This window comes from Arthrobacter alkaliphilus (genome assembly GCF_021483235.1).
GTDB lineage: Bacteria > Actinomycetota > Actinomycetes > Actinomycetales > Micrococcaceae > Arthrobacter > Arthrobacter alkaliphilus.
The window spans coordinates 1-55501 of record NZ_JAKEEC010000019.1; the positions used below are offsets into that span (position 1 = coordinate 1).

A 55501-nucleotide genomic window follows, 5' to 3' on the forward strand; every position below is an offset into this window, starting at 1 on the left:
GCAGACGGGAGTTCTCGCACCTAACGCAACTCCCGTTAGTTAAACGCCGATAATGAAGATTATGTCAAGTCGTTTGCTTTAATCTTCAAGTAAACCGTCATTTCCAGAATACATCATCACTCCCGCTGCCCCATCAGAACGGGGCAAGACCGGCGCGGACGAGCCCTGAGTAGTCACCGTCACGTGCGACCAGCCCGCAGGTCCGCATGTTTACTGTTGCATTTACGTTGCTTTAATCTTGCAAGCCTGCGACGATTGAGACATGGAAGCAACGACCCGGCATGACATTCATTTGGGTACGACCCGGATGAATATCCACGACCTTGTGCGCGAACTCAATGAGAATCTCGGTACGACGGTCGTCCAGACCATGGCTGGCGTGAAGGACCGCACGTCTCCGTTCCGCTGGGCGAAGCCTGACGGCCCGGAGCCCCGCCCGGAGGTCGAATCCCGCCTACGCCTCGGTCATCGCGTCTGGAAGACCCTTGAGCTTGCCGAAGGCAAGCATGTTGCGTTGGCCTGGTTGATGGGCGCCAACCCGCGCTTGGACGAGGACCTTCCCGTCCTTTACATCCAGCAGCTGCGTTCCCGTGAGGTATTGGGAGCTGCCGAAGCGTTCGTGAATGACACTTTCGCCGCATGATCACGACCGCCAAGGTGCGCCAGTGCGACTTGACGGGGCTAACCCTTATTAGGGCTGCCGGCGAGATTTCGTTCAGGGTGGCGAAGGACCGCTACGGCGCGTTGTCGGTCAGGAAGAATTCCACCGTTGGCCCGATGCCTATCGGAACAGCCGCAGGCAGCGATTCCCGGGGCCGATACGACAGCATCGGCTCGACGATCTATCTCGCCGACTCCCGTCAGTGCGCCTACGCCGAGGTATTGCTTGGCTTCCGGCAGCAGCGCGCGTCCGTGGCCAAGGCCGCTGAATCCATCGGGTGGACGGTCGAGGACTACATCACCAGTGTCCTGGCCCAGGCCGAGGAGAACGGAATTGACGTCCCATGGGCCATATCCGTGGACTGGCAAATGGACCGTTCGATCTACGAAATCCGGCTCCCTGGCCAGGGGTGGTGGGTTCAGATAGACGACGCGGCCACCCTCCGCGCTCTTGAAGCCCTCACACCAACCGCTCCGGGGCTGACCGAACGCCTGCAGCTCCTCACGGCCGGCTCCCTCACCGGAGACGACCGTGACCTGACAACCCTGCTCGCCCACGTCATCCGCGGCATCGTGTTGGACGACGGCTCAGAACCACTGGGTATCAGCTACCCATCAAAAACACTGACCGGCAGATGCTGGGCCTACTGGGACCGGCGGGCTGACGAAGGCCTCTCCCCCAGCCGCAACGGCCTGCTGCAACTGACCTCTGAAAATGTCGGACCGGACCCTGAATTCCATCGCGTAGCCGGATTGTACGGTCTACCGGTCCTCGGAGCCCGCCCGTGAATCAAGGAAATCTTCCGAGCGCCGCCCGACGGGCGCCCACCGTCCTCTGGCGGCTGCAGGACTGCCGGCCGTTAGCAGAGGGGCCCCGGCTGGATCAGGCATCAGGTTCTTCGCCACTTTGAGGCTGCTCGGGGGTGATGCGCTGCAGCAGCGCGTCATGGGCTTCCTGGAGTGCGTCTGCGCGGGCCTGCGCGGCGGCCGCCCGGGTGGCTGCTGCCGCAGCTTCGGCCGTTGCTTCCCGGCCAGCTGAGCGGGCCTGCTCCAACTGCTCGGCATTGGTGGTTAGCTGGCGTTCCAGCTCCTCTATCTTGGCCACCAGCTCGGAGACAGCGGACTCCTTTTCGGCTGTCACTTTGTCGAGGTCGGCAACAAGCTCGGCGACCTCTTCATTAAGCTCCTTTTTCTCCCGGGCCCAGAGCTCGCCGGTGGCGGCGTGGCGCTCGTTTGCAAGGGTGGACGCTTCCGCCCAGACAGCCCCGGCCAGGCGCGCCGCCTGCTCGAGGATGGCCGGCGGGGTCGCCGCTACCTGACCTCCTGCGGACTGCTTCTCCTCGGTCCATTCCTTCAGATAGCGGGTGGCGTCGGCGTTACTAACGCCCGCAGCAGATCGAACAGTGGACACGGTTGGGCGCCGCTCGGCGCTGATCTGCTCCGCAGCAGCAAAAACCCGGTCTTTAGCACTCGAGCTCATTCAAATTCCTCAAAAGTAGTAGGAGTAGTAACAAAACTACTCCTACTACTACTAACGGGCAATACCGCCGTCCAGGGCCAGCGGCCAGGATCTCCCCAGTGGGTCGCGCAAGCGTTGAGCGGTTGTGGCCTGCCCCATGAGCTTGGTGGGATACCCGTCCACAAAAACAGTAGGTAGGAGTAGTTCGATGCTTCCTACTACTACTTCTGGATTGCCATGAGCCGCTCGGGTCTGACCGTGCCGGGATGATTTTGTCCCTAGGCTGCTTTGAGTGGCAGAACGTTTGGGGGGATGACTATGACTCAGGATGCAGTGCAGCCTTCACGGCGCTCTGCTCCGTACTGCGAGTGGGTGGAGATGTACCGGCGGGGCATCACGCCGTCGAAGATCGCTGAAGTATGCGGCGCTGCAGTGACAACTGTCCGCTATCACCTGCAGATCGCGGCGCAGAGAGATCCTGGACTCCGCGGTGAGCATGCCGCGGCCCTGCCGGTGACGGTGCCGGACCCGTCCGAAGCTTCCCTGCAAAAAATGCAGAACCTCGTGGCGTTTTACCAGGCGCAGGGACGGCTGCCTGCAGCCGATGCGAAGTCGTCGCACGAGCAGGCCTTGGTCAGTTGGCTTTACCGTCGGCGCCGGGAATCAGCGCAGGGGACCCTCTCCCCCGTTTTTCGTGATGGTCTGGGCCCCATTCCTGGTTGGGACCAGGCTTCGAGAGGCAAAGCTGCTGACGAGGCGCGATGGCAGCAGCGTCTGAAGGAAGTGGAAGCAATCCGCAAGGCCGGCGGCGAATGGCCCCGGCACCAGAAAACCGACGACCCGCAGGAGCGCACCCTCGGGGTGTGGCTGCACGGTCAGCGGATCAACTACAACCGCGGCAAGCTGACACGGGAGAAGAAGTTGCAGCTGGATAAGGTCCTGCCGGGGTGGCGTGAGGGCCGGCCGCGCGGCGGCGGCCGGCGCCGTGATTCATAACCGGCGTGCCGGGCGCAGCGAGCTGCACCTGGCAGGAGGGGCGGCCACTAAATGCCCGACCGTCCGCTGTTCTTTCAACCTAACGGCCAAGGCCCTTTTGCATGAGCTTCATTTGACCGATGAGTCCGCGCTTTTTGCTGGCCTTTGCTGTGGCACCTGGGGCTTTGGCGACTGCCGCGCTGGGCGGAGTGCCCTGATCCTGGTCGGCACTGAGCCGTGCTTGTACAGCCTCGCGGTCAGCAACCCCTTCGAGGCTGGCCGCCAGTTCCTGTCGGCGCTCGGCTGAGTCGTATGTGGCTACTGCTTGGCCACGCAACTGCTCGGGGCGGTGATTGTCACGGGCAGCTGTCCAGTCTGTGATCAGCCGCCTCTCCATGTCCTTCTCCTCGGCCACGCTGTCCGCAAAATTATGCCGCTGTTCCCAGTTGTGTGCCTCGATGGGTTTGGTCTCCCGGAGCCAGGCCAGTGCTTCGTCCAAGTCCTCCTTGGAGGGCCGAACAACGACCTCCGCGCGTTTCCTGTCTTCCCGGTCGGCCTCGGCCAGCAGTTGCACAGCCTGGGCGTTCTCGTCACGGCCGCCACGGCGTTCCTGTTCTGCCTGTTCGCGCTCCCGCTCGGCTTTCGCCAGGGCAGCGGCGACCGTTGCTTCATTGGCACCGAGGTTGTCTACGTCCAAGCCGTAGCGGCGCTGCACCTGGTCACGGATCACCTCAGCCGCGTCGCGCGCCGCCGGGTCGTGGTCCTTCCACGCGGTGGCCGCCTCATGTGCCCTTTCGACGTCGCGGCCGGTGGCTGTGTCCCACCACCGGTTGTCCATGACCGGGGCGAGCTGCGCCCGGGCGGCTGCCCGTTCCGCCTCGAACCGGGCCTGCAGTTCCCGGGCCTGTTGTTCCTCGGCCGCTTGGGCGCGGCGCAGCTCTTGCTCGCGTGCCCTGGCCAGCTGCTCACCGAGCCGGCCGGCGACAGTCAGGCCAACGCGCGACATTCCCTCAAGAGCCTCATCAATACCGTCAGATTCGCTCATGGTTCCCCCTCCTTGGTGTTATCTCTCAATATCTGGGCGGGCACTCCCGCTTCGGGTGCTCGCGTGGGTACGTGCCTGCACGTACTTCGGCGGCAACACGGAGCCCACGGACCGGCCCGTGACCTGACCGGCTGCACTCGCGCGTACCGCGACGGCAGCTTCGCTATCCGCTGTGGGCGTTGTCGCTGGGACGCCGGGCAGTGCGGCCGCGACCTGGCTTAGGTGGTGCTTGACCATGTGGCTGATCTGGCGTGCTCGGCGCAGATCATTTGAGGCCTTGTGCATGTCGTGGACGGCCTTGGCGACGTTGAGCAACTGGCGCAGCATGATTGCCTGCCCGGCGGTTCCGCTGCCGCCCGTCGACGCTGCCATGAGCATGAGGGAGGCTCCGCGGGCAGATGGTCCTGCGGTGCGGATGGGGCGGACCGGGTAGCGCCGCAGTTGTGCTGTCTTGGACAGCTCGTCGGCTGCTGCTGCGAGTGGTCCGGGCGTTGCCTCGGTTGCCGTGGACCAGGCTGCGAAGGCGCCGGCTGTCTCGCGTGCAACGTGCGCCCAGGTCGCGTGATCGTCCAGCGGGACGGAGCGCAGCGTTTCGCGGAGCCGGGCAACTTCGTCGCTGTATTGCTCCCACATTTGCGGGTCCGGTTCGTGACCTTCGCGGCCGATCGTGACCGGGCGGCGTCCACGTGCAGCTGCCTGCCATTCTGCGACCGCCTCGGCGGCGCCTTGTGGGCTGTCAGGCCATTCGGCACGGAGCTTGGGCAGGGCGAGGTCTTTGGCGAGGTGACCGCCGCCGAACCAGACAGGCCGGCCGCCTTTGGGGGGACGTTCTGCCACGCTGTAGCCGACCACGACGTCGTCACGCCCGGACGCGTACCGCGGCCTGACCAAGGCGCCGGTACGGCGAAGGCGTCGAATGAATTCGGCCTCATCCTGGGCAGCCGTCGCGCAGGCACGGACCTTGCGTTCCAAGGACCGTCGTTCCGGTTCCGGGGCTCCCCGCCGCTCGGAGGCTTCACGTTCACCGGGCCGGAGGCCACGGGTAGAATGCGTGGCCGAAAGTTCTTCCAGGCCGTACTTTTTCTCAAGCCCGCGGGCGGCTTGTTGTGCGCGGGGGAAGTCCCGCCAACTGCTCCACTTCGTGCCGTCCTCGCGGACCATGGAGGCAGCGATGTGGATATGGTCATTTCCGGATTTGCTGTGGCCGTGACGGATCGCCACCCACTGGGCCGGCGCCCGTCCGCTGGCTTCGGTGAACCCCATCTCGTCCATGAAGTCCTGCGCAATCTCAGCCCACTTCTGGTCGGTCAGGTCACCTTCCTCGGCGCGCAGCGACAGCGAGCAGTGCCAGACATGCCCGCCGGGAACCTCAACGCCCAGGACGCTTCTGGCCTGATCCAATTCCTTGGCAATGGCCTGCGCGGCATCGGCGTTCAGTTCGTCATCGTTGTGCCAGGCCATGATCGACGGTGAGCCCGCGACCAGGTGCGGGTCGCTGTGTTCATTCGCCCGTCCCGGACCGGCAAGGTACGCGATGAGCCCGTGCATGCGGGTGCCCTTGGTGATGTTGGGAATCATCAGCGCACCATCGAATCCAGCATCGAATTGATCCGGTCAGCAACCGCACGCACCCGGATCAACACCGTCCTGGCTGCTTCCGGGAATTCATCCGTAGCGTTCGCGTGACGGGCGAGCTGGTTGACGTTATTCGACAGCGCAGCAAGGTAACGGCGGGCCGCAATGAACTCCACGGCCATCGCCCGCCGCTCAGCCAGCGACTCCGAGTTCTCCGCATACAAGGCAGCACTGACCAGAATCTCCGACGGGCTGCGCCCGGTCCGTTCCTCCAGCACCTTCAACTGCGCACGCTCGAACTCCGACATTGACACCCGCACGTACTGGGTGTCACCGTCAATGTTCGCCCGGCGGCGGCGGGAGAACCGGCGCGGAGACTTCGGATCCTCAGTCATCCCGACCCCCTCCCCCAATGCCCAGCGCAGCGCCCCGGAATCTCCGGGCCACACTCACGAGTGTGCCGCATCCAGGACCGCAGGCCGTGGATCAACACGCGGGTTATGGCACATAACCGCCTAGCTTGCTCCGGAAAATCACCTGCACCCGGTATTTGGCGCTTTGGGTGGTTCCTGGGCACTGCCCTGCAGGACGCTTCGCGTCTGACTTGTTCACAACGACTGCGTCGTTCCGTTTCGGCTGGGTGAGGCTACTGCCCGGTCCTTCCTTGGCAAGTCTCCACAGCCAGCTTTCGCGGCATATCCTCGCTCCGCTCCGGTATTCCACGGTCCGGCCGCTCCAACTGGCCAATTCCTTCACCGGCCAAGTTTCGGCAAGCGTGCCGAAAGGAACGCGGCATAGGGCAAGCGAAAGGTACAGTTTTGGCTCTCATCTCACCTACCACAGTGGCCAGGCAATACGGAGTCTCCCCGACACTGCTGCGGCAGTGGCGGCGGCGCGGCATCGGCCCCGAATACTTCCAGTTCACAGCACGAACCGTCAGCTACGCTGACGACTATCTGCGGGACTGGTTCAGCGATCCCCGGAACGCCCACCTCCTGGCGCAAATTCCTCGGGCTACCTCGGACATGTCATGCCGGGATGGGCGAGTCCGGTCGAGCCTGCGTCAGGATGGTCGTTAGGCTGGATCCATGGCTACCCTCGACATTGAACAGACCAGAAACCAAGCCCGCGCGCTGCTGGACTCCCGCATTGAATCCGTCACTGCCCTGGTAAAGAGCCGCCAGCGAATCACAGAGTTGCGGGACCAGCTTGTTGCGGCCGAACGCGATGACAAGCGCGCCTACGTGCAGGCTACCCGGGACGGATGGAGCACGGAGGAACTGAAGAAACTTGGCCTTGAACCATCTGCGGTAAAGCGCCGGCGGACAGCAAAGCGCTCCACCGGATCCGAACAGGATGCCGCCCAGGAATCCGGCACGTCCTTCAGCGAAGAGTGACCCTAAAACCCACGCTGTTGTGAAACCCAAGCCGCAGCGCTGACACCCCTGAAACGTCGCTGCACACAAAAAAGGACCGGAACATTCCGGTCCTTTTTTGTCCTTCGGCAAAAGGAAATCTTTCATTCACTCTAGCGCACCCATGAAGGGTGCATTGGTTAGGCACCCCGCGCGTTGGCGGCGGCCTATAAACACCGCGACCCGGACGACGCCAGGTACCCGTCACGTCGATAGGCGCGGCACCCCTGGTGGGCTTCTGCCAGGCCGCGCCTCATGGCGGTCCGCCGCTGGTGAGTGGCTGCCGTGGTTCGCCCCGGGCGGCGGACCGCCCGACGTTTGCGAGGTTCCCCGGCCCTGCCGTGGTGATTGGCGGGGAACCCTTGCCGGGCGGTGGTGTTCCCGCCCGGCAAGGGTTCGTTTTAGGCCGCTTGGGTTTCTTCCTCTGGCGTGCCGCTGTCGATGATCAGCTGTTCGACGGTGGATGCCTTGTACCCCCAAAGGACCAGTTGGTTCAGGTAGTCCCGGTGGGTCTGGGACGGGGAACGCCACGAGTCCTTGGCGATCGTCTTGTCATACCCGGCGCAGACCAGCGCGATCAGGGAAAACTCCGGCCGTGCCGTGGATTTCGCCACGTGCGTGCGGAGCGGGTTCCACGCCCAGGTCTTCGCCTCGTCAACCTTTGCCCCGACCATGACGGCTGCCACCTCGCCGTCGTAGCCGCTGGCCGTTTCGGGGTGGTGCGTGATCGCGTGGACGGTGAAGTACTGCCAGCCCTTGGGTGGCTGCTTCTTCGCCAGCAGGCCGGTCACGAATTCACGGCGTACCACCTGCGCGGACAGCATCGCCTTGTTGTTCTCAATCAGGGTTTTGCGCTCGGCCTTTTGCTCCTCAGTCATGGGGCCTTTCTGCGCTGCGCGGCCGCCGTCGTAGCGTTCGTACTTCGGTGCAAAGCCCGTCTCCTTCCACCCCGCGATCACGGAGTGGGTCCGGTGCTGGCCCCGATAGTCCGTGGTGATCAGAACGGCGTTGGCGTCATCCTCGGTGGCCGGTTCCCCGTCCTCCCTTTTGGCGGCGGTGACGTAGAGGTTGTCGTCGTCGGCGTAGTGTCCGGCGTCCTCCACGATGGTCTTGCCCTGGGCTTCCAGTTCGGCGATCAGGGCGGTGAGGGCGGCGGCGCTTTCGCGCCGGTCTCGCAGCTGCTGCGCGACGTGCAGGAGCTGGTCAGGTTCGTCCATGATGACCGACTCGAGCTCGGCCGAGGCCTCTTCGTCTGACTCAAACTCGGTCATGATTAGCGCTTCTTCGATGGTCCATCCTTTGCCCAAGGCGGCGGCTCCGGCGTCGGAGGACTTGGCCTTCAATGCGGACTCCACCGTTGTCTTGGTGCGCCCGGTCTTCTTCGCGATCGCGGCCGCCGAGACACCGATCAGGGAAAGCTGGTGGTAGGCGTCGGCCTCGTCCGCTTCGGTCAGTTCAGCGCGCTGAATGTTCTCCACCACCTGCGTCACGATACGTTCGGCTTCCTCGGGGGAATCGATGATCATCACCGGGATCAGGGGCCGTCCGGCTTTGACGGCGGCGCGCGTGCGGCGCTGGCCCATCAGCACGTGCACGGTCCCATCCTCCTTGCGGTGGGCGATCACCGGTTCCATCACGCCATGTTCGGCGATGCTGGCGATGAAATCAGCGGTCAGGGCAGCGTCCTTACGGACATTGACATCGACCGTCAGCGAGGCCGGGTCGAGCATTTCAAGCGTGGGTGCTGCGTTCATGTGGTGTTGCTCCTTTTTTGCCGAAAGGGTTGGTGGGTGGGGCNGCCCTTTCATCCCCGGGCCACGGGACAACCCAACGACACCGTCAACCTTTGGCTTGCCGCCGGCGGCAGCCGCCCGGCACCTGGTTATTGCGGGATGGGCGGTCCGCCGCAGCCAACCACCTAGACAAGCCGGCCACGACGGCGGACCGCTCACGGTGACCGGCCCCGAAAGACCGGCCACCCACGGCCCTATTCGCGGCGGTCGTGGAGCGGGACGGCTCCGTAGTGTCCGGCCGCGCGGCGGAACCTGGCGTCACTGCTGAAGATAAACGTGCCGCCGAACATGTACCACGGCGCAGGTTCACCTTCCGGGGCGACCGGCTCGGCGTGGACCACGGTCTCACGGTGGAAGTGCTCGTTTTTGACGAGCCGGACGGCGGGCCGTTCCTCGGTGGTCTCGAAAATGGGGTCGATGCCCTCGCCAATGACGGTTACTTCCATGGCCCGGGCGGAGATGCCCCGGTTGGAGAAGTCCGTACCCAGGGAGTCGCGGTAGATCAGGGCGGTGATGCCCTTCGGTGCGGGGGTGTCGTTGCTCATGTGCTGGCTCCTTTGAAGTCGTTTGGCCGCTGTACTGCCCGGTCCTGGCCGGGCAGTACAGCGTTTGTCAGTGCTGATTAGGCCGCGGCCGCGAGGGTGCAGGGCACCCGGTACCGGCTGGGCAGCTCAGCGGCGGCTTCCGGCAGGCCATCCGGGCCGTGGGCCTGCCCGTTCTTCCAGTGGAAAAACGCCTGCTCACTTATCGCAGTCCAGAACCTCGCCTTGGTCCGATAAAAGGTCGTTCGTACGTCGCCCTCGCAGTAAGTGGCCATGCCGAACAGGTTCCCGATCTCATCGGCGGTACGGATCCCGGCGACCATGACGTAGGGCCACTGGCCCAGGTCCCAGCCGTCACACCCCCAGCTGGGGATCACGGCCCAGCCGTGTTCGCTGATGACGTCCATCCAGTCGTAGCCGTCGTTCAGGTGGTAATCGACGAGCACGGGCACATCGTGGACCGTTTCGCCGGTGTCGACGGTGGTCACGGTCCTCTTGGTGACTGCGTTCATGGTGTTGCTCCTTTTTTTGCCGAAAGGGTTGGTGGGTGGGGCGGCTCAGGTGACCGGCCAGCGTCCCCTCTCCCCCGTTGTTTTGGCTGCTGGCGAAGCTTGCGGAGCTGTGGCCGACGGAGGCCTGACTACCCGTAAGGGCAAGGGGCGGGAAATTCCCGGAGGAAATCAGCGACGAAGGAGCGCCGCAGGGACATTTCCTGCACCGCAGGCCACGACGAAGGAGGGGCTAGACCGGCCGGAGCGGACACGTACAATCCGTCAGGACAGCAGCCAAAAAGCGTCGCAGACAACACAGGGCCAGGGACGGCGGAGCCCTGCGGAGCCGGCACTGGACCCCACAGCCGGCCGCGCCAGCGGACGCCCATCAACTGGTTGCAGCGCAGCGGAAACCAGGGCGAGCCCCGCGAACCTGCCCTTTCATCCCCGGGCCACGGACAGGCCAACGACACCACCAACCCTTGGCTTGCCGCCGGCGGCCGCCGCCTCGGCACCTGGCTGCTGCGGGATCGGCGGTCCGCCGCCGCCAACCATCAGCAAAATCCGGCCACGACGGCGGACCGCCCGCGGTGGCCGGCCCCGAAAGACCGGCCACCCGGGGGCTTAGCTGGCGAGCAGCTCGCTCAGTTCAGCCGCGTCGGTGACCAGTGCCGCGCCGCCGTCTTTCAGGAGCCGGTGGCATCCTGCCGAGTTGGCGCTGTGGACGCTGCCAGGGACGGCCGCGACTTGACGGGCGATGGTTTCGGCGTGGTGGGCGGTATTCAGGGCACCGGAGCGCCAGCGGGCCTCCACGACACACGTCACCCCGGCAAGGGCTGCAATGATGCGATTTCTGGACAAAAATCTTATCCGCGTAGGGGCGGCTCCCGGGGGCAGCTCGGAGAGCGTCAGCCCACTGCCGCGGATAGCGGCCGCGAGGTCCGCGTTTCCAGACGGGTAGTCCCGGTCCAGTCCCCCGGCCAGGACGGCGATGGTGGCCGGGCCGCTGCCGGTGCTTCCAGCCAGTGCTGCGCGGTGGGCGTGGGCATCGATGCCGTAGCCGAGTCCGGCAATGACGCAGATTCCGCGCTGGGCGAGGCTGTAGGCGATGTCGCCGGTGACGGCTGCGCCGTAGCTCGTGCAGTCACGTGATCCGGCCAGCGCAGCACAGTTGGACGGGTCAGGGATTCCGTTGCCGATATTGCCCCGGTACCAGAGGCCCAGCGGAGCGTCAGGGAGGTCGTCCAAGCCTGTGGGCCAGTGCTCATCGCCGGGGATCAGGAAACCGCCGCCCAGGCGTTCGATGGTGGCCAGGTCCTTTTCCGGGTCCAGATCCGGCATGCGAGGCGCCCAGCGCTTTAGCGCGTCGGCCAGGTCCTCGGCCGTCACGTCCGGAAGGGTGTGAGCGGGTTGGGCGCCGGTGGCGAGCCGCAGCGCGGCGTACGCGCCGAGCCTGCCCACGAGGGTCCGCCCAACGGTGTCGTTTGGTTCGAACAGATGGGTCAGGGCTGCGCGTGCAATGCGGTCGTTCATGGTGTTGCTCCTTTTTTGCCGAAAGGGTTGGTGNACCGCGAAGCGGACGCCCAAACGGGTGCGAGCCCTGCGAGCATGCATGTGGGGTGAGACTTGTCGGGCAAGGTTGGTACGGTGGAATGGTCCCGCCTGGGTTCCCCCAATCTCAGGCGGGACATTCTTTGTCAGAAGGAGAGATGGACTGTGGGACTGCGGAGTTTCTTCACCCGGCGCCGAACACCAGCTGCAGGAGAGTCCTCCGCAGTCATGGTGGCCACGGAACCCGAGCCGCTGACGCCCGCGCAGCTGGCAGACCTGGAAGTGGCGTGGGCCGAACTACAGCAGGCGGTCAAGGAAGCGGGTGTGACGTCGTTCCGTGCCTGCACACGGGACGGGAGCCGCTGGCAAGACAACCCGGAGTCCGTACGGGCCATGGCGGACACGATAAGGCGCACCCAGAAGTACACCGCCGAGGGCATCCAGACCGGTCCGGAGCGGTAAAAACGGCCCGTCCTTTAGGCTGGGGCCATGAGCGAGTCCATCCCGCCGGCTCTGCAACCACCGGTTGCTGTTGCCCTGGCGAAGCTCGTCAAGAGTTTCCCGGCACCTGGCACATTGCCCGGCGGGATATACGCAGAACCCAAATGGGACGGCTACCGGACGATCGCCCTCATAAATTTTGACGGGGTGACGCTCTGGTCCCGGCAGGGCAAAGAACTTACACGGGTCCTGCCTGACCTGGCCGAAGCCCTCGCGGCTCAGGTGCCTCCCGGAGTGGTCCTCGACGGCGAGGCCGTGATTTGGAACGGGAACACACTGGACTTCGAGGCGTTGCAGCGGCGCATGGTCACGTCCAAGGCGGCTCTGCCGGCACTGGTAAGGAAGTTACCGGCCGCGTTCGCGGCCTTCGATGTTCTGGCCGTCGCCGGGCAGGACGTCCGGGGTGTACCGTTCACCGGCCGCCGGCAGCTGCTCGAGGAACTGGCCCGGAACTGGGCCGCGCCGTTGAACCTCTCCCCCGCCACCACGGACCGGGAACTGGCCAAGACGTGGCTAAGGGACTTGCCTGCAACAGGAGTGGAAGGGCTGGTCTTTAAGGGAGGCTCCCAGCCCTATGACGGCTCACGTTCCTGGTCAAGTTGAAGCACAAAAATGTCCTGGATGTTGTCTGCGCCGCCGTCATAGGTTCTCTGACCCAGCCCCAGGCCATCGTCGCCGGTTTGGCGATGGACGGGCAGCTGCGGATCGTTGGCCGCTCGACGGTGCTCTCAACTCGTGTAGGGGGTAAGCTGGGCCGCCAGCTCCGCCCGGCGCAGCCCGGGCATCCATGGCCCGAAGAGATCAGCGAAACCTCGCTGAACAGGTTCAGCAAGGACAAAGGCCCCGTGCGCCTGACGCTGATCGAACCGCTCGTGGTGGAAGTCGCGGCCGACGTCGCCTGGTCCGGCACCTCCTTCCGCCACCCACTGACCTACCAGCGGGCCAGGCCCGAGCTGGATCCCAGCGACGTCGAACTCCCCCCGCACATCAAAGCCCGGTAAACCCGAAGTCCCGTGGACGGGTTGTGCCCACTGGGGTCAGGTGGAGCCCTCCGCACAGCTCAGGCTGTCCGCATTGACGTGCAACCCGTTCTTTGTCGTAGCCCTCCCCCATAATGAAACCCGCGGCTAACTACGGCCGCTTTTTATTGGCGTGGCTATTCGCATATATGTTCTAAGGTTGTGTTATGGGACCAGAACAAGCTTCCGAACTGCAGCGGCAGTACGCGAGGCGGGCCGGCCCCATCGGCCTGACCGTGGAAGAGCTCGACTTCGAGCATTTTCCGGTCAAGAACGGCTTCCCGGGGATCCCGGTAAAGGTATGGATCCGGTTCCCGAACTGCGCAGAACTGGTAGACGGTGAGGTGTTCGCCTGGACCGCCAGAGCGGCCGAAGTGACGTGGAAGGACGGGCCGGTCACGTACAGGACCTGGGTGTGGAGCTCGGCGGTCACCCGCCGGGAAGATTTGAACAGAGCAAACTTGGGAGAACGAACCAACCGTGACAGCAACAATAAGTGAAACAACCCTCAATGCGCCGGTGGACGTGGACGTCCGCTTCACTGCCACCGGCATGCCTTTGGCCGTCCGCTACGACGGTCGGATGTGGGCCGTGGCAGCCGAACCCCTGCACTGGTTCAGCAGAGATTCCTGGTGGGAAACCCGCCGCACCGCCGCCAAGGGCAGCGGTGACCTGGTAAGCATCGAGCACTGGCGGGTCCAGGTCCGCCTCGGACCCTCGACCTCACAGCTACGAACCTTTGATCTGCGCCGCGAACCCCTATCGGAGCAGTGGCTGCTCGAGTCCATCGACGACCGTCACTGATGCACCAACCCATCATCGGCAGACCTGTGCCTGACGAGGTCTGGGAGTCCGTCAGGGCCGAGTTCGCCCTGCCCAGCCAAGAACAGGTCCGGCACCGGCTCGCCGAACTCATGGAAGACCCGGCCCCGGTGATGCGCCAGCTCGTCCGGGTCATCGGTGAGGGCACGTACTGCCCGGGCTTCCAGTTCTTCCCCGACGGACAGCTCCACCCCGCCGTGGTGTCCCTCTTCCGGCACGCGATGGAATTGAAGATCCCGCACAACTACTTCACCGCCTGGATGATCACCCCCTCGGCCGACCTGGGCGGGGCAAGGCCCGTGGACTCCCTCCCCCAAGTACCGCAGCTGCACAATGCTTTGGATCGCTTCGCCGCTCAGCGCCGGGAACCCGGAGAGCCAACTAGGCTGAAACGGTGGAAATCACCGGAACAATACAGATGGCCGACGGCAGCATCGATCACGTCGCCGCACATGGTGACAGCTACGAGACCGCCAAGGCCGCTCTCGAGGCAGCCATCCCCGAAGGCACGAAGCTGATCGCCCTCCGCACGGACAGCTAAGCACCATGGCCGAAACGGAAAAGATACGCTGATTGAATGACTGATTCACTGTTTGAAATTGACGCGCCAGAAGGTCAAGCGCCACTACAGCACATGCCTATCACTGATGAGCAGATTGCTCAGATTAGGGCAGCTTTCGTCGACGCAAGTATTAACGAACAGCATGAGCGGAAATCAGTCATCGAGTCGTGCGTGGTTCGCCCTGTGACCTCTCTTCGCGATCTTTACGCTGCAGATGCACATCGTGTACTGAGCCTTATCCGACAGCGTAAAGAGGCGCGACCGAAGGTTGAGGGTGGTTCCGCCTGGGACAACAGAGAAGAAGAGACTTGGATAGACAGGCTCTAGACGCTCAAGCTGAATACTGCGGTCAGGATCCGGTTGGCGTTGTCTCAGCTGACCCGAAGGACCTCATCAGCCTTACCAGCAACCCCTGACGGGGATCCAGAATAATGTCACGGCCGTCGGCCCAGGTTTCGGCTGTGACGACGTCTGAGTGGGCAGCAGGTATGCGGTACAGCCGGTTCATATTCTTCGAATCGCGAAGAATTGCCTGCAGGTTGGGGGTGTTTATATTCTTTTGGTCGTTTAGGAAGCCTGCGATGGCCTTGGCTTCGGGTTCGTTGCGCCCACGGAGGGCCGCATCGAGCGTGTGAAGTCGGCCGCCCAATGTCTGTGTAAGGTTTACAGCCGCACCATACTCAGCCGCCGCCGGGTGGAAAATCTGTTCGTTCAGTACTCTTTCGAATGCTGCTGCTAGCCCAAGCAAGGGGCCTGAATGATCAGCATTTTCGGGGGCACTGAGTCCGAAATATTCGGCTGTGACGATCATCGTCTGGGCTTGTTGGTCTAGCTGCGGCCAGATCGCGCGCAGCGACGTAGCGGTCGCTTTCCGGGTTGGCGTGAGTGTTGTAGGCGGTAATCTGTCGGCTTCTCGCTGCATTGCATCGACAGCGACCTCTTGATGGATTGCTGCCGTAAATTCACCCGCCTCCGCGGAGTCTTCCGGTCGCGGCGATTTTAGAAGAGACAGGGAGCGCTCCCCTAGGCCGGCTGCCTTAACTGCCAGCTGCGCCGCAGCCTCGAAGGGTGTCATAGCGTCAGCTTCGGGGTCTAGTCCGAGGGCATGGAGCTCGCCACCATCATCGGTGACGAGAGTGTAATGGGTTGCTTTTCCTGGGCTGTAGTAGAAAATTGCTCCTATGGGAGGCTTTGAGTGCTTTAAGTTGCCGAAGTAGCCGAGCAGTTTGTAAAGCTCCTCCGTGGGCATTTTCCCTGGTCTGCGCCGCAACTTTGGGTCGAAGATCGCCAAGCCTCTTCCGGCGACCGTATCAGCTGTAACCGCCAGGTCGGGAAAGCCCTGCAGTTTTCCCGGGCCGGGTTTTAATGACCACAGCACTCCGCCCTCGGTCAGCGCCGCGAGTGAAGCTTGAAAGTGCAGTTTCAGGCTGCCGGCTCCAATGTTCCATGAGTACATCGGCCCGCGGTGACGCTGAGCAAGACTCTCGGCGGCCATGGCTGGTGCTCCGATAAGTGCTGTGATGGCGTTTGCCAGGTTCAGTAGGCACCAGATCTCAAAGAGTTTGGTGTCAAAGCGCGCATCATAGAAGCTCCACTCACGGAGTCCGACATCGGCAACAGCGTTGCCATTGCGCGTGGCTGCGACCCAATCTGCCAACTCTTTGTAGGGTTCCGGGGAGGCAATGTACCCGGCATCGAGCCGGGCGTTGACTCGTTCCATCAGGTCTGGGAGCGCCGAACGGCGCCATACGTTCAGGGCGGCTTCGCTGGTTCCTGAAAGCAGCGGCAGGCCGAGACTTCGGCCTAGTCCCTCCTGAAGGCGTTGGAGATCCCTGAGTTCCGGCGATTTGGCTGGGAGAAAGTCTCGAGGAATGGTTGCCAGGTCGCGTCTGATCCAGTGGGCTGCGTAGGACGCCAGAACGTTCTCAGGTGTGGCACTTTCACGTTCCACCAAGCGAATTGGGTACCGTCTCGGAACGGCTATCCGCCCTTGTTCGCGGCTGTAGCGCGACAGGTCCAGGCGACCACGGATTTGCCCTACAGACTCAGCACTCACTTGCGTGTAGCGGAAGGTGGGGCGGGCCGCTATTTCTCCCAGGATCCGCAGCAGCCTTTCCGCGGCCGCCAACGAAGCGCGCAGCCTCACGGCTGTCGCCAACTCATCAACGACCATTTCATCGGGCGTTGTGGCAAGTTGTTGGCTGACTTCCAACTCCCATGTGGGGGCATCAGCGAAGTAGGTCGCCAGCAAAGGCAAGGATGCGTTGATGGCCGCACGACGTCCAGCACCTGTAAAGTGGCCGCCCTCGGCGTCTACATCAGCGTCAGCCAGTTCTTCACCGATTCTCTGCGCCATCTGCTCAGTAGCCCGTGCTGGAGGCCATCCGAAGATGCTGCAGTGCGTCCTTCGTGCGAGGAAGCGGCTTTGTCTGGAGCCAGGTCTCGGTCGCGTCGAGTTGAACTTTAGTGAGGTTTCCTGCCTGAGGGATGACTCGATCGGCAAGGGCCAGATCAAGGGCGGCAATCAGCGCCGTCTCCTCGCTCGGGGCGGTGGGTAGCCTGAGTGCGAGTTGGCGGTAGACATCCACGACTTGCGCCGTGCCCAGCGGCCAGCCTGGGCGTCCGGTGGCTTCGTCTCCGTATCGGAGGGTTGAAAGCAGGTCAATCAAAATGGAAGTAGCATGCGCGACTTTCGGGTCAGCGACGAAGGCTTCTGCCTTGAACTCGTCGCCCCCATATGTGTCCTTGTACCACTTTGCTGCGCTGATCCGCGATTGTTTGAGTTCGGCTTCTAGCTGGTCTTTTTGGGGCACTCCGACGTAGACGAACTGGAACCGTCGGCTCAGCCCTTGGGAGAAGGTGTACACGTAGTTCGTGTCCACGGTGTTCATTGTTGCAATGATTCGAAAGCGCTTTGGTAACCAAACCGCGTTTGTCTCTTCAGAGTCTCCGAACCACAGCGGCAGGGGCACGTCGTCGCCCCCGCCGCCCAGAACCGTGTAAAGGGGGCCGATGGCCTTGTCGATTTCGGCCCGGCTGAACTCATCAATGATGAGCCAATGCGCTTGATGGGTTTCGCTCTCTTCCGGATCTGCCTGCCGGCTGATCACGGTCGCGCAATCTAAGGCGGCTCGGGGGACATGTCCCAGCCACGGGACCAGCGTTTCCATCCCACGCTTGGATGTGGGGTGCAGCCCGCCTATGACGTCGTACGTGCTCCAGTCCGCGGTTGCCGTTTCCAGGTGGGCCGTTGCGTTGAAAGTCTCCGCCAGCACGTACGCCAAGGTGGTCTTACCGGTTCCGGGAGGGCCCTGAAGCACAATGTGACCTCCAAGGAGGGCGATTACACAGCGTTCCAGCAACGCCTCAGCGTCCGGGAGTAACAGGTTTTTGGCTTCAGCGAGTTTCAGTGCTTGAGCCGTCAACTCAGGCACGTTGGCGGACTCCAGGTGCTTTTGTGAAACCTTCTCGGCTGCACGGTAGTTCTCTTCAAACTCATAGAGGTTTACATCATCGGAAAGGCTCACTTTGGGGTTTCCCTCTTTGTCAGGCCGGCCAGGAATGTGGCCTTGTTGGTGGTGGTAACGCGGCCGTAGCGCCGACAAGTGAAGGTCACATTACGGCGCGGATTGCGGCCTTCCTTCACTACTGTTGCGACCCTGAGATCCTTAATCTGCCAAAGCGCGCTGTCCAATAGGTCGTTGCCGTCCCGGTTGGCCACAACAAGCAGGTCCTGTCGTCGTAGCCATGCCGCCGGGGCCGAATTCCAAAGGTCGGCCACCACAGTGGCTTGGTCTCCGTCAACACTGAAGTGAAGTGGTTGAACGGCAGCTTTGCGGGTTTCTCGTTGGTCTGAGATCCACTGCAACAGCTGGTGGACGTCTGAGTAGCGTGCAGCGGCCCGTCCGTCCCAATGAGGATCCTCTACTGCGAACCCGTCCGCAGCAGCTTTGTCCAGTGTTGCCCTCTCGATATGCACGCTGGAGGAACGGCCCGTGGCGCGTTTCGTCCAGCCATCAAAGACTGCGATGACTTGCCGATCTTCGTCCACACCGAAGCCGACCGTCTGGCGGCCAGCTTCATCGAGCAAGTCATCTTCGTGAGCGCGCGTCGTTTGGATGCGATAGTTCGTGCCCGACCGTCCCTTGCCTTCGTGCGTGATCTTCCATGCGTAGGCGAGCAACGAAAACCGCCGTTTGCCGCGGGCGATATCAACGCGCGTCGGATTGACACTCCGGCCACCACCGACGCTTTCGCGCGCGGCAACAGTCCATCCTGCTTCACTGAACTTCTCTAGGACGACATCAAGGGCGCTCACGTTGCATACAGTACAGATAAGCCCAGTCGACGGAGAAACTGCGTCGACTGGTGGGACGCTTTAGCTCAGGTAGTAGTGCCTGTCCCTGTTAGCCAAGTTTGAGTTCAGCAGTTCCTCGAGAGCCTTGAATGACAGGCCCGTGGGTTTGGAGCCATTGGCAATGACGGCCCCAATGGACAGCGAGTACAGGTATTCGAGGCTCCGTTGATGGGTGACTTCGTTCTTGTCCCCCTGAGGCAGATTGCTTAGGTGGCGGCGGATAGCGTCCAAGGCGATTTCACCGGCACCGTTGAGGTTCTGCACGTCGCCCTTGGCTCCGGCCGTAAACGTGATCACGAGGTCGAAGAACGGTACAAGCTCTGCGCCGCTGCGACCCTTGTAGCCCTTCATTGAGCGTTGCTGCTTGTCTAGAACGCTCACGTCCGTTTGAACGAGTCCTGCATGGTCAGTGGCCGCGAGCAGGGCGGACCACACCTTGTCATCGGCATTGTGAAAGACCACGCTAGCCCGAGCGCCCGGTGCCAAGACCCTGCGAACTTCGGAGAATGCGCTGGAAAGCAGTTTCTCGTAGTCATCCAGAGACTTGCCGCCTGCAGTTGAGGGAAGCGATTTGTTGACAACAATTTCTTCAGTGAGATCTGTGACATCACCCAACCAGGATTCCCAAACGACGTTGCAATCGCCGTAGAACAGGTTTGCCCCGAAGGGCGGGTCGGTAAATACGTAGTCAATGCTTGAGCTTGGAAGCCAGGAAAGATCTGTCGCGGACGATTGGCGGGCGAAAGCACGGTCGGTGTCGTCTGCCAGGTTCTCCAAGGCGGGATGAGTTGAATAGAAGCGGCTGACCTGGGATACCTGATGACGGAAAATTTCAAAAACGTTCCCCTCAGCGATCAACTGGGGGATGTAGAGGGTTCCGGTGAGGGGACGTTGACCGCCGAAAGCGTTATAGCGCCGCATTCTCGTTGAATGCCAGGCCGTGTTGGTAAAGGCGAACTTCAGAGCGGACTGAACTTTTGAGTCCGCTTGTGTGGTGATGTAGTGCCACAACTCGCTGAGCGCGAGTTGGCTGCGGTGATTCCAGAAGTCGGCTACTTGGGTGACGTTTCGGAGATGCAGTGCTGAGCGGCGGTACATTTCCCGGTCGGGACCCAACGGAACACTGGGCATCCACCGGGTGACTGGCTGCCGGGCAAGTGAGGCCAGCAGGGTCAGGTCATTTTGGTCCGCGGGTCCTCTTTGAAGCTTGCGGCATGAACCGCAGGCGACAGCCTTTTCCGCAGGTTTACTGGGCACGCCACTAAGACCAGAGCGGGTCTGCTCGTTGCCGCATTTTCCGCAGGTAAGAGTACGTGAACTACTGCCACTTTCAGTTTTCTGGTCCCAGACGCGAATGGGTTCTGCGCATTGGGTGCAGGTGTGGACGTCCGTCCAAACTTGGTGGCGCAAGCGCTCCAGGCGGCCGCACGTCGGGCAATTCGACGCATATAGCGCTGTCTCTGTGGGGGTCAGGGCCGTAGTCAGGGAGACCATGGCTGCCGCGAGGACTGTCGGCGGTACCGGATGGCTGTGGTTATGAGCGAGATGAACAGCGCCAGGGGCAAGATCTGACAGTAGGGCACGCCGGCCTGTGTTGAGAGCGGCAAGCCCAGTCATCCCGGATCCGCAGAATGGGTCCAGGACCAGGCTGTCGGGTTCGCTGCTCGCCAGGATGAAAGGCTCAATCGCACCGGGCGGAACCTTGGTCGGGTAGGTATGTACCTGGTAAGCGCTGCTTCCCTTAGACGACGAAGTGTCTGTGGGAATGGGACGTTGCGCAGGCCCTGCGGTGCCCCGAAGCAGGTCTGTGAGGCGGGGTTCCATACTCGCCTCGGCGATGTCGGCGGTCAGGCTCATGCTGTTCCTTCAATCTTGATGCTGGCGGGGCTGTTGGATGTCTGCGCACGACTCCATGCGCCCTTTTCGAACAGAAAGTTCTTTGACAAGAGGACCTCCACCTGCCCGTATGAGTAACCGGCAAAGGATGCGCCGCGCTCTAACAACAACCTCATGACGAAGGAATGGAGATAGGGCGTGCTTCGCTGCCGTGGAGTAGCGGTCTGGAGGTGGCTAGCAATGGCCTCAAGAACATCTTGCTCAGCAACTGACGCCGTGATGGCTTGCCTTCGTTTGGCCACACCTCCGGCAGTGGAATGGAGATGAAGTACGAGGTCGAAGCTGGACACGCGCTCCTGGTTCGTCATCTGTTTAACGCCTTTGAAGCTTGGCTGGGACTTATCGAAAGCAACCGCTGATTCGAGGGTCAGGTCCGCACTTTCAATGGCGCGTTCGAGGCTGCTCCACACGGCATCGTCGCTGCTATGGAACATAACGCTCGCCCATGCACCCGGCTTGAGGACTCTTGCGATCTCTCCAAAGCTCGCCGCCATCAGTTTTTCGTAGTCGTTAAGAGTCTTGCCGCCGTGCTGCGCCGTCAGGGATGTCGATACGATCGCTTCGTTGGTCGTATCCGTGAAGTCATCGAGCCACGCCTCCCACAGGAAGGAAGCATCAGAGTAATAGATGTTGGCGCCGAAGGGGGGATCGGTGAAGACATAGTCAATGCTTTGGTCCGGCAGGTGGTTGAGGTCTGTGGCAGAAGAACGCGTGACGCTGCACTGGCCCTGGGTCTCACCCACCTTCTTGGCGAGTTGAATGACGGCGCTCAGCTTTCTGCGTAGCAGCGAGAAAACGTTGAACTCGTAGGTCATTGATGCGATGTACAGCGTGCCTGAGAGCACGTTCGTAGGCCGCTTGGGGTTCCATTGGTATCGGCGGGAAGCTCGGTTCACGATGGCGGTCGTGGCGAACCGGAGCCCGAGTCGCTCCGGGGACGTGTTGGCTTGCTTCCAGACGGCGGCCAGGGCGCGGAGGTTGCGATCAGTGAAAAAGTCAGCAGCTGTGGCGATACCCATCTTGCCGTGCTGCCCGCGCCACATTTCACGCCAGCTTTCCAAGGGAGCGGTGGGATACCAGTCAGTGATTTCGCTTCGATGGGCCTGGTGGGCTATTTTCATCTCGACCGGAGTCAATGGCCGCTGCTCACGGCTACGACAGCTCAGACAGCCGACTGAGACCAGCACAGGAGCGCCGGGGCGTATCTCCGTGTCCCCTTTGCGGAAGCTGGACGAGCAAAGTGGGCACACTAGGTTCTTAGAAATCGTCCCGTCTGGCTGCCGCGCTGCATCCCAAAAAAGTACTTCATGACTGCACCCTGGGCAGACAACGGTATCGGACCAGACGGTGTACTCAATTCGGGCATCGCCTGTGCAGCGCCCGCACTTTGTCCCGTAAAGCTCCTGCTCAAGATCTGCCAGATCTGCGAGCAAGGCACGTGCGGCATCAGCCAGGGCAGCAGGATCATTGGGTGCCGTGTAACCCGAAGCTATATGGACGGCCGCGGGCGACAAATCAGACAGCACCCCTTTTCGCCCCGTCAACAGGGACGCAACTCCGGTCATCCCCGAACCACAAAATGGGTCCAACACGGTGTCCCCGGGGTTGGTGTAGTGCTCGATGACCGGGACGATGCCCTCCGGCGGAACCTTCGTGTGATAGCTGTGAGCCCTATAAAAGATGGACCCTTTTGCGCCGATAATTTCCCGCCTGTACGGCTCCGTTACGACGCGGCTCATTTCTTGCCGCCCTTCGCACCAAAGCGAACCTGGAAGACGACGCCCAGGGCGTCAGCGATCCTTGCTAGGTTGGCCATGGTGATTTCGTGCTCTCCACTTTCCCAGCGGGCAATGATCGATTGAGTAGACCCCATACGGGTCGCAAGCTGATGCTGAGTCAGCCCGTGGTTCTCGCGATTTAGGCGAACCATTGCGGCAATTTCAGCGGGGCTACACCCGGACTCCGTGGATGATTCTGGGGCTTTGTCTTGAAGGATCTGCACAGCTCCTATGCTATGAGCTGATCAGATGCCCCTCGTAATCGACACGCCACATTTTCGGTTCAAGCCGTTGAGACCTTCGCCTCATTGGGCTGGGGCAGTAGCTGTTGTTGGAGCGATAGCTCCAAGGCCTCGTCGAAGGGCATGCCAGGGTAATTCCGTGCCGTGTGGCGTTGCCAGCGGGATGGATGTCGCGGCTGGTCGCTTACCGACCATATTGTGCTGCCGCGGTCGTGCAATCTTTGGCGCAGCCACGCTAATTGAGTCCTAAAGTGAATCCGTACTTCTCCGACTGGTTCCTGGCATCCATAGGCCAGCAGAACGTCCCCGCTCACTGCTAGTCGTTCGGCAATATCAGAGCGCGCCGAAAGCCAGAGGTCAGCGTCCACGCCGATCGTGTTGACCTCCAGGACGCTTTTTGTAGCTAGCGGGAATAGGTTCACTATCACTGTTTCTTGGTGGCCTAGAAGCTTGGCAGCGAGAGCGACCCTAGCGAGCGTCCTGGCACCAGTAGAGAGCGGTGGGTTGAACAGCACTGCTGTAAGGCCTCGGGATGCCTTAGTGTGTGCCATTCATCGGTCTTTCTGTGTTCTTGATCAGGGTCGGCAGCCTGCTTCATTCTCGGGATTCCAGCGGCCATCAGATTCTGCGGACGTCCAAGCGTAGCGGATGGGAATAGTTGGGAAAGTCGGCTGATGTCCGTCCCTCACGCGGAAGGCCTAGGTGAGGGCCGAGTCCTGAACCGTCACGTTCGGCGAAGGATGATCCAATGAGCGTGTAGATGTCCGTCAAATCATGGAGATATTGAGATGGCCAAGGAGGAGCAGAATCGAGTACTCGACCTGATTGAACAGGCCACTGGGGACAGCCTCCGGCGGGAAGCTTGTCCTGACTGGCTACGAAGACCCGGGATAACTGGGTGCGGGCAGGATTGGGGGACCGTCAAGGGTCTATACCGAATGCTCACCGGGTTAGAGCTTCCTAATGAAATGCCACCTCGTGAAACACGTCGCTTGGACGCAATCTGGACAGACTCGTCGGGGCGCTCACGTGTCATTGAGTATGACGAAGGCCAGCATTTCAACAAGTTTAGGAATGTGCTGCTGGGAAATTACCCGGATATCGTTCCGGTCGCTTTTGACAAGGAACGTTGGATGATTCGGTGTACTACACACGAAGACATCCGGGGAGGTGGCTTCAGCAAACCACGCCCTCCCCTGTTTCCTATGGACGGAGGACGTAATTACCAGCGTGCTTTCCGAGATATGTTGGCCGACGTGCTGCCACCTGCTCGTGGTTGGCGCCCGACGCTTCGAATCGGACACTTCGAGGTGGATTCTTGGCTGTACACTCGTGATGCTGTGGACCGGATGAGAAATTTACTAGCAAGTAAGTTGATGTAGCCATCTGCCCTGATCGAAGCGGGGCAGTGCGCTTCCCTCAGCCAACATGGACGCTTTTACTAACCTCGACAAGCTTTCCGTTGCCATCTAGCTTCCATTCGATACCGGACGGATCCTTGAATGTGGCAAAGGTGCGGGCAGCCACCCATGCTTTAGCATCGGCCTCAGAGCCGTGTGGCCAATAGTCTCCGGAAATCTGCCAAGTTAGCCGGGCCGGCCCGTTCACAGTCTTGGACTTCGTAACTTTCCTGTCGTCCATCACTTCCCTGAAGCCGAAGCCGTCAAGTTCTTTGTCGGGGACTTCGAAACCCACATCTGTGTACTTGAGGTTCCCTGTGGGGAAGACAAGCCCACAAGTCACAACAAATGACGGCTTATCAACAAACTTGGAGCCCGGTGGAGCCTTTGGACGGGCTGCAGAAACGGTGAGTTTAACGGCTCGGGCGTCCTTTTCCTTTTTCTCGAGCCTCTCAGATCCCAGCGCTTCCGCTTTTTTACGCTGTGCCTCCTCCTCGTCGCTTTTTGTCTTGTTGTGCTGCTCTAGCTGCGCATCGACGGACTTCCTCTGGACCTTGAGGGCTGCGATCGCACCAACAAAACCCAGGAATGTCACAGAAGCACCCACCCAGTCCGCAACCGGTCCCCACTCTGTTGCCATGGGTGCAGAATCACGCGCTAGCGCGACTACCAAGGCGACTACGAGACCGACTAAGCCGGCGGATACGAGCAACAACGTTTGTTCTAGACCTGTCCGTTTGGCCCATATCGGGGCCCAAACGGCACGCGCAAACTTTTTCACCTTGCAAGTCTGCGGCATAAGAGAGCCGTACCACTTCCTTTGGAATTGGGAAGTGCTATCTGCTGCCACTCCCCCAGACACAACCCAGCGGCCAGGTACCGGTTTGCATGGCCTAATAACGGGGCGCAACTTTGAGGCACTGCAGTGAGCTAGGCGGCGTCCTGTTGCATCATGTCCCAGATTTCCTGACGCGCCGCTGCGAAATTGAACTTCCTACCGGACATGAGCGAGGTAACTCGCTCGAGAGGCCACTCGGTCAGCGTGCCGTAACGAGCCGAGTAAATACCCAGCCGGTCGATTGTGTACAGGTTTGAGTAGTCCAGCAGCGCATAGCCAAGAAGCTGATACAGATTGTCGGCTCTCAGCACGTCCGGGCGGAGTCCTGCCTTGTTTCTGGGAGCAAGGGTGGTCTTAACGTCAATTAGCAATCCGCCGGCGATAAGGTCCGCTTCCCCGGCGATGCGCTGGGCGGGGCCGCGCTTCGAGAGATCGAAGGTGGGGCCAAGGTTCAATGGACCCGTGAGCTTCGGAATGAGGCGCTCTTCTGCGAGCTCCTTCAACGCAACTAGCTCAGCGATTGCGGCATCATCGGCTTGCTCCAGCATCGTGTCCACGGTGAAGTCATTGCTCTGCACCAGATCGGGTATGAAAGGAGCCCAGGCAGCACCTGCCCGGTATGCGCTCACGCAGAGAGCGAGAGCCCATACCGCGCGAGCGGATATCTCGCCGTCCCCTGATCGACCGGCAAGGACCGCCAGTTCGTTGACAACCTCATGATAGGTCGCGTTAAAGGGAAAGAGGGCGAGTGCTGACTCCGGGGTCGTTTCCGGCTCAAGGATTAGACGGATGATCAAATCGGTAGCAGTTCCCACATTTCCGGCGTTCGCCCCTAGGGAATCGATGACGAGGTCGCCTGCTAGCGCCTTATATTCGGCCTGAAGCGGCTTCGCATTGGGAAAGTTGGTACGGAGGTATCTACCGATAGAAGTCTTCGCGTCTTTGACGTCTTTACTGAGCAGCCCTGTGGTGTTGTACATGTGTTGACGATAACTGGGAGGACCGACAGCGCCCGCCACAACGTCTACACCTCAAGACGAAAGAGCGCTTCGTCTCGGGATCTCACTCCTCAGTGGCATCGGGCGGTAACGGAAACATGGGCGGCAGCACCGGAAACGGACGCAACCCCTTGAATGGGTCGCCAGCCAACACGTCGCCCGACCCTGGGGACATGAACACCGCTCGGGAGGCATTATCTCCAATTTGGGCCAACAGATTGACCAAAGGCTCAACTTCCACCTGATGTTCAAAGAAGGTCACAGTCTTCGAACCAGGAATCCACGATAAGAAATTTCCAGTCGTATGCTCGTGGATCCCCGTACTCCGCAAAATGAGCGGGTCGTCCGGATGATCCAGTATGAACGTCTCCAACTTTTCGTCGATGTGCACCATGGCGTCACGGAGATTCTTGATGGGTGAAAGATCTGTGCTCACGTTGACGATCCTGCGCAAGACCTCGCCTCGTGCCGGAAAAGCTTCACGAAGACGCCTGTTGCGAGATGGCAAAGGCCACAGAAAAGTGCCCACAGTGGCGGAATGTGAAATCAAGAGTTGGACGTCGTCCCAAGGCCATTCGGGCCCTTCCAGTAGCCGTTGCCCCGCATTGCGGGCAGAGTAGGCCTGCGCGTGCAGTTCATACAGCAATGTCCGCAGCAGTCGCGCCGGCGCGTCTGGGAAGCTTATGTATTGGTACATCACCCCAGAATAGAAAATCCTCCTCGCAACAGCGCTGGAGGAAAAACCTCCAACCCATGGCGCGAACCAACAAAGGTCCCGTGTTTACTCTCTGGACCTTCCGTTTCCTTGGCAGCGGTATTCCCTGTCCTGCGGACCACAACGTCTGCCATCGGGCTACGGTATTCCTGAACAATAAGCTGGAAGGCCGTTATGCACCCTGATGCCGAGCACCACATGCCCACTCAACTTACCGGTCAGACGTCCATCAATGACTACGTCGCTCCAACCCCGGCGATCATTCCGGTCGAACTTAGAGAACCAACTGACGTTGAACTAGCGACCTTCTTGGCAACAGAGACGGGCTAGCGTAGGCGTCCTTTCCAACGGGTACTCGGGGAACAACCCGCCACGTTCAAGAGCTAGGCGGACCGACTGTCCGTGATCAGCCGAGCTACGCAAACCTGGTGCAAGGCCATGTAGGGCACAGGCGGGAGCATTAATCCATGAGCATGGACCAAGACGACCTCGAGTCGCCTCAACCGTCCGAGTTACTTCGGAGTTACTACCATCTGGAGCCCAGGCAACAGAAGCCCATCAAGAAATCGCCGCCCAGACCTTGGGTGAGATTGTTGATGAGCATTGATGACGAAGTGACAACCCTCCTGCGCCACCAGGCGACTTGGGAGTCATTCCGGGCAGCAGTTGCCAATAGCAAGGCAGCAGCGGCGAACCCTTACTTTCCCCTATGGGTCAGCGAGATGTATGCAGCTACCGTGACAATCGGCATCCGCAGAATGGTCGATGATGACGACCGGACCGGTTCTTTCGTACAGTTGCTCCAGAAGATGCAAGCTGAGCCACAGAGGCTAACTAGGGAATGGTTCATTGGCGGCGTAGAACTGCCTATGGCTCAACGTCTCGATCAAACCTTCACGGCTTACGGTGATCCTGGTCAGACGGGCTACTTCGATCCTTTGGTGGCAATAAGTGATCTGGAAGAACTGCGCACCATCTCACGTGGTGTCAGGAAGTACGCAAATCAGCATGTCGCCCATGCCCAACGCACGCGATCGGCGGACATACCTACCTTTGGCGATATCCATGCCGTACTAGACCATCTACTTGCGCTGATCCGCAAGTACACACTCCTCCTAAGGCAAACTGATCGCGTCCAAGGCCCTCCCGTCATTCAAGAGCCTTGGATGCGAATCTTCACTCAGGCATGGCTTCAACCTGATGAGTTGGCAGGCATCGAAGACGGCACCGGCAGTTGACCAGCAGGAGGCCCACGCGCTCTTACTCATCCATGTTCCTTTCCGTCCCATTTCCTTGGAACCGGGACACCCTCGTTGGGACACTCCCCCGCGGATCCGGATCATCTAAATGCCGCGTAACCTGACTGTCCCGTATGTTGTTCCAAAACTCCCGCCATAATCACCTGTCACAGGGACAATTTTCGGTACGGTCTAGGCATGGAAATCGGTTATGCGCGTGTATCAACGGCCAAGCAGGACCTTGCCCGGCAGTTAGATGCCTTGGCGGCCGTCGGCATCGAGACCGTCTTCTCGGATAAGAAGTCCGGGGCCACTACGGATCGCGCCGGGCTTCAGGACACGTTACGTCACGCCAGAGCCGGCGACGTGCTTGTGGTCCACACGCTGGACCGGCTGGGCCGGACCGTCCGGGACACCTTGAACCTGGTTCACGAACTGAAGGAACGCGGCGTCGGTGTACGGACGCTGGCTGATCCCTTGCCTATCGACACTTCCAACCCGGACAGTCCCATGGCTCAACTGGCGGTTGTCATGCTCGCACTCTTCGCAGAGATGGAACGGACCTACGCAGCCGAACGGGCCTCGCATGCGCGGGCGGTGGCAGCTGCCAACGGCCGGCGTACGGGACGGCCTTCCGTGATCGATGCCGACAAGCTCGAGCACGCCGCCCTGCTGCGGGACAAAGGCTTCTCCATGAAGGAGATCACCGCCAAGACCGGACTGAAACGCACCACCCTGTACCGGCACCTGCCACCCCGCTCCCCCGCCGCTGACCTGGTAACCCCTAATGCCCTTTGATAAGGACACGTTGAGTTTTGCCCTCATCTATGGCGGAACGTCGGTCGTGGCGCTGCTGATGTTTATCGGGCAACTAACCGCGGTGGGGATTCTTCTGGTTCTTGCCGGGATTACGCGGTTGACGGCTTACCCCATCCAGGCAATTGCGCGATCGTTCAGCAGACCTGACGCGATCGTTCAGCAGACCTGACCAGCCATGAGAATGGCCCCGGTGCTGATCCGGGTCTACTCCTGCCCCATGCGTGCGTGACCACCGCTAGTAGTTTTGCTTTTCCCACAGGGAGTTCCTTTGAAAGGATGGCCCATCAGTCTGAACTTACGCGGACATACTGTAGGTGTTGTTCTCCGGGCTTCCCACGCATCAGTATTTCCTTCAAGTCTCGGGAGTACTATGCGAAAGCGGGGCCAATGATGGCCGCGGCTGCACGGTACGTCTTTCGCAGAACAGGTGGTGATGTTGTGGCTTGGGTGCAGGTATCGAATGTTGCACAGCTCAATGAGGCGCTGGCCTCCGGAGCCGTACAGATCGAAGTTTCCGGAACCTTGAAAGGGATGCCCTCGCTGACGCTGCCGCCTGGGGTTTCGCTGCGCGGAGGCGAACTGGTGTTTGGCGGCAAGGGGCTGCGCCTGACCAGAGACAACTCGGTGGAAAACGTCACCGTCCGCACCTCGCTGCAGGAACTGGCCATCTACAACGACACCTCCGTGGAGGACTTCGGCACGCTGCGACTGGCAAACGTCACCAGCTACGGTCAGGTCTACCTGTGCGCCCAGGGCAGTGTCCGGGCCGGCCGGATCGAGGCCGACGGCGTGCACGTTGCCGAGGCCGACACCCGCGGACGCGCCGACCGGCCCGCCGGATTTGGCGTGGAGGCCCTTCAGGGCGCGTTTACGGTGTGGAACGGCCAGCCCGACGCCGGCGTGGCGCTCACGGCGCGGCTGGAGAACATCTCCGCGGGCAGCGCGGAAACACCGGTGCGCGGCGGCGGCGTGTTCGTGGGCGGCCACGGCGACACCGCCGGGATGGCCGAGGGCGGCACGGTCACGGTGGAGTTGCTCTCCACGGGTGATATCTATTCCGACGGCGGGATCGCCCCCGGCACCCCGGATGTGATCAGCGGCGGCGTGTTCATCATCAGCGGCGCCCATGCGGCCGACGTCATCAACCTCGGCACCACCACGACGTACGGCCAAAACGACATGGTCCTGGACAACTGGGGGGCGGTGGATAACTGGACGGCCAAGGCGAAGGTCACCTCGCACGGGCCCAGCGGGATCGGCTTCGTCAACTTTGGCGACATCGGCGTACTCACCGTCGAGGCGCCGATCGAGACCACCGGGCTGGGCGCCCGTGGCTTCAACGTCTACGACGGATCCCTGAACGAGGCCGTTTTTGACTCCATCACCACCACGGGGGACGGATCCGTGGGCGTCCAGATCAGCCGCGGGCTGCCCAAGCTGACCATCAAGGGCAGCCTGTCCACCTCCGGCGGGACCGGTGAAAGCCTGGTCAAGGGCGTAATGATGCCGTTGTCCGCGATTGCCCTGAGCGTGAAGCCCAGCGGGCACATCGGCTCGGTCAGCGTTGGTGCGGACATCTCTACAGTCGGCGACGGGCTGGCCACCGTGGACCTGGAAGGCCCGGTGGGGTCGCTGTCCGTGGGCGGCAAGATCATTGCCAAGGGTGCCGGTGCGTCCGCCGTGCGGCTGGCCTGGACCCCGGGGCCAAACCTGGACGGCGTGACCCTGGAGGCACCGAACGGCCAACCCCTGCTCGCCTGACCAACCCAAAATTAAGAAGACGGGGTCCGTTCACCCTTCCCGCCAAGGCTGCCCGGACCCGGCACGTCTAATGCCCGTACCATCCCAATCCCGCGCCTTACGCGGCGTCTCGAAACCTTCCCGCCTCGAAACCCTAGGGTATCGAGGCACCTAAATTGATCAGCGTTAGGGGAGTAGGCATTGAGAGACACAAAGCCGGGAGACAAGTCCGGGGTTCCGCCGGAATTATCTTGGCCGGGTAGGGTTGCTCTTCGGTGCCCCAACTTCGCAGTCGGGGCGGCATGCGTGGTCTCGGCCTCCCTCTCCGGGCGGCACAGGAGCGCATTCGACTATTGGGGAAGGGCACACCATGAGCGACGTCCAAACAGCAGCACACCGGATACTCGTCGCCGGGCACCGATCACGCATTCGCTGCGCGGTGGGCCTCGGGAGCGGGCTCCTCATTGTCATACTGGGGATCATGGCCGCCACGCCAGGGCTCTTCTGGCTCGGCGCCATCGCCATGGTTATCGCCGGCATCATGTTCGCCCGGGCGAACAACCGTATCCGCCAGGCCGAGCTCGAGGTCGCAAAGGCGCGAGAAAATAGCCCCAGCTAACGCCCTGGAATACCCGCGATGGCGGGGATGGCTGGAAGCTCAAAGTCCTAGACAAACGGGACCCAGCCCAAGGTGTGCACGTCTCCATCGCGGGCCTGGTCGAGGGCTTCATGCATTCTGGGCCGGTTCGTCGTGGATGCGGATTTCTTGTCCACAGAGATATGTTTGGCGGGGATCCCCTCGCCGCTCAGTGCATCGATCTGCCGGTCACGGTCCTTTTTCGCGATAACGTCCGAATTTGGTCGTTTCTGCATGTCGGCGGTAACCGAGCGATCTGCGGCGACAGTAGGCTGAGCTTCAGATGCGAGGGAGGGTTGTGAACTTTGTCAGATCAGGCTTACATTTTGGAGCTCCTAAGGCGTGCACTCGAAATGGCCGAACGGCCCGACGCCTCAGTCAGCATGCTGGTTAGGCAGGCAACGCGCATAGCCTCTTTACGACATGACTATGCTGCGGTTTTCTCCCTGCAACTCGAGACTGCGGATGCATCTGCTGGGATGAGAACCATAAAGGACTCGAGCGTTGCTGAGAAGCTCCGAACCCTCCTGGGACGCGAGGAGGCCGATCGGATCATGGTCGAGCATGTTGAGCGTTACATTCAGAATCGATCAGTTGCAACAACGCAAAATGGGGTTTTTGGCGGATCTGTGGACGGCGTTGAACAACATCTACATAAGCTAAAAACAGCAGCGGGTGACCCTGCGGCTGCGCAGTACATGACCCAGATTGATGCCTACTTCTATCTTGAGAAGCTCGACAAGGTCGGCGCCCAGCTACTCCCCCAAATTACCGCCTTCGAAAACATTCTGAATCGCGTTCGGCAGAAGGTTCACGATTACCTGGTTGACGCGGAATCTGAACTTCTCATTGGACAAACCGAGTCCTCACTGTTCACCCGCGGCGAGTCATACGTTGTCGAGCGCCTACAGGAAGTAGCGCCAGATTCGTTGGAGAAATATCGGGCTGCGGAACAGCGAATTTCCGAAGGCTCAGCTGAGGGCTACGCGCAGGCATTGACCAGCTGCCGACGAATGATCAAGTCATTGGCCGACGCTCTCTATCCCCCGACAAACGTCCCTATCAAGGGAACCGATGGGAAGGAACGCATTCTGGGCGATGATCAGTTCATGAACCGGTTGATGCAGTTTGCAATCGATAGGTTGGGCAAGAGCACGCACGTGAAGCTGGTTGAAGAGACCACCAACAGCCTGGGCAACCGCTTGAACAAACTCAACTCTCTCGCGAGCAAGGGCGTCCATCAGGAGGTCACCCTCATTGAAGCTGAATCCTGCCTGATGTGGACGTTCTTCCTAGCGGCCGATTTCCTGAGAATCGAGGATGGATCCTCTGGTCTTCTCAGCGGCGGCAAAGTGCCTACCCCCCAGCGGCAGGAAATGTAGTTTCGCTTGGAACCCAAGCGCAGCCCTGCCACCGGGACATGCGAGCTGCCCTTAGTGCCTGATGTCTCTAACCGTCGTTTTTGAACGGTCGCTTGAATTTAAGTCAACATCTGCTGATCCTGCAGCCGTTCGCTTGTGGGTCGGGCTCGTCCTGACTAGAGGCCCGTCATAGTCCAAACGGGCCCCCACGCAACCTTGCGCAGATTGCTCACTGCCAATCGATCACTGACGAGGGCCGCGTTCGCAACCTCCAGGGATACCGAGTTGCTATCAAACCGATAGCAACTACTATCAACAGCTCATTCGTAAGTATCGCGGACCTGCTCGAGACCTATCCTAAGGGCGCGCAATGCCATTGGATGCTTCTTGCGGCCTTCAAGCTTCGCCACGACCGCAAGCAACTCCATGAGCTCACGGTCCTCGTCGAAACGAAGCAACATCGTCCTGGCGCTTCCCTTGTCCCTCGAATCGCTCAGTATGGGCGTGACGCTGGGCCTGACGGGAGCTCCACGCTCAGCACTGACAGCCGGCGGAGTCAGTAACGGTTCAGCCGCATTGCCGAAGGCCTCGATAGCCTCGTCCCTAGCCTTCTCGGACGCGGAACGCTTCTTGATTGCCACTACCCCATCAACTCCTCTGCCAACCCGCGGATTTCCCTCGCAGCTTTAGGGTTTTTCCACTCAACGACTCCGAGCCCCTCCCCCACCACGTCTCGATAAGCCTTGCGCTCGTACAGGACAGTTCGCAGTGGCTCGATGCTCGGATAGTCGGAAAGGTAATCCCTGGCGTCACCACTTTCGGACTCGAACGCGTTGGTAGACACTCGCGTAAGGGCCCCCCTGACACGTAAGGAGGGGTTGAAGTCCCGGGCAGTTTCAATCAACCTATCGACAGTCGCGAGTGTGTCAAGATCAAACTGGCTCGATTGCGTCAGGACCAACAATTGATGTGCGGCAGTCATGGATGTCCGCATCTCCTTGCTGTCCTTCCCTGCCACATCAACGAGGACAACGTCATAGCTCGTATCGAGTTCACGCAAGGTTTCGTGCAGGCTGCCAAGTTTCTCCACCACAAAGATGCGAGGTTCATGCCCAGCCTCTTCTCGGTCTCCCGCCCAACGTGCAGTGGACCGCTGCCGGTCACCGTCGACTACTGCTATGCGCATCCCTCGCTTCGCCAACTCAACGGCAAGGTTGGTTACAACGGTGGACTTGCCTACGCCGCCCTTTTCGCTACCCACAACAATGATCATGGCTCCAACCTAATGCCGACCTTGATAGCAGAAGGCTAGCGACACGCTACTTATTTGATAGCACTATGAAAGTAATATCTAAACCGCAGTTTCAAACTGCTATCAAGGTGCTACTTTTGGCCTCACCGTCTGATGAGCAGCCCCCGGGGCTGCTGGGGCCGACTCCGAATTCCGACCCCGGCCCGTCCCGCACGCGCCTTGGCCCAAGCTATGCCCCATTCGACTGTTGCCCCCTATCAATATGCTACGAATTCGATAGCGCTTTGCTAGCGATTGTGGGCGAGGGGTGACTAATCCTCGGGAAGATAGCAATGGCTAGCGTAGTGCTACTTACTTGATAGCACTATCAAAGTAGTATCAAACCGTGCTGCAGCGCGGATCGATGCGCGATGCCCAGTTGTTCTAGCAGTTTCAAATCACTATCAATATGCTGCTTATGGCCTCGCCAGCGAAGAGCAGCGCCAGGGGGCAACCAGAGCGAAGAATGCAGAAACTGGGGTGCCGGGGCTAACCCAAATCAAGGTGCTAGCGACTTTCTATCAAAGCGCTAGCAGTTCGCTAGCATCTCATAGGTAACCGCGGAAGCAACAGCATGAAGGCATCACAATCAGCCAGCACTACCTACGCTTAGCAGCCGGCATAAGAGACTATGCCGGCTGCCGCAACCGCCACACTGCCGCATCATCCGGGGGCAGCCAGAATTCATCCCTTTCAGGTTCAAACATGTCGGCCTCAAGGATCGCAGGCTGCACTGTTTTGAACCTGTCGAGGTAGGCGTGCCAGATTGCGCGTTCCTGGCGGTTCCGACGGATGTGGTCGAGGTAGTCGTCGAGCACTCCGAGCCTGGCGGCGAGCATGCGAAGGTTCACTGACGTGCTTTTCCAGGTTCTGCCGTGGCGCTGGATCATGCCGAGTGTCTCCATCTCGGCCAACGCAGCCGAGCAGGCGTTGCGGCTGACACCGCCGTTACGGACGACCTCGGCGGTGGTGGGGGAGTGGCGGCTGCGTTCGATTGCCTCGTAGGCAAGGGCAGCAGCGTCTCCCAGGGCCCGGAACACGGGGCGGATGGCGTGGATTTTTCCTTTCCGCCAGGTCAGTTCCCGTGCGAGTTGTTGGTAGTGCTCGGGGAGTTGGATGAGATAGACGTCGGCCGCTTTTTGGCGGGCGTCCGCGATCTTGGTGAGGATCCCGTCAGAAGCTTGTACCAGAATGGGTAGCAGCCTGGCGATGGTGACGTGGTGTTTGCCCATCGCGACGGCAAGAGTGCGGCAACCGACGTCGAGAATGTCTGTTTCTTTGGCCCGCATGTATCCCAGCAGTCCGCGGATAAGTAAGCGGAGGCTAAGGCCTTCGCGGCCCCGTTTTTGAAGTTTGTGGTCAAGGACTGCGTAGAGGATATTTTCCAGATCGTTCACGAGTTGGTGCACGGCGGCGCTGCTGGGTTTCCCCGCCCCCCCTGTGGTTAAGGTCGGGCTTGTGTTGTTAATAAGTGCACTCTTTTCCCCGCGTTTACGGGGGAGTGGTTTTCGGCTGCTCGAAGCTGTGCCGGTGAAGGCCTGGGCTTTGGCCCATTCGTAAGGGAGGAGCCTTGCCTGGCGTTCTGCAGATCCGTAGAGGGCAGCCAGGCCGGGGAACTGGCCGGCGAGTTCGTTCTCTACGTGCTGCAGGGACCAGCCACAGGCACTGAAGTGGTTCAGCACGGCCATCCGGGCCTCGGACGGGCTCTTGTACCTAGCTGTGTCGTACAAACCGGTCCGGGCGACCCGGCGCAGCGGGGTCTCACTACCGGAGTTCAGTAGCAGCGCCGGTAACCCGCCGGTCCGTTGAGAGGTCGCGGTCTTCGCTTCCCGTGCCTTGAGCGCGCGCTTGCGGGCAAGTTCCGGAGCTAAGTTCGCACGCAGCTGCACCAAGCTCTGTGCGGGGTTGCGGCGGCGCAGGATGTCGTAGGCCTGGGACAGGGGAGTAATGAGGGTTTGGTGGCCACCGGACTTGTGGATGCTTCCTGGGACACGGATACACCCATCGGTGATGTTCTGGTGCGGGCTTGGGTCGAGACTGGTGGCCATCAGGGCCAGTGCTTCAACCAGTTCCCGGGCCTCGGCGGCGTCCATCCGGTCTTGCAGCGGGACGTACAGGTGTCGTCCACCGCTAGGGGAGAAATCCTCCACAAACTTCATGCCGCACGCCGACAACAACCGGCCCACCCGGGCCGCGTCCGAATCCACCACGCCCTTCAGCGCCTTCGAGGTGTCAAAGTCCAGGCACAGCGTGGCAACGCTGCCATCCGGCCCATGCACCATCACCGCCGCAGGACGCGCCGGAAGCGACCGCGTGATCTTCGGGATGTCCAGCGGCCGTGGGTATTGGAACCGCGAACCAACCCACCGACCCAGTCGGTACGAAGGTGCACCAGCAATCATCGGAGCAAGGCTCCATGCATCTTCTGGCTTCACATACGGCGCGACACCCATAGGGGCATGCATTGACGCCGATACCGGTTCCGGTACCATAAGGACAGTAGTTCCTTTCGAGGTAACACAAATGGCACCCACAGCGTGGGTGTTGTAAAAGTTCAGATCGTGTCCCGCCAAGAACTGGATCTGGACTTAATGCTTCCGAGAAGGCCCGCCTAGTGCGGGCCTTCCTCTTTTAAGAGGCGATACGGCCGATAGGCAGTTCCTCCTGGCCGCTAAGGAATGTCATGTCGATAGCGGCGAGCTTTTCAGCAACGGCATGTGCGATGAACTCACTAGCCGACTGCCCTTGGTGATCAGCAACAGCGAACAGCTTTTCTGCGTCTGCAACGGGGAGCCGGGTAGTCAGAACATGACGGTCCCCTTTAGAAGGGCGTCCTCCGCGTGCGCGTTTCTGAATTGCCATGCCCCTCACGTTAGTTTCTGAAACGCTGGGGGCTGGACATAAAGTACGGCGTGTCGGCTTCATCTCTTTTAGAAGCCTTTTGCGACGGCGGCGGCTGCGGCGAGCCAGGCGCGTTGGGTGGCGGGTTGGAGGGCGTCGTAGCGGATGGGCCCGTTGACCAGGGCGGGGTCGTAGGGGATCCGGACCACGGCTCGTACGTGGGGGCCGAAGCCGTCAGCGATCCGCCGGGCCTCATCCTTGGCGCGCTTGAGCGCATCACCGCTCATGCTGCGTTTGGCGTCGGTGGACTCGGACACGATGACGACGGCGTTGCGGGCCAGCTCGGCGTCGTGGCCGCCGCGGGATTCCAGCGTTTGGAGGGTCAGCCGGGCGGCCTCGGCGCGGTCTTCGATGGCTGTCACGGGGACCACGATCTGATTGGTGTGGTGGATCATTCGCCGCCAATTCGCGGCGCGGGCCGTGTTTCCGGAGTCCATGACGATCAGACGGTAGTAGCGGGTGAGTACCTGGTGGGCGATGTCCACCTCCTCTGCGGTCACTTCGTGGTCGCCCTCCTCGTTCTCGTCCGAGCGCAGGACGTCGAACTTGTCCGAGGTCTGGTGGTGGACGAACTGGGCGATCTCGGCTGCTTGGGCGCTGGGGGAGAGCAGAGCCTGTGATGAGTCGATGAGATCCAGGACGCTGTTGTTATGGCCGCCCCTTTCGGTGCGCCAGCCAAGCGTGCCCTGTGATTCGTTGTTGTCCCAAGCGACGGTCGCCGCGCCGCTGTAGCGGGCCAGGATCGCGCTGAGCATCACGACGGTGGGGGTCTTGTTCGCTCCGCCCTTGCGGTTGACGACAGCTACGGTGCGGGGGCCCGGCCAGTGCTGGCTCACGATGCGGATGTCCTCGCGTTCGGCCAGCTCTTCAGGGGAGGGGTCCATGCGGAAGCCGAGGCGGCTGAGAGCGCCGCGCCAGCCGTGGGTGGCCGGCTGGAGCGCGGGCGCGCTGATGAGGAACGAGGTGTCTTTGAGGCTGCGCCGAGTGGCAGGCTCCGCAGCGGCCGTCTTGGAGGCCGGTGCGGGTCCCTGTGCGGGCACGGGCGTGACGGCTGCGCTGAAGGTCACCGGCGCAGCGTGGGCGGCCTGTGCCGGCGCCTCGTCGGACGGAGAGGTGCCGGGTACCGAAGCAGGCGTTGTCATGACTTTGGCCGTTTCGGGCGAAGGTGCGGCCGTAATGGGCAGAGGGTCCTGCTCCCGACGGGAGGTGGGCCTGGTCGGTGCGGCCTCGCTGACGACGCCCTTGGGGGAGACGATGATGAGGCCTTGCCCGTCCGGGTCGGTGGTGCTGACGCGGACGGGTCGGCCGAGTTGAGCAGCGGTTTGGGTGATGATGCGTAGTGCGTCGCTTAGGACGGCGGCTTCGTCGGCGGCCTCGATCGAGTGGGAGGTTCCGTTGATGGTGACTTCGCCGGTTCCGTTGGTGCGCAGAACGGCGTTGATCTTGGGGAAGTCGAGCGCTTGGGTTTCCATCATCAGTCCTTACTTTGTTCCGTTCGGGGTGTGAAACGGTTGACCTGCCAGGGCTTGTCTGCTGCGCTGCGGAGCAGCTGCACGTCGTAGTCGCCGGCGTCGGTGGGAAACACGACATGGCAGCCGAAACCGTTGTTCTCATCGATCGTGAGCTGGCCCGTTCCGGTGATCCTGGTGACCGGGATGTTGGCCGGGTCAACGTATTGGTAATCAGCGGTTGCTTGGGCAGTCAGCAGCTGCCCGAGCTCCTGGATCCATTGCTTGTCCGTGACCGTGGGACGGGCATACAGCGTCATGGCCTTGGTCGCCGTTTCCAGCGCGGCTGTTTTGCTTGCCTCGTCCCAGGCAATGCCCCGGGTGGCCGGTGCTGTGCCGCCGGGAGCTTGGGGCTTACCGCCAGCGCTGAGCGTGGCTGGGCTGGCGGTGGAAGTGGTGGGTGACGGTTCTGCGGGTGTTGAGGTGGATACCGGCGCGCAGGCCGTGCACACGAGCAGGGCCGCGAGGGCTGTCAGGGCGCGTTTCATGGTTCCTCCGGTGAGTTGCTGCCGGGCAGGTAGAGAAAGGCGCTGGGAGTGCCGTTCTCTACGGTGCGGGTGTAGTAGGTGTGGTCATTCGGGGCGGGGTTGCCGTTGTAGCCCTCTTCCAGGAAGCTGCCGTCACCGTTAACGGCTTTGACGACGGCGACGTGGCCGTAGGTGCCGTCGGCGCCCCCGGTGCCGGGGGAGTACCAGACGACAGCGCCAACACGTGGCGTTCCACCGGTGGGCCAGCCCTTGGCGTCCCAGCCGTCCTTCCAGGTCAGGGCGGAGCCGAGGAGGGCTCCGTCGGGCCGGAAGCTGCCGTTCAGGACCCTGTAGGGGGCGGTGGTGCTGCCGAGCTGCTGGTTGATGCGCCAGAGGGCGAAGTCAACGCATTCGCGGTTGAACATCCCCAAGGGAGAAGGCTCGTAGATCGTGGCCGTGCGCCACGGCAGGTCATCGTCTTTGCCGGATTGGCCGGGAATGCCGCAGGAGCTTTCCCCGCCGGCGTCGGTGATCTTCACGTCGCCCAGGGCGGCGACGACCTCGACGGCTGCCGGCCAGTAGGTCTGGTAGTGGAACGGGTCGGCGTTGCGCTGGACCCTGTGAGCGGCCGTGGTGGGTTCGAGCTGTTCCCAGCCGTTGGTCTTCTGAAGGGTCTTGAAGAAGTTGGTCGCGGAGGCGGTCGGGTTCATGCGGTCCTGATAAGTGCCCCAGGCGCCGTTGTCGCGCTGCTGGAACAGGCCCCGGGAGTCAGGTCCGGGGCCGTCGCCGTGGTCCAGGACGCGCAGCCCGGATTCGCCCATGGCCGTCATGACCCCGATCGTCTGTCCCCGGGCAGAAAGTCCAAGGGCTTTGCCTGCGTTGATGACCAGGGCAGCATTGCGTAACTGTTCGCCCTGGTAGCCGGCAACAGGGACCTTGGGCAGCTGGCTTGCGTCAACGCTGACGCTGGAGCCGGTTGGTGAGCAGACGTCGGCAGCGGCCTGAGATCCGCCGCCGAACAGGATGATGGACAGCACCAATCCGACGGGCGTAAGGACGGCGCCGGCGACCAGCGTAGGCGCGCTCATTCGTAATTGCATGTGACCCCCTCACATCTGCTCGGCTGCTTCGCCCTAAGGCTGGTCCTCGTCGTTCACTTCCGGTATCTGGCCCTTCCTGAGTGTGTTCCGGTTCTCCCAGACCCAGTCCTTGACTTGATCTCTGGCGATCAACCATGTCTTCTCGACTTGGTAGGCAGGAATCACTCCGGTTTGGAGCCAGCGGTAGACGGTGTTTCGGGACAACCCGAAGATCTCTTCGAGGTCCTGAGGCGTAAGACGCTCCGGATACTTGGCGAAGAGTGCTTCCAGGTACTTGGGTTCCACGCTCAGTCCGTCCCACCGCATAGAGCCATCGTAGACCACAAATTGGTACTGTGATGTACTAGGAGTGATTGAAAGGTATTAAAGCTACAGTTTGCGGTCATCCTTGGCCTTTCGTGTCGGATGGTACCGATACGATCTTTGCTGACATTAGTAGGGGATGTGAAATGCCGGTCTCAAAGAACCGCTGGGTGACGCTCGGCGCAGAAACTATCGACGAACCCGTTCCAGCCAACCCTGAAGAGCCGCCTTTCATCCCAACGGGGGCCACGAGGCCACAGCTGAGTGTTCCACAGCCGGACCAAGCGGACCGGCTTCCCCGCCGGAACGTTGCGGGGAAGGAACCGAGCTTTTGGTGGCTTGGCGTCCACGGCGGCGCGGGCGAAACCTCGCTTGCACGCCTGGACAAGAGAACCAAAGCCGCCGAGCATCAGTGGCCTTTGACGGCAGCCGGATCCGTGATCGTCCTGGTTGCCCGGTCCAATATCCCTAGCCTTCGTGCAGCACGGCTGGCCGCAACTGAATGGGCTTCCGGTTCTCTTCCCGGGATCCACGTCGCCGGCCTCGTGGTCATGGCTGACGCTCCCGGACGGCTCCCGAAAGAGATCCGCGATTTCGCCCGCGTCGTCGGTGGGGGAGTGCCCCACATATGGCATTTCCCCTGGATGGACCCATGGCGCTACGGCCACGACATTGCCCCCGAAGAACTTCCCAAAGAAGCCCGCACCACCCTTGATCAGGTGCACATCGCAGTAACTTCCACCGCCGGACTCACGGCCAAGTAGAAAGAAGAAACTCATGTTGTTCTCCAAGGCCATGGAATGGTCAAGCTTTGCCATCACCGAGATACCGAACCCGGGCACAGGCGAGGCCCCTCCCGGCTCTGAAGGCTTGATCACGATCCTCAAATGGGTCGCATGGATCGTCTTCGGCCTCGCCGTGGCCGGCATCCTGATCACAGCCGGCACGATGATGATCAACAACCGACGCGGAGAGGGCGGCGAGCACGCCGGCCGCCTGGCATGGGTCCTCGGCGGCTGCATCCTGGCAGCCTCCGCGGGCGGTGTCGTAGGCGCCCTGGTCTAAGGAGCGGGAGCCATGACTGAACCGGCAGTGAACGAAGACCAGAATCCGCTGACCAAACCTAAGTTCATCATCTCGGCCGTTGTCGTGGCGATCATTGTCGCGCTCGGGATCATCCTGGCCCTGCTCCCTAAAGGGGGAGGAACCCCCGCGGCCGAGCCGAGCAACTCCGGACCCACCACCGCCAGCACGAAGAAGCCCAGCACGGCGGCGGCCGCAAGCGTATGCGGCCTGCCCTCAGGTAACCAGGACAAGCCTGCTACGGCCCCCGCTGACACCAAATGGGAGCTGGTCGGCAAGATCGCCGCCCCCACATCCCCAACGCAGTTCGGCCCCGGCAAGACCGAAGCCAACGGCCTCCGCTCCTGCTTCGCACACTCACCCACCGGTGCGTTGTATGCAGCGGCAAACATGACTGCGTTGTCCTCAGCTGGAAAAGCGGACCTCGTTTATCAGCAGTTGGCTGTACCAAGCCCGGAGCGAGATGCGGTGCTGAAGTCATCCCCAACAGCCGCCCCAAACTCCGTGACCGCCCAATTGGCCGGCTTCACATTCCGTTCTTACGAGGCTGACCGAGCCGTCATTGATCTCGCATTCAAGGGTGCAAACGGAACTTTCGTCTCCATTCCGGTTCCGCTCCAGTGGTACGAGGGCGACTGGAAGTTCGTTGTGCCAGCTACAGGGGACACTGGGGCGCGACAGCTCAGTGACCTCAGTGGTTACGTTGAGTGGGCCGGTGTCTAATGGCTGACTGCTCCGGCTTGAACGCAATAAATCCCTTTTGCCAGGCAGGGGCGGCCATCGAAGATGCCGCCAATGATGCCGTCAAGAACATGGCGAAAGCTATTGCCGATGCCGTTGGACAAACAGTCCAAACACTCGGGACATTTTGGGTGAACGTGGGAACTCCCGCTCTAACCTCTGCCCCGGGAGGGTCTACCGCGAGTGATCCGGTGTTGTTCCTGCAGAACAGTCTCTACTTCTGGACTGCATCCCTTGCCGTGCTGTCCGTCCTCGTGGGTGCAGCCAAGATGGTGATTGAGCGCAGAGGTGCACCCCTGCAGGATCTGGTGCGTTCGCTTGCGACCCTAATCGTCGTCTCCGGCGCCGGTGTAGCAGCAGTGGGACTACTGACAGTCGCGGCCGATCAGTTCTCAGCCTGGATCATCAAGAACTCCACGGACGGAACGTCGTTCAACGAGAACATCACCGCGATGCTGGCTCTATCGGCCACCAGCCCGATCGGGGCGATCATGATCATCCTCCTGGGGTTGATCGCGATTCTGGCCTCCGTAATGCAGATCGTGCTCATGATCATCCGCGGTGGCCTGCTCGTCATCCTGACAGGGATCTTCCCTACGGCTGCAGCTTTCAGCAACACCGAGGCCGGCAGGGGTTGGTTCCAGAAGTGCACGGCCTGGCTGATCGCCTTCATTCTCTACAAGCCCGCGGCCGCCATTATCTACGCCACGGCCTTCCAACTCAGCGGTACCAAAATCTTTGGGAACGTTGGTAACGGCAAGGACTTTGGCTCCGCGCTGCTGAGTACGGTCACCGGACTGGCTCTGATGATCATTGCCTTGTTCGCCATGCCGGCCCTCATGCGGTTCGTCACCCCGATGGTTGGTGCTGTCGCTGGCGGCGGTGGCGCTCTGGCAGCAGGGACGGTCGGCGCACTGGCGTCCGGCGCCATCAGCATGGGCAGCGCCGGACGCGGCGGCGGATCATCCACCAGCTCGACGACAACCAGCAGCACCTCGAGCCAAAGCCCTGGATCCCAGGGCCCCTCGGGCACCGGCAGCCAGGGAACAGCAGGAACGTCCGGCACAGCGGGGAAGACAGGTACCCGGAGCGCCGGAGCCACTGGCGCGGCAGCATCTCCCGGTACTGGCAGTGCTGCTGCAGGCAGTGGAGCGGCCGCTAGCGGTGGCGCTGTGGCGGCGGGGGCCGGCGGTGTCGCTGTACTGGCCGCACAAAAGGGCGTCGAAGCAGGCCAAGCCGCTTCCGGGGCCATCAAAGACATGAGCGAAGAATCCACGGGGGGTGCCTGAAATGGCAGCGATCGAGAACACCTATAGGGAACCGACCTACGGCAACTGGCGACGTCCGCGTAAGGCGGGCATCGGCACCCTTGGTGGGCTGGCAACAGCCGGTTTGTTTATGGGCCTCATCATCACGGTGATCTGTCTCTTTGTCGGCGGCTGGTTCGCCGGGCTCGTTGCCCTGTTCATCCTTGGGGTGGCGCTGGCCGTCGTCTCAGTGACCGACAAACACAACAAGTCCATAGGGGAGCGGATCTTCGCCCGTCTGGCGTTCCGCTCAGCACGGCGCAGACGCGCCAACATCTACCGCTCCGGTCCGCTGGGGCTGACGCCCTGGGGCGAGTTCCAGCTGCCGGGAATCTCCGCCGGTTCCAAGCTTTACGAGTTCACCGACTCCTATGGTCGCCCCTTCGCGCTGATCCACCTTCCCGCCACCGCGCACTACACCGTTGTCTTCGGCACCCAGCCCGACGGTGCGTCCCTGGTCGATCCCGAGCAGATTGATGCCTGGGTGGCTAACTGGGGCGGCTGGCTGGCCTCGTTGTCGAATGAACCTGCCGTCGTCGCGGCATCCGTCACGGTCGAAACCGCACCCGATTCCGGGGCACGGCTGCGCCGGGAAGTTGAATCGAACATCCATGACGACGCCCCTGCCATTGCCAAGGCCATGCTCCGGGAGGCCTTGAACACCTACCCGCAGGGATCGGCCACGATCCGCGCCTGGGTCGCGCTGACGTTCAGTGCCGCTGCCCGGGCAGGCGGCAAACGACGCACCGCGGAAGAGATCGCAAGAGATCTCGCATCACGGCTTCCCAGCCTGACCGAGCGTCTGGAATCCACCGGCGCCGGCGCATGCGCACCCTTGAACGCCCAGGAACTGTGTGAGGTCGTTCGGGTTGCCTACGACCCTGCAGCGGCCCGGCTCATCGACGAAGCCCACTACCAAGGCACACCCGTTGACCTGGACTGGAGCGACGTCGGACCGTCCGCCCACCAAGCCGACTGGGACGGCTACCGCCACGATTCCGGGCACTCCGTGTCCTGGACGATGACGGGCGCCCCTCGCGGACACATCCTGGCATCGGCGCTGGGCCGCCTCGTCGCACCGCACGGGGAGATCGACCGCAAGCGCGTCACCTTGCTGTACCGGCCGATCGAAGCCGGCCGCGCGGCCGCCATCGTGGAGTCGGACCAGACCAGCGCCCTGACCCGGGCCTCTTCAACCAACCGGCCCACCGCCCGCGCCCTGGTCGACGCCCGTGCGGCGCAGGCCACCGCAGCGGAGGAAGCCAAGGGCGCCGGGCTGGTCAACTTCGGCATGGTCGTCACCGCCACGGTGCTGTCCGCCCGTGACCTTGAGGACGCCGTCGCCGTCGTCGAAGGCAACCTCGGCCCGTCGGCACGTCTGCTGCTCCGGCGCGCTTACGGCTCACAGGATTCTGCCTTTGCCGCGTCCCTGCCACTGGGGCTGGTCCTGCCCAAGCACTTGAAGGTTCCCGAAGAGATCCGCGAGGCCATGTGATGTTCGCCAACTTGACTAAGCACCAGCGCACACCGGCCCCGGCCACGAAGCTCGCCGCCGCGGTCGCCCGCCGCCCGGGCCTTCGGGGCTGGCGCGGCCGCGGACAGGGCGAAGCCGTCTACGTCACGGCAGCCGACGAATGGCGCGGAACCTCGGTCCAGGTCTGCGGTCTCTGGCCGTTCGTGGGCGGGTCCGGCACCCCGATCCTGGGAGTGCCGATCGGCGTGCACACCGACACCGGAGCGCCCTTCGGGGCCGATCCCATTAGCTGGTTCATGCACGGCATGATCAACAACCCCTCCATGTTCGTCCTCGGCCTGCCGCACTACGGCAAATCCACCCTGGTCAGGCACATCGTCCTCGGCCTGGCAGGCCGGAGCATCAACCCGTTGATCCTCGGTGACCTGAAGCCGGACTACGTTGACCTCATCGAAGCCCTCGGCGGGCAGGTCATCAGCCTGGGTCCAGGCCGCGGCCACCTGAACGTCCTGGACCCCGGTGAAGCCACCGGCGCCGCGGTCAGGTTGCTCGCCTCGGCCGAGGAACACCGGGCCAAGGCGAACCGGACCCTGAACGATCCAGATGGCGACCAGGCCGCGGCCGCGCAGCTGCTCGCGGCAGCGGTGAAGGCGGAGAAGCTGGCCGAACAGCTGATGGCCGACTCGCACAACCGGCGCCTGAACATGATCACGGCGCTGATCACCATCGTGCGGAACGCCAAGCCCAGTGCCCACGAGGAATCCCTGATTGACCGGGCCCTGCACATCCTGGACGAGCGCCTGGACCGTGTTCCCCTGATCGGGGATCTGATCGAGGTCATCAAAGACGCCCCCGACGAGCTGCGGGCGATCGCCCTGGACCGCGGCGACATGAGCCGCTACCTGGACGCGACCGACCAGCTGCGCCAGTCGCTGTACTCCCTCGACGGCTCGGGCCGCTTCTCGGACATGTTCTCCCAGCCCACCGACCAGCCGATGGACCTGACCAAACCCGTGGTCTTCGACCTGTCAGGGATCTCCGACACACAGCGAGACATCCAAGCGGCCTGCCTGCTGGCCTGCTGGTCAACCGGGTTCGCCACAGTCCAGGTCGCTCACACCCTGGCTGACGCCGGCCTGGAACCGCGCCGTAACTACTTCGTCGTCATGGACGAGCTGTGGCGGGCCCTGCGCTCCGGTGAAGGCATGGTCGACCGGGTTGACTCTTTGACCCGGCTGAACCGGACCGAGGGCGTCGGGCAGGCCATGATCACACACACCATGAGCGACCTCGAAGCCCTGCCCACTGAGTCCGAACGGATGAAAGCGCGCGGATTCGTCGAACGCTCCGGCATGGTCGTCTGCGGGGCACTGCCCGGAGCAGAAATGGAAAAACTCAACAAAGCCGTCACCCTCTCCCGCGCCGAGCAAGCCCGCCTCATCTCATGGGCTGACCCGGGGTCATGGACCGACGTCGGCGGCTCCCGCAAACGGGTACGCCCGGGCCTGGGTAAATTCCTCTTCAAAGTCGGCGGCCGCCCTGGGATCCCGGTCGCGCTCAAACTGACCAGCGTCGAAGAAAAACTGCACGATACAAACAAACGCTGGACGATCAACAGTGATAAGTTCGCATGAATTTTGACGCTTTCGGCGCCAACCTGAGCATGCCCGGGGGCTGCAGCGGGTGTTGGTGCTCAGGTTCGGGGAACCTGTTCGCCCTCAAGGGTGAGGTCCGGGTGCTCGACGGTGTTGAGGTAGCGGGTGGCGCCTTCGACGCTGAGCCCGAAGAGATCGCAGATGCGCCGGATATCGCCGCCGGTCGCGTGGATCTCGTGCAGGATACGGTCCTCGCGCAGCGCCTGGGGCCGCAGCGTCAATCCGGCCCAGGGGTACTGCCGGCTGACGGGCAGGAGCCTGGGCGCCGTACGCCGGTTGATGAGCAGGTGCGGGTTGGCACTGCCTGGCCAGGTCCGGTTGCGCTGGTCGAGCCAGGCTGCCAGGCGGGTGCGCACGGGCGCGGCCAGCGGGATGTCGCGGGTGCCGAGTATCAGGTGTCCGTCGCTGATGTCGGTGAGCCGCAGCTCGCTGAGCTGTTTTTTGGTCAGCGCGTGGAAGGCCACCAAGGCAACGGCGAGGGCGACCACCGGCTTCGGGGAGTTCAACTCCTCGCGGATCACTGCGGCGTCCAGAGCGAAAGGGATAGTGCTGGCCTTCGGGGACGCCTTCATCCCGCGGGTCGGATTCGCGAAGATGAGCCGGCGGCCTTTGAGGGTCGTGAAGAGCGATTTGAGCCCGTTCCCGGCGACGTGGCGGCGGACCCTCGTTTCCTCCAGCGCGGCTGTGATGTCGGCGCGGGTGACCTCGGCGAAAGACTGGAGGCCTGCCTCGGCCCAGGCGTGGATGATGGGTTCGATGCCCAGGATGTGCGCCCTGATGGTCCCTGGGTCGCGCGGGATCTGCCGTGGCGCCTGGTGGGCGCCGTTGGTCAGGACTTGCAGCCACACCTCGAGCTGGTCCTTCATGACCGGCGGCAGGGTGCTGGTCTTGGCGGCGAAGTAGCGTTCGATCCGGGTTGGCCGGTCCTCGATGAGCAGGCCTGCCGCGGCCAGAACGTCGATCGTGGAGATGACGTTGCCGGAGTATTGGCGCAGTTGGAGGACGTCGGTGGCGCGGATCTTCGCGGTCGGGCTGAGCCGGAAGCCCTGCAGCAGCCGCAGCGATCGGGTCACGTCGTTGCGTTGCCGCTTGCTCCAGCCGGCCCTCGCGGCGTGTTCGCGGACGATGGCGGCGCAGTAGCGGGTCAGGTCTCTGTCTTCGAGGCGGGCACGCGCCGCGACAACCTTCGGATCGGGCGCCATATCGAACAACGGCATCTGCACGCCGTAGTCGGCAGCCGAACCCGTGCCGGGCGGGTTGTTCTTGTCCCGCCGCTTCCATGGGGCGCGTTGTTCCGGGCTCAACGGCGGTGCGCCCCGGCGTGCGGAGGTCATGTTGGCGAAGAAGAGCTGGTGCCCGGCCTTATTCGCGCCGGCCAGGTCCAGGCCATGTCCGGGCTCCTGGAGCATTCGGGCCTGTTCCAGACACAGCCGGCAGGCCCGCCGCTCCCCGATACGGGCCGCGCGCCCGCAAAAGTCGCAGATTCCTTCCGGGTTGTGGGAGCGCCACCAACGACACTGCCAGCACGTCCAGTTGTAGCGGCGGTAGACACCCCACGCCAGACAGCCCTTGCACGAGCCTGGGTATTGCGGGCTGCCGGGATGGCAGCTGGCGCACATGCCTTGGCTGAAATAGTCCACGTTGGTGCCGCACTTGGAACACGAGGGCGGGATGAACGGGCCGCCGGGAAGGCAGTCATAGCAATAGGCCACCCGGGGGAAGGTCCAGGCGGCGCGGTTGATCTGGCAGCGGGGGCACATCGCCGGCGGCCGCAGCGCCGCCGCCGGGCCCGGGGCAGGACTCATGACAGCCCTGCCTATAGGGGCGGCTCGGACCGCGGCCTGCCGAAGCGCGGCGTGACGACCGGCGATACCCCGCCGCCACTGCCGTGGTCCTGGTTATTGCCGTTGACGGTCTCGGTCCCGAGTGGACGTCGTGCAGCGACCTTCTCCGGCTCGGGACTCATCAGGTCCGTCGGTGTGCACTTCAACACTGAGCAGAGCACGTCGAGCTCCTCGAGTCTCATCGTCGCCGGTGTCCCGGCCCACCACGAGGACATCTTCCCGGCGCTGATCTCCAGCCCGGCATCGGCGAGCATCCGGCGCATCTGCGCCGACTTCCAGACCCCGCGTTCGGCGGCTCTGATCCGCAGATTCCACAACACGGCCTCATCCTTCCTTCTGTATAGGTCCGAAGCGGGACTCGACCCGCTCATTGGCGTTCTTCCAGGCAAGCTCGACGTGCTCGCTGCGCACGTGGATGTAACCCGAGGTAGTCGCGAGCCACTGATGCCCCAGCAACTCCTGGAGGGCCTTGATGTCCATCCCGGCCCCGTACAGCGAGGAGGCGCAGTAATGCCGCAGAACGTGGGGGGTCATCCGTCCGGACCATGCCGGCAACCATTGGTCGACCTGCAACCCCAGGCTGCGCCGCAGTGCGTTGCCACCGACCCGGCCGCATCGCCCCAGCTCGCGGTCGAACCGCTCCGAGGGGAGCAGGGGTGCGTCGGGGTCGGCCCAGTCCTCGCCGTACTGGTGTCGGACCTCGCCCAGCCACCAGTCGATCAGCTCCGCTGCGCCGTTAATCGCGGGCACCAGACGCGGCTTCGGGCCACGGCCCTGAGCTCCCTTACCGAACCGGACATGGAGCTTGCCGAACCCGCCCAGGTCCGGGCGCCAGTCACGGATGTCGAGCATCACCGTCTCGTTGATCCGCAACCCCAGCCGACGCCACAGCGAGGCAGCGAAGTAGTCCCGCGCGGCGGGCAGATACTTGCGGGCCTGCGGGATCGAGTGCCGCCAACACGTGAAGAACGCGTCGATCTCGGCATCCGACGGGGGCACTCTGACGTTGCCCAGCGCCGCCCCGGACTGGCGGTTGAACTCATCGATGGGCTGTTCGACCAGCACCCCGGTCACCCGATGGATCCGGCCCTGGTAACGGCTGATCATGAACTCGTAAAACAACGCCAGTGTCCCGGCCTTGCCGGCCCTGGTGCTCACACTGCGACCCAGCCTGCGCTGCTCGGCCAGGAACCGGTCGGCGTCCTGACAGGTCGCCGCCCACAGCGGGCCCGTCACCGAACGGGCGAACTCAATAATCGTCGCCCGGGTATTGCGGATATGCGAGTCGCTCAAACCAGCCGCTGCCATCGCCAACGCGTACTGGTCGACGATCTCCTGCTCGAAATCCTCGGCCGCCTGCACACTCCAGAACGCCGGATCCATGGCGCCGCCACCGGGCAACGCCACCAGCACCATCAGCTACCAACTTCAGAAGGAGCGAGCATGCGTCGACATTACGCCCAAACCGTCACTCTCGTCGATGGTTCGTCGATTCGGGCCCCATGGGGCTCCGAACCGACATCACCTGCTCAAACGCGAATCCCGGCTGCAGAACAGGCCAACGAACCTGAGCGAATAGAGATAAGCAGCAACGGCGAAGGGGACAACTGATGGGTGCACCAAGCAGCGGCAAACGCTCCCGGATGGATGGCGAAACCATCCTGCTCTGGGTCTTCATCACCGTCGTGGTGCTCGGTGTCGGTTCCCTGGCCGGCGCCGTGCACTTGGGCTCGGTGCTGTCCGCTGACGGCCAGAAGCTGCCCGCGAACCCGTTTGAACTGGTCTTCGGCCTGCTCTCGCACAAGGTCACGTGGCCCGCGGCCGCCACCTGGGTGCTGATCGGCTTCGGCGTCCTCATCATCCTTGTGGCCGTTTTGGTGGTCCGTGCGATGCTGCGCCGACGGTCCAAGCGTTCGCGTGTGGACGCTGCCGCCCAGCACATGGCCAAGGCTAAGGACCTGCGTGCCCTGAGCCTGCGCGGTGCCACGGCTACCGCGGAGCGTCTGGGAGTGAAAGGCTCACCCGGCGTCCCGGTAGGCAAGACCGTCCTCGGCGGGCAGATGGTCTACGGCTCCTGGGAAGACATGCACATCGACATCTGGGGACCCCGTACAGGTAAAACCACCTCCCGGGCCATCCCGGCGATCCTCGCCGCCCCGGGAGCAGCTTTGGTGACCTCGAACAAGCGGGACATCGTTGACGGAACACGCGACGTACGCGCAGCCGAGGGCCCGCTCTGGGTCTTCGACCCGCAGTCCGTCGCACTCGAGGAACCGTCCTGGTGGTGGAACCCCCTGTCCTATGTCACTGACGAAGTGAAAGCGGCACGCCTGGCTGACCACTTCGCAGCCGGTTCGCGCGGCCCGGACGCCAAAACGGACGCCTACTTCGATCCCGCCGGTCAGGATCTTCTTGCCGGGCTCCTGCTCGCCGCGGCCCTCGACGGCCGACCGATCACGCAGGTTCACACGTGGCTGACCCGTCCCGCTGACGATGAAGCGGTGGACATCCTCAAGGCCCACGGTTTCACCCAGACCTCCAACGCCGTGGGCGGCGTCATCAATGCCCCCGAGAAACAGCGCGGCGGCGTGTACGGCACGGCGCTGCAGATGGCCTCCTGCCTCACCAACCGCCAGGTGGCCCGCTGGGTGACCCCGCAGGGTGAGCAGGACGAGCGGCCACAGTTCGATCCGGCAGCATTCGTCCGCTCCAAGGGCACCCTGTACAGCCTGTCCAAGGAAGGCAAAGGCACCGCCGGCCCGCTGGTGACGGCGCTGACCGTGGCCACGGTCGAGGCCGCAGAAGAACTCGCTGTCCACTCACCGGGAGGCCGGTTGGCCACACCCATGGTCGGTGTTCTGGACGAAGCGGCCAACGTCTGCCGGTGGCGTGAACTTCCGAACCTCTACAGCCACTACGGCTCGCGGGGCATCGTTCTGATGACCATCCTGCAGTCCTGGTCACAAGGCGTCGAAGTGTGGGGTCGCGACGGGATGCGCAAGCTCTGGAGCGCCTCCAACATCAAGGTCTACGGCGGCGGCGTCGCCGAAGCCGAGTTCCTGAACGAGCTCGCGCAGCTGGTCGGCGAGTACCGGTACTCCAACATGACCAGAAGCCGCTCCAAACAAGGCACCTCCTACAGCCACGACGACGACCGCAAAGAACGCACCCTTGACGTGTCGGACTTGGCCGCGTTCCCACGAGGCCGCGCCATCATGTTCGCCTCCGGCGCCCCTGCTGCATTGCTGGAGACGGTGCCTTGGATGAGCGGTCCGCAGGCTGATGCGGTGCGGGCCTCCATCACCGCACATGACCCGGCGAACAAGCCGGCCGGCGCGGCCGGGAGCCGGTGGATAGCTGCGGGTGCCTCTAATGAGTGAGGGTCTGGGGGAGTGGGACGACGAGCTGGAGGACACCACAGCCCCCGCCGAGCAAGCCGAAGAGGACTCGGAAGCCCCTGAACTGTTCTACCCGAACGTGGCCGAATTCGTAAGAAGCAAGCTGGCCACCAGCTACCGCCGGCAGCTCAACGTTCAGGGCGGCGTGACCTGGTGCCCGCAATGGTGGAAGCACGCCGAAGCGATCAGCCGCCTCGAAGCGCTCTGGCGGGCCTGGGAGTTCCTGCGCCTGGACGGCACCACCGGGATGAGCGTGTGGTGGCGCGACCACGCAGACCACCACATGTCCGTTCTGCTCTCAACAGATGGGCCGTTCAAGGGCTGCACCCCGGACGACGGCCACCGCTCCAAACTCGCCCCTCTACCCTGCGAGATACCCCCCGCCGGCTTGTTCTAATCCGGGCGGTGTTAGCCGGCCTCAAGGTGACCACACAGGCTGTCCATAGTTGGGGTCAATCCGGGTTATCCACGGCTGGAATCGGGAGCCATCAGGAAAGCTCCCTCAGCAGCAGTAGCGGTGGATAACCCCATCAGGATTGTCCCCGGCTGTGGGCAGCGGACTAAATGTCCCAGATGAGTTTCCAGAAACTAGTCGAAAACCATTGCATCCGAGCGCCCTCTTCCGCGAAATCCTTCAAGCCCCCAGCCGCCACTGACCTGAGCTCTCTAGGATGGTTGCCAGCGACGGATAAATATGACTTGCGAAAACATCTGAAGGGAAGCCAGAATTTTCTCAGCTTGGAGGGGCTGTCCAGCAAAAATCCTGGGGAGGAAGCTCGCCTGCCACTGATCCTGATGCATCGGTGATGTGAACGGACGCTGTGACGCAACCCGGTGCATAGACTTGGCTGCCGTAGGAAGTGTTGTTTCCTGCAACCGCAAAATTGCTGCTGAACTCAGGGTCTTCTACTTTGTAGGCAGGCAGTCCATCACCAGCTCGACGCTCAATCACTTTGTTGACCGTCGAACCTTCTAGAGTGTTGATGACCCTTACCCAAGTTGTGTTGCACTTTGGGGCATGCTTAATTTCCACTGTTGCTAATAGGTTGTCCGTGCCCATCCGCTTAATCTGAAGCGTATTCATGGTGGAATGGCCGGTTGCAGCGCAGCCGCTTGGGTTAGTTCCGTCATACGTAGCCGCTAATTTTTCTGGAGTGGTTTCCGGGGGGAGGGTCGGTTGGGGGGTTACGTTAGCCGGTGACGGAAGGATCGAGGGAGTGGGCGACGGAGGGCTTGTCGAACAAAACGTCCACCGGTTCATGTCACATAAGTTTTTCATGGCGCCCGAAGCGTCGTTAGCAAAAGCAGCAAAGCCGACTAGGCACGCTATCCCTCCCCCTAACGTGACCTTCTTCCACAAGGAAAGCTTGCTCGGCGGCACATCTGGAGGCACCTCCGGGGGCACCTCCCCGAGCGTAGGTTTGCTGAACGAGACCGATTGGCGAGGGAAGCTCTCGTCCGAAGAAGCATGTTGATCGCCGGATTTGATCTCGTCCAACTCCCCACGCTTGGTGGCGAGGGGGCTTGAAGCAGCGCCGGAATCCGCGCCTTTGGACGATTTGGAAGGAAGATCAGGTGGGTCCTCCAGAGAGGGTCGAGCGTGTAGCGGTCGGCCGTGGATCCTCCGCAGGAGTGATTCAATTCCTAGCGCATCAAGGCTTTCGATGCGGAACCACTGCAACCTGTGTAGATCTGAAGGGATGCTCTCTTTCCCCATCCCAGGTAGCAGGACCAAGAGAACTTTCCTTTGAAAGGCACTTTGATTCTCGTTAAACAATCCTTTTAGCGTGTCCGCCTCGGACACGACGCCAGCTCCTAGGTGAGGCGAGTTGGTGCCTTCCCATCTTTCGCGCCATGCAGTCGAAGCCACGATGATCACGAGATCGCAGTCCTGGACTTGCCGTTGTCCCCACCGCGTCCAATCGACGCTAGGATCCGTCTCACTCCAGAGATCGAGAGAAACATTGACGCCATTGGACATCAAAAGCGTTGCGAATTGCACAACTTTTTCAATCCAGTCTTCAGCCTGGAGGGGACTGCTGAAGGTTTAGTTGACAGCTGGGGTTGATAATTTCTTACGCGGCTGAGGCCGCGTTTTTTATTGTTTCAAACTCGATGGGTGTCAGCCGTCCGAGGGCGCGTTGACGGCGTTTTCGGTGGTAGCTGCGCTCGATCCAGGTCGTGATGGCCAGCCGGAGCTCGTCCCGGGTCTCCCATCGTTTCCGGTTCAGGACGTTCTTTTGAAGCAGGGAGAAGAACGATTCCATCGCGGCATTGTCACCGCATGCCCCTACCCGGCCCATCGATCCGTGCAGGCCGTAGGTGTTCAGGGCCAGGACGAACTTTCTGGATCTGAACTGGGACCCTCGATCGCTATGGACCACCGTGCCCGCCGGTTTCCTGAGGGCCACGGCGTGGTCCAGGGCGGCGACGGCCAGGGACGCTTTCATCCTCCCGTCCATCGAGTACCCGACGATCCGGTTCGAATGCAGGTCCTTGATCGCGCACAGGTACAGCTTTCCCTCCGCCGTGTGGTGCTCGGTGATGTCCGTGAGCCATTTCCGGTTCGGTGCCGTGGCGCTGAAGTCCCGTTCGATGAGGTCATCGTGGACCGGTGGGCCTGCCTTGAGCCCTGACCTGCGCCGGCGGTGGATCACCGAGAGGATGCCGTTCTGAGAGCAGAGCCGCCAGATCCGGCGTTCACTGGCAACCGGGCCGGGACCGGCGTTGATCTCATCGGCGATGAACCGGTATCCGAAGGCAGGATCGTCGCGGTGGTGGTCGATGGCGGCGTTGATCAGGTGGGCTTCTTCCAAGTCCCGGGCGGGCACTGGGTTGGCGGCCCACTGGTAGTAGGCCTGTCTGGAGAAATTCAGTACCCGGCAGGACACTGCCACGGGAACCCTGATCGGGGCGTCCCTGGCAGCCAGCTCGCGGACCAGCGGGTAGATCATTTTTTTGGGTTGATGTCCCGGGACAGGTAGGCCACAGCGCGGCGCATGACTTCGGCTTCCTGTTCCAGGAGCCGGATGCGTTTGTTGGCCTCCCGTAACTTCGCGGCGTCGTCGGAAACCGTCCCGGACTTCACGCCGTCTTCTCTGTCGGCGATCTTCATCCAGCGGTGCAGGGCAGCGGGTGAGACCCCGAAGTCCTTGGCGATCTGGGTGATGGGTGCTTCGCCCTTGCGGGCGACCGCGACGACATCGCGGCGGAACTCTTCGGGAAAGGCTTTGGGCATGATGAACATCCTTCCACCCGCGAGGATCAAATCCTCACAGGCAAAGTGTCAATCAAACCTTCAGCAGTCCCGAGGTCAGACCAGCCCTCATCTCGATGAGCCCAACTCACAAGTGCCGTCGTCGGTGCCACCGAACCATTCATGGACTGAGTTTACGGTTTGACCGAGCTGAGGCTCGGTATTCTCTCCTTGATCATCCGCTAGCTGCGGGCTGCAGGCAGTGATGCCTCCAGAACAGCGTCAGGTTGAGAGCTAGGACTTCTTTGAGCTGTCGTCAGGGAAAGAGAGTTTAAGCCTATTTCTGACGCTTATTTGGGTAGCTTCCTGACGTCAGATTAAGGTGTGCCTCAATTGGCGATCTGCCCGCCAGCGAGCCATTTCTCCGGACTTGAGAAGTCTTGCCTTGGGTAGGTTCGCGCGCCGCCGGGGGCCTTCTAATGCTGCGGTGCCAAGGTCAGCCAGACCTGCACAACCATTGCCGATGCTCCTCCCGATTGTCAGTATGTTCTGACATACTCTCAAGGAGAACTCTGTGCCTCTTGTTCGCGTTGATGTCAACGAAGGCCGTACCCGTGATGACCTGAAGAAGCCTAGCCTGGGCTAGGCTACGGCCGTCCTCAAGCCATTGCGTGCATACAGGAAGGAGTATGAGACTGCTGGTGAGAGAACCGCGCCAGCGTAGATGTTCGGGAGCACGTTGCCAACGAATGCCCGCGCGTTGATGAGCGGGTTAGTGCTGCGTGAAGTCTTACAGGTCCATCA

Annotated in this window: 57 protein-coding genes; 25 read left to right on the forward strand and 32 right to left on the reverse strand. The window is 62.0% G+C overall.

What is annotated here, in order from left to right; genetic code table 11:
* Positions 1–262 precede the first annotated feature (262 nt).
* Both L0B83_RS13455 and L0B83_RS13460 read left to right on the forward strand, forming a co-directional pair.
* Positions 263–643, forward strand: coding sequence for a hypothetical protein (locus tag L0B83_RS13455; RefSeq protein ID WP_234758965.1), 381 nt, complete (start codon positions 263–265; stop codon positions 641–643).
* A complete protein-coding gene (locus L0B83_RS13460) occupies positions 640–1449 on the forward strand; it encodes a hypothetical protein (protein ID WP_234758966.1) in 810 nt (269 codons plus the stop codon). The genes L0B83_RS13455 and L0B83_RS13460 overlap by 4 nt, the downstream gene beginning before the upstream one ends.
* A 94-nt stretch (positions 1450–1543) precedes the next feature.
* On the opposite strand, the gene L0B83_RS13465 is transcribed toward L0B83_RS13460, so the two are convergent.
* Positions 1544–2140, reverse strand: coding sequence for a DNA-binding protein (locus L0B83_RS13465; RefSeq protein WP_234758967.1), 597 nt, complete (start codon positions 2138–2140; stop codon positions 1544–1546).
* 297 nt (positions 2141–2437) lie between these two features.
* On the opposite strand from L0B83_RS13465, the gene L0B83_RS13470 reads away from it, so the two are divergent.
* Positions 2438–3115, forward strand: a complete 678-nt coding sequence (locus L0B83_RS13470) for a helicase associated domain-containing protein (protein ID WP_234758968.1) — start codon at positions 2438–2440, stop codon at positions 3113–3115.
* Between the two features lie 79 nt (positions 3116–3194).
* Here the strand turns inward: L0B83_RS13470 and L0B83_RS13475 are convergent, their stop codons facing one another.
* Genes L0B83_RS13475 through mobC form a run of 3 tightly spaced genes read right to left on the reverse strand, consistent with a single transcriptional unit; the run spans position 3195 to position 6109 of the window.
* Positions 3195–4139, reverse strand: a complete 945-nt coding sequence (locus L0B83_RS13475; RefSeq protein WP_234758969.1) for a hypothetical protein — start codon at positions 4137–4139, stop codon at positions 3195–3197.
* An 18-nt stretch (positions 4140–4157) separates the two neighbouring features.
* The gene (locus tag L0B83_RS13480) at positions 4158–5717 is read right to left on the reverse strand and encodes a relaxase/mobilization nuclease domain-containing protein (RefSeq protein ID WP_234758970.1); all 1560 of its coding nucleotides are present in this window, start codon (positions 5715–5717) and stop codon (positions 4158–4160) included.
* Positions 5717–6109, reverse strand: coding sequence for a plasmid mobilization relaxosome protein MobC (gene mobC / locus L0B83_RS13485; protein ID WP_234758971.1), 393 nt, complete (start codon positions 6107–6109; stop codon positions 5717–5719). The genes L0B83_RS13480 and mobC overlap by 1 nt, the downstream gene beginning before the upstream one ends.
* Positions 6110–6802: 693 nt before the next feature.
* Here mobC and L0B83_RS13490 point away from each other — a divergent pair.
* Positions 6803–7111: a hypothetical protein gene (locus L0B83_RS13490; RefSeq protein WP_234758972.1), complete on the forward strand. Its 309-nt coding sequence runs from the start codon at positions 6803–6805 to the stop codon at positions 7109–7111.
* A gap of 419 nt (positions 7112–7530) precedes the next feature.
* On the opposite strand, the gene L0B83_RS13495 is transcribed toward L0B83_RS13490, so the two are convergent.
* The 4 genes from L0B83_RS13495 to L0B83_RS13510 all read right to left on the reverse strand — a co-directional run bounded on the left by L0B83_RS13495 (position 7531) and on the right by L0B83_RS13510 (position 11488).
* Positions 7531–8883, reverse strand: coding sequence for a ParB/RepB/Spo0J family partition protein (locus L0B83_RS13495; protein ID WP_234758973.1), 1353 nt, complete (start codon positions 8881–8883; stop codon positions 7531–7533).
* A gap of 233 nt (positions 8884–9116) precedes the next feature.
* Positions 9117–9467 carry a DUF8317 domain-containing protein gene (locus tag L0B83_RS13500; protein ID WP_234758974.1) on the reverse strand — a complete coding sequence of 117 codons (351 nt, stop codon included), beginning with the start codon at positions 9465–9467 and terminating at the stop codon, positions 9117–9119.
* A 77-nt stretch (positions 9468–9544) separates the two neighbouring features.
* Positions 9545–9976, reverse strand: coding sequence for a hypothetical protein (locus L0B83_RS13505; RefSeq protein WP_234758975.1), 432 nt, complete (start codon positions 9974–9976; stop codon positions 9545–9547).
* Between the two features lie 603 nt (positions 9977–10579).
* Positions 10580–11488, reverse strand: a complete 909-nt coding sequence (locus L0B83_RS13510; protein ID WP_234758976.1) for a DNA-processing protein DprA — start codon at positions 11486–11488, stop codon at positions 10580–10582.
* Between the two features lie 183 nt (positions 11489–11671).
* Between L0B83_RS13510 and L0B83_RS13515 the strand changes: the two genes are divergently transcribed.
* The 5 genes from L0B83_RS13515 (at position 11672) to L0B83_RS13535 (ending at position 13830) form a co-directional block, all read left to right on the forward strand.
* Positions 11672–11968: a hypothetical protein gene (locus L0B83_RS13515; protein WP_234758977.1), complete on the forward strand. Its 297-nt coding sequence runs from the start codon at positions 11672–11674 to the stop codon at positions 11966–11968.
* Between the two features lie 27 nt (positions 11969–11995).
* Positions 11996–12610, forward strand: coding sequence for an ATP-dependent DNA ligase (locus L0B83_RS13520; RefSeq protein ID WP_234758978.1), 615 nt, complete (start codon positions 11996–11998; stop codon positions 12608–12610).
* Positions 12607–13008: a hypothetical protein gene (locus tag L0B83_RS13525; protein ID WP_234758979.1), complete on the forward strand. Its 402-nt coding sequence runs from the start codon at positions 12607–12609 to the stop codon at positions 13006–13008. The genes L0B83_RS13520 and L0B83_RS13525 overlap by 4 nt, the downstream gene beginning before the upstream one ends.
* Before the next feature lie 185 nt (positions 13009–13193).
* Positions 13194–13526: a hypothetical protein gene (locus L0B83_RS13530; RefSeq protein ID WP_234758980.1), complete on the forward strand. Its 333-nt coding sequence runs from the start codon at positions 13194–13196 to the stop codon at positions 13524–13526.
* Between the two features lie 25 nt (positions 13527–13551).
* Positions 13552–13830 carry a hypothetical protein gene (locus L0B83_RS13535; RefSeq protein ID WP_234759050.1) on the forward strand — a complete coding sequence of 93 codons (279 nt, stop codon included), beginning with the start codon at positions 13552–13554 and terminating at the stop codon, positions 13828–13830.
* Here the strand turns inward: L0B83_RS13535 and L0B83_RS13540 are convergent.
* On the reverse strand, positions 13824–14066 hold the full coding sequence (locus L0B83_RS13540) for a hypothetical protein (RefSeq protein ID WP_234758981.1): 243 nt from the start codon (positions 14064–14066) through the stop codon (positions 13824–13826). The two genes, L0B83_RS13535 and L0B83_RS13540, sit on opposite strands and share 7 nt — an antisense overlap.
* Positions 14067–14242: 176 nt before the next feature.
* Here L0B83_RS13540 and L0B83_RS13545 point away from each other — a divergent pair, with 176 nt between their 5' ends.
* Both L0B83_RS13545 and L0B83_RS13550 read left to right on the forward strand, forming a co-directional pair.
* Entirely contained in the window at positions 14243–14389 is a 147-nt protein-coding gene (locus L0B83_RS13545) for a hypothetical protein (RefSeq protein ID WP_234758982.1), read from the forward strand.
* A gap of 36 nt (positions 14390–14425) precedes the next feature.
* Positions 14426–14737, forward strand: coding sequence for a hypothetical protein (locus tag L0B83_RS13550; RefSeq protein WP_234758983.1), 312 nt, complete (start codon positions 14426–14428; stop codon positions 14735–14737).
* Positions 14738–14759: 22 nt separating this feature from the next.
* On the opposite strand, the gene L0B83_RS13555 is transcribed toward L0B83_RS13550, so the two are convergent.
* The 9 genes from L0B83_RS13555 to L0B83_RS13600 all read right to left on the reverse strand — a co-directional run bounded on the left by L0B83_RS13555 (position 14760) and on the right by L0B83_RS13600 (position 26616).
* Entirely contained in the window at positions 14760–16766 is a 2007-nt protein-coding gene (locus L0B83_RS13555) for a hypothetical protein (RefSeq protein WP_234758984.1), read from the reverse strand.
* Between the two features lie 4 nt (positions 16767–16770).
* Positions 16771–17937 (reverse strand): AAA family ATPase, encoded by a 1167-nt coding sequence (locus L0B83_RS13560; RefSeq protein WP_234758985.1) that lies wholly within the window; start codon positions 17935–17937, stop codon positions 16771–16773.
* Positions 17934–18728, reverse strand: coding sequence for a hypothetical protein (locus tag L0B83_RS13565; protein ID WP_234758986.1), 795 nt, complete (start codon positions 18726–18728; stop codon positions 17934–17936). Before L0B83_RS13565 ends, L0B83_RS13560 begins: the two co-directional genes overlap by 4 nt.
* Before the next feature lie 60 nt (positions 18729–18788).
* The gene (locus tag L0B83_RS13570; protein WP_234758987.1) at positions 18789–20624 is read right to left on the reverse strand and encodes a DNA methyltransferase; all 1836 of its coding nucleotides are present in this window, start codon (positions 20622–20624) and stop codon (positions 18789–18791) included.
* Positions 20621–22402: a DNA methyltransferase gene (locus L0B83_RS13575; RefSeq protein ID WP_234758988.1), complete on the reverse strand. Its 1782-nt coding sequence runs from the start codon at positions 22400–22402 to the stop codon at positions 20621–20623. The genes L0B83_RS13570 and L0B83_RS13575 overlap by 4 nt, the downstream gene beginning before the upstream one ends.
* A complete protein-coding gene (locus L0B83_RS13580; protein WP_234758989.1) occupies positions 22399–22665 on the reverse strand; it encodes a helix-turn-helix domain-containing protein in 267 nt (88 codons plus the stop codon). The genes L0B83_RS13575 and L0B83_RS13580 overlap by 4 nt, the downstream gene beginning before the upstream one ends.
* A 1437-nt stretch (positions 22666–24102) precedes the next feature.
* Positions 24103–24723 carry a hypothetical protein gene (locus L0B83_RS13590; RefSeq protein ID WP_234758991.1) on the reverse strand — a complete coding sequence of 207 codons (621 nt, stop codon included), beginning with the start codon at positions 24721–24723 and terminating at the stop codon, positions 24103–24105.
* Positions 24724–25013: 290 nt separating this feature from the next.
* Positions 25014–25901, reverse strand: coding sequence for a hypothetical protein (locus tag L0B83_RS13595; protein WP_234758992.1), 888 nt, complete (start codon positions 25899–25901; stop codon positions 25014–25016).
* Between the two features lie 82 nt (positions 25902–25983).
* A complete protein-coding gene (locus L0B83_RS13600) occupies positions 25984–26616 on the reverse strand; it encodes a hypothetical protein (protein WP_234758993.1) in 633 nt (210 codons plus the stop codon).
* A 614-nt stretch (positions 26617–27230) separates the two neighbouring features.
* Between L0B83_RS13600 and L0B83_RS13605 the strand changes: the two genes are divergently transcribed.
* The 5 genes from L0B83_RS13605 to L0B83_RS13625 all read left to right on the forward strand — a co-directional run bounded on the left by L0B83_RS13605 (position 27231) and on the right by L0B83_RS13625 (position 31050).
* Complete coding sequence (locus L0B83_RS13605) at positions 27231–27872, forward strand: hypothetical protein (protein ID WP_234758994.1); 642 nt, start codon at positions 27231–27233, stop codon at positions 27870–27872.
* Between the two features lie 198 nt (positions 27873–28070).
* Complete coding sequence (locus L0B83_RS13610) at positions 28071–28670, forward strand: recombinase family protein (protein WP_234758995.1); 600 nt, start codon at positions 28071–28073, stop codon at positions 28668–28670.
* Positions 28660–28860: a hypothetical protein gene (locus tag L0B83_RS13615; RefSeq protein ID WP_234758996.1), complete on the forward strand. Its 201-nt coding sequence runs from the start codon at positions 28660–28662 to the stop codon at positions 28858–28860. The genes L0B83_RS13610 and L0B83_RS13615 overlap by 11 nt, the downstream gene beginning before the upstream one ends.
* 269 nt (positions 28861–29129) lie before the next feature.
* Positions 29130–30452: a hypothetical protein gene (locus tag L0B83_RS13620; protein ID WP_234758997.1), complete on the forward strand. Its 1323-nt coding sequence runs from the start codon at positions 29130–29132 to the stop codon at positions 30450–30452.
* Positions 30453–30801: 349 nt separating this feature from the next.
* On the forward strand, positions 30802–31050 hold the full coding sequence (locus L0B83_RS13625; RefSeq protein WP_234758998.1) for a hypothetical protein: 249 nt from the start codon (positions 30802–30804) through the stop codon (positions 31048–31050).
* A 47-nt stretch (positions 31051–31097) separates the two neighbouring features.
* Here the strand turns inward: L0B83_RS13625 and L0B83_RS13630 are convergent, their stop codons facing one another.
* A complete protein-coding gene (locus tag L0B83_RS13630) occupies positions 31098–31304 on the reverse strand; it encodes a recombinase family protein (protein WP_234758999.1) in 207 nt (68 codons plus the stop codon).
* 117 nt (positions 31305–31421) lie between these two features.
* Here L0B83_RS13630 and L0B83_RS13635 point away from each other — a divergent pair, with 117 nt between their 5' ends.
* Entirely contained in the window at positions 31422–32450 is a 1029-nt protein-coding gene (locus tag L0B83_RS13635) for a hypothetical protein (RefSeq protein WP_234759000.1), read from the forward strand.
* 299 nt (positions 32451–32749) lie between these two features.
* Here L0B83_RS13635 and L0B83_RS13640 read toward each other — a convergent pair whose 3' ends face one another.
* The 8 genes from L0B83_RS13640 to L0B83_RS13675 all read right to left on the reverse strand — a co-directional run bounded on the left by L0B83_RS13640 (position 32750) and on the right by L0B83_RS13675 (position 40002).
* Positions 32750–33070, reverse strand: a complete 321-nt coding sequence (locus L0B83_RS13640) for a hypothetical protein (RefSeq protein ID WP_234759001.1) — start codon at positions 33068–33070, stop codon at positions 32750–32752.
* A complete protein-coding gene (locus L0B83_RS13645; RefSeq protein ID WP_234759002.1) occupies positions 33070–33702 on the reverse strand; it encodes a division plane positioning ATPase MipZ in 633 nt (210 codons plus the stop codon). The genes L0B83_RS13640 and L0B83_RS13645 overlap by 1 nt, the downstream gene beginning before the upstream one ends.
* Positions 33703–34349: 647 nt before the next feature.
* Entirely contained in the window at positions 34350–36122 is a 1773-nt protein-coding gene (locus tag L0B83_RS13650; RefSeq protein WP_234759003.1) for a hypothetical protein, read from the reverse strand.
* Between the two features lie 229 nt (positions 36123–36351).
* Complete coding sequence (locus L0B83_RS13655; protein ID WP_234759004.1) at positions 36352–36582, reverse strand: hypothetical protein; 231 nt, start codon at positions 36580–36582, stop codon at positions 36352–36354.
* Between the two features lie 68 nt (positions 36583–36650).
* Positions 36651–38096: a MinD/ParA family ATP-binding protein gene (locus L0B83_RS13660; protein WP_234759005.1), complete on the reverse strand. Its 1446-nt coding sequence runs from the start codon at positions 38094–38096 to the stop codon at positions 36651–36653.
* Complete coding sequence (locus L0B83_RS13665) at positions 38096–38617, reverse strand: hypothetical protein (protein ID WP_234759006.1); 522 nt, start codon at positions 38615–38617, stop codon at positions 38096–38098. The genes L0B83_RS13660 and L0B83_RS13665 overlap by 1 nt, the downstream gene beginning before the upstream one ends.
* Positions 38614–39696 (reverse strand): CHAP domain-containing protein, encoded by a 1083-nt coding sequence (locus tag L0B83_RS13670; protein WP_234759007.1) that lies wholly within the window; start codon positions 39694–39696, stop codon positions 38614–38616. Before L0B83_RS13670 ends, L0B83_RS13665 begins: the two co-directional genes overlap by 4 nt.
* A 33-nt stretch (positions 39697–39729) precedes the next feature.
* Entirely contained in the window at positions 39730–40002 is a 273-nt protein-coding gene (locus L0B83_RS13675) for a helix-turn-helix domain-containing protein (RefSeq protein WP_234759008.1), read from the reverse strand.
* Positions 40003–40145: 143 nt separating this feature from the next.
* Between L0B83_RS13675 and L0B83_RS13680 the strand changes: the two genes are divergently transcribed.
* Genes L0B83_RS13680 through L0B83_RS13705 form a run of 6 tightly spaced genes read left to right on the forward strand, consistent with a single transcriptional unit; the run spans position 40146 to position 46238 of the window.
* Entirely contained in the window at positions 40146–40763 is a 618-nt protein-coding gene (locus L0B83_RS13680) for a DUF6668 family protein (protein WP_234759009.1), read from the forward strand.
* 13 nt (positions 40764–40776) lie between these two features.
* The gene (locus L0B83_RS13685) at positions 40777–41064 is read left to right on the forward strand and encodes a hypothetical protein (RefSeq protein ID WP_234759010.1); all 288 of its coding nucleotides are present in this window, start codon (positions 40777–40779) and stop codon (positions 41062–41064) included.
* 12 nt (positions 41065–41076) lie between these two features.
* On the forward strand, positions 41077–41805 hold the full coding sequence (locus tag L0B83_RS13690) for a DUF8175 domain-containg protein (protein ID WP_234759011.1): 729 nt from the start codon (positions 41077–41079) through the stop codon (positions 41803–41805).
* A complete protein-coding gene (locus L0B83_RS13695; RefSeq protein ID WP_372461198.1) occupies positions 41805–43112 on the forward strand; it encodes a TrbL/VirB6 family protein in 1308 nt (435 codons plus the stop codon). The genes L0B83_RS13690 and L0B83_RS13695 overlap by 1 nt, the downstream gene beginning before the upstream one ends.
* Before the next feature lies 1 nt (position 43113).
* Positions 43114–44625 carry an SCO6880 family protein gene (locus L0B83_RS13700; protein WP_234759013.1) on the forward strand — a complete coding sequence of 504 codons (1512 nt, stop codon included), beginning with the start codon at positions 43114–43116 and terminating at the stop codon, positions 44623–44625.
* The gene (locus L0B83_RS13705) at positions 44625–46238 is read left to right on the forward strand and encodes a putative type IV secretion/conjugal transfer ATPase (RefSeq protein WP_372461199.1); all 1614 of its coding nucleotides are present in this window, start codon (positions 44625–44627) and stop codon (positions 46236–46238) included. Before L0B83_RS13700 ends, L0B83_RS13705 begins: the two co-directional genes overlap by 1 nt.
* A gap of 59 nt (positions 46239–46297) precedes the next feature.
* On the opposite strand, the gene L0B83_RS13710 is transcribed toward L0B83_RS13705, so the two are convergent.
* The 3 genes from L0B83_RS13710 to L0B83_RS13720 all read right to left on the reverse strand — a co-directional run bounded on the left by L0B83_RS13710 (position 46298) and on the right by L0B83_RS13720 (position 49519).
* The gene (locus L0B83_RS13710) at positions 46298–47668 is read right to left on the reverse strand and encodes a site-specific integrase (protein ID WP_234759015.1); all 1371 of its coding nucleotides are present in this window, start codon (positions 47666–47668) and stop codon (positions 46298–46300) included.
* Between the two features lie 407 nt (positions 47669–48075).
* Entirely contained in the window at positions 48076–48423 is a 348-nt protein-coding gene (locus L0B83_RS13715) for a helix-turn-helix domain-containing protein (RefSeq protein ID WP_234759016.1), read from the reverse strand.
* Between the two features lie 4 nt (positions 48424–48427).
* Entirely contained in the window at positions 48428–49519 is a 1092-nt protein-coding gene (locus tag L0B83_RS13720; RefSeq protein ID WP_234759017.1) for a tyrosine-type recombinase/integrase, read from the reverse strand.
* Positions 49520–49713: 194 nt separating this feature from the next.
* Between L0B83_RS13720 and L0B83_RS13725 the strand changes: the two genes are divergently transcribed.
* Positions 49714–51483, forward strand: coding sequence for a type IV secretory system conjugative DNA transfer family protein (locus tag L0B83_RS13725; RefSeq protein ID WP_234759018.1), 1770 nt, complete (start codon positions 49714–49716; stop codon positions 51481–51483).
* Complete coding sequence (locus L0B83_RS13730; protein WP_234759019.1) at positions 51476–51898, forward strand: DUF4913 domain-containing protein; 423 nt, start codon at positions 51476–51478, stop codon at positions 51896–51898. Before L0B83_RS13725 ends, L0B83_RS13730 begins: the two co-directional genes overlap by 8 nt.
* 336 nt (positions 51899–52234) lie before the next feature.
* Here the strand turns inward: L0B83_RS13730 and L0B83_RS19905 are convergent, their stop codons facing one another.
* Together L0B83_RS19905 and L0B83_RS13740 are read right to left on the reverse strand one after the other, a co-directional pair.
* A complete protein-coding gene (locus tag L0B83_RS19905; RefSeq protein WP_308193997.1) occupies positions 52235–53503 on the reverse strand; it encodes an SEFIR domain-containing protein in 1269 nt (422 codons plus the stop codon).
* Between the two features lie 73 nt (positions 53504–53576).
* Positions 53577–54739 (reverse strand): IS3 family transposase gene (locus L0B83_RS13740; RefSeq protein ID WP_234759020.1). Its coding sequence is split into 2 segments (ribosomal slippage): positions 53577–54458 and positions 54461–54739, totalling 1161 coding nucleotides; the frame shifts between segments, so codons are not numbered across the junction.
* Positions 54740–55501 lie beyond the last annotated feature (762 nt).

Bases quoted from the DNA above. Each gene is read 5' to 3' on its own strand.
- L0B83_RS13700 (WP_234759013.1), top strand. From the start codon at position 43,114: ATGGCAGCGATCGAGAACACCTATAGGGAACCGACCTACGGCAACTGG.
- L0B83_RS13495 (WP_234758973.1), bottom strand. From the start codon at position 8,883: ATGAACGCAGCACCCACGCTTGAAATGCTCGACCCGGCCTCGCTGACG.
- L0B83_RS13665 (WP_234759006.1), bottom strand. From the start codon at position 38,617: ATGAAACGCGCCCTGACAGCCCTCGCGGCCCTGCTCGTGTGCACGGCC.
- L0B83_RS13655 (WP_234759004.1), bottom strand. From the start codon at position 36,582: ATGGCAATTCAGAAACGCGCACGCGGAGGACGCCCTTCTAAAGGGGAC.
- L0B83_RS13505 (WP_234758975.1), bottom strand. From the start codon at position 9,976: ATGAACGCAGTCACCAAGAGGACCGTGACCACCGTCGACACCGGCGAA.
- L0B83_RS13570 (WP_234758987.1), bottom strand. From the start codon at position 20,624: ATGAGCCTGACCGCCGACATCGCCGAGGCGAGTATGGAACCCCGCCTC.
- L0B83_RS13530 (WP_234758980.1), top strand. From the start codon at position 13,194: ATGGGACCAGAACAAGCTTCCGAACTGCAGCGGCAGTACGCGAGGCGG.
- L0B83_RS13630 (WP_234758999.1), bottom strand. From the start codon at position 31,304: ATGCAGAAACGACCAAATTCGGACGTTATCGCGAAAAAGGACCGTGAC.
- L0B83_RS13480 (WP_234758970.1), bottom strand. From the start codon at position 5,717: ATGATTCCCAACATCACCAAGGGCACCCGCATGCACGGGCTCATCGCG.
- L0B83_RS13660 (WP_234759005.1), bottom strand. From the start codon at position 38,096: ATGATGGAAACCCAAGCGCTCGACTTCCCCAAGATCAACGCCGTTCTG.
- L0B83_RS13460 (WP_234758966.1), top strand. From the start codon at position 640: ATGATCACGACCGCCAAGGTGCGCCAGTGCGACTTGACGGGGCTAACC.
- L0B83_RS13500 (WP_234758974.1), bottom strand. From the start codon at position 9,467: ATGAGCAACGACACCCCCGCACCGAAGGGCATCACCGCCCTGATCTAC.
- L0B83_RS13635 (WP_234759000.1), top strand. From the start codon at position 31,422: ATGGCCGAACGGCCCGACGCCTCAGTCAGCATGCTGGTTAGGCAGGCA.
- L0B83_RS13725 (WP_234759018.1), top strand. From the start codon at position 49,714: ATGGGTGCACCAAGCAGCGGCAAACGCTCCCGGATGGATGGCGAAACC.
- L0B83_RS13615 (WP_234758996.1), top strand. From the start codon at position 28,660: ATGCCCTTTGATAAGGACACGTTGAGTTTTGCCCTCATCTATGGCGGA.
- mobC (WP_234758971.1), bottom strand. From the start codon at position 6,109: ATGACTGAGGATCCGAAGTCTCCGCGCCGGTTCTCCCGCCGCCGCCGG.
- L0B83_RS13670 (WP_234759007.1), bottom strand. From the start codon at position 39,696: ATGCAATTACGAATGAGCGCGCCTACGCTGGTCGCCGGCGCCGTCCTT.
- L0B83_RS13555 (WP_234758984.1), bottom strand. From the start codon at position 16,766: ATGGCGCAGAGAATCGGTGAAGAACTGGCTGACGCTGATGTAGACGCC.
- L0B83_RS13590 (WP_234758991.1), bottom strand. From the start codon at position 24,723: ATGGCAACAGAGTGGGGACCGGTTGCGGACTGGGTGGGTGCTTCTGTG.
- L0B83_RS13625 (WP_234758998.1), top strand. From the start codon at position 30,802: ATGAGCGACGTCCAAACAGCAGCACACCGGATACTCGTCGCCGGGCAC.
- L0B83_RS13705 (WP_372461199.1), top strand. From the start codon at position 44,625: ATGTTCGCCAACTTGACTAAGCACCAGCGCACACCGGCCCCGGCCACG.
- L0B83_RS13675 (WP_234759008.1), bottom strand. From the start codon at position 40,002: ATGCGGTGGGACGGACTGAGCGTGGAACCCAAGTACCTGGAAGCACTC.
- L0B83_RS13600 (WP_234758993.1), bottom strand. From the start codon at position 26,616: ATGTACCAATACATAAGCTTCCCAGACGCGCCGGCGCGACTGCTGCGG.
- L0B83_RS13650 (WP_234759003.1), bottom strand. From the start codon at position 36,122: ATGATTGCTGGTGCACCTTCGTACCGACTGGGTCGGTGGGTTGGTTCG.
- L0B83_RS13510 (WP_234758976.1), bottom strand. From the start codon at position 11,488: ATGAACGACCGCATTGCACGCGCAGCCCTGACCCATCTGTTCGAACCA.
- L0B83_RS13465 (WP_234758967.1), bottom strand. From the start codon at position 2,140: ATGAGCTCGAGTGCTAAAGACCGGGTTTTTGCTGCTGCGGAGCAGATC.
- L0B83_RS13685 (WP_234759010.1), top strand. From the start codon at position 40,777: ATGTTGTTCTCCAAGGCCATGGAATGGTCAAGCTTTGCCATCACCGAG.
- L0B83_RS13520 (WP_234758978.1), top strand. From the start codon at position 11,996: ATGAGCGAGTCCATCCCGCCGGCTCTGCAACCACCGGTTGCTGTTGCC.
- L0B83_RS13455 (WP_234758965.1), top strand. From the start codon at position 263: ATGGAAGCAACGACCCGGCATGACATTCATTTGGGTACGACCCGGATG.
- L0B83_RS13720 (WP_234759017.1), bottom strand. From the start codon at position 49,519: ATGGTGCTGGTGGCGTTGCCCGGTGGCGGCGCCATGGATCCGGCGTTC.
- L0B83_RS13605 (WP_234758994.1), top strand. From the start codon at position 27,231: ATGAGCATTGATGACGAAGTGACAACCCTCCTGCGCCACCAGGCGACT.
- L0B83_RS13710 (WP_234759015.1), bottom strand. From the start codon at position 47,668: ATGCTCCAGGAGCCCGGACATGGCCTGGACCTGGCCGGCGCGAATAAG.
- L0B83_RS13610 (WP_234758995.1), top strand. From the start codon at position 28,071: ATGGAAATCGGTTATGCGCGTGTATCAACGGCCAAGCAGGACCTTGCC.
- L0B83_RS13490 (WP_234758972.1), top strand. From the start codon at position 6,803: ATGGCTACCCTCGACATTGAACAGACCAGAAACCAAGCCCGCGCGCTG.
- L0B83_RS13575 (WP_234758988.1), bottom strand. From the start codon at position 22,402: ATGAGCCGCGTCGTAACGGAGCCGTACAGGCGGGAAATTATCGGCGCA.
- L0B83_RS13470 (WP_234758968.1), top strand. From the start codon at position 2,438: ATGACTCAGGATGCAGTGCAGCCTTCACGGCGCTCTGCTCCGTACTGC.
- L0B83_RS13550 (WP_234758983.1), top strand. From the start codon at position 14,426: ATGACTGATTCACTGTTTGAAATTGACGCGCCAGAAGGTCAAGCGCCA.
- L0B83_RS13690 (WP_234759011.1), top strand. From the start codon at position 41,077: ATGACTGAACCGGCAGTGAACGAAGACCAGAATCCGCTGACCAAACCT.
- L0B83_RS13595 (WP_234758992.1), bottom strand. From the start codon at position 25,901: ATGTACAACACCACAGGGCTGCTCAGTAAAGACGTCAAAGACGCGAAG.
- L0B83_RS13680 (WP_234759009.1), top strand. From the start codon at position 40,146: ATGCCGGTCTCAAAGAACCGCTGGGTGACGCTCGGCGCAGAAACTATC.
- L0B83_RS13645 (WP_234759002.1), bottom strand. From the start codon at position 33,702: ATGATCATTGTTGTGGGTAGCGAAAAGGGCGGCGTAGGCAAGTCCACC.
- L0B83_RS13475 (WP_234758969.1), bottom strand. From the start codon at position 4,139: ATGAGCGAATCTGACGGTATTGATGAGGCTCTTGAGGGAATGTCGCGC.
- L0B83_RS13730 (WP_234759019.1), top strand. From the start codon at position 51,476: ATGAGTGAGGGTCTGGGGGAGTGGGACGACGAGCTGGAGGACACCACA.
- L0B83_RS13695 (WP_372461198.1), top strand. From the start codon at position 41,805: ATGGCTGACTGCTCCGGCTTGAACGCAATAAATCCCTTTTGCCAGGCA.